General features: G+C 36.5%; 46 protein-coding genes, 7 tRNA genes, 2 pseudogenes and 1 other annotated feature (2 of these 56 cut by a window edge). Of the genes and pseudogenes, 42 read left to right on the top strand and 13 right to left on the bottom strand.

Features of this window, described 5'->3' with window-relative positions:
• The 17 genes and pseudogenes from rph to F8153_RS08065 all read left to right on the top strand — a co-directional run.
• Positions 1–1079, top strand: a pseudogene (gene rph, locus F8153_RS16730) (ribonuclease PH); its annotated part reaches 350 nt to the left of the window's first position; the annotation flags it as partial.
• A gap of 27 nt (positions 1080–1106) precedes the next feature.
• The gene (locus tag F8153_RS07990) at positions 1107–1571 is read left to right on the top strand and encodes a YfcE family phosphodiesterase (protein WP_151865837.1); all 465 of its coding nucleotides are present in this window, start codon (positions 1107–1109) and stop codon (positions 1569–1571) included.
• Positions 1572–1782: 211 nt separating this feature from the next.
• Positions 1783–1856: transfer RNA gene (locus F8153_RS07995), tRNA-Gly, on the top strand.
• Between the two features lie 9 nt (positions 1857–1865).
• Positions 1866–1942 (top strand) — tRNA-Arg (locus F8153_RS08000).
• 116 nt (positions 1943–2058) lie between these two features.
• A tRNA-His gene (locus F8153_RS08005) sits at positions 2059–2134 on the top strand.
• A gap of 99 nt (positions 2135–2233) precedes the next feature.
• Positions 2234–2309: transfer RNA gene (locus tag F8153_RS08010), tRNA-Gln, on the top strand.
• A gap of 26 nt (positions 2310–2335) precedes the next feature.
• A tRNA-Leu gene (locus tag F8153_RS08015) sits at positions 2336–2418 on the top strand.
• Between the two features lie 111 nt (positions 2419–2529).
• A tRNA-Gly gene (locus F8153_RS08020) sits at positions 2530–2604 on the top strand.
• A gap of 25 nt (positions 2605–2629) precedes the next feature.
• Positions 2630–2706: transfer RNA gene (locus tag F8153_RS08025), tRNA-Arg, on the top strand.
• A 298-nt stretch (positions 2707–3004) separates the two neighbouring features.
• Positions 3005–4960: a transporter substrate-binding domain-containing protein gene (locus F8153_RS08030; protein ID WP_151865838.1), complete on the top strand. Its 1956-nt coding sequence runs from the start codon at positions 3005–3007 to the stop codon at positions 4958–4960.
• Positions 4953–6305, top strand: a complete 1353-nt coding sequence (locus F8153_RS08035) for a sigma-54-dependent transcriptional regulator (RefSeq protein ID WP_151865839.1) — start codon at positions 4953–4955, stop codon at positions 6303–6305. The genes F8153_RS08030 and F8153_RS08035 overlap by 8 nt, the downstream gene beginning before the upstream one ends.
• Before the next feature lie 280 nt (positions 6306–6585).
• Positions 6586–7719 carry an ABC transporter substrate-binding protein gene (locus F8153_RS08040; RefSeq protein WP_151865840.1) on the top strand — a complete coding sequence of 378 codons (1134 nt, stop codon included), beginning with the start codon at positions 6586–6588 and terminating at the stop codon, positions 7717–7719.
• 93 nt (positions 7720–7812) lie between these two features.
• Positions 7813–8685, top strand: coding sequence for a branched-chain amino acid ABC transporter permease (locus F8153_RS08045; protein WP_151865841.1), 873 nt, complete (start codon positions 7813–7815; stop codon positions 8683–8685).
• 15 nt (positions 8686–8700) lie between these two features.
• On the top strand, positions 8701–9810 hold the full coding sequence (locus F8153_RS08050; RefSeq protein ID WP_151865842.1) for a branched-chain amino acid ABC transporter permease: 1110 nt from the start codon (positions 8701–8703) through the stop codon (positions 9808–9810).
• Positions 9752–10519 carry an ABC transporter ATP-binding protein gene (locus F8153_RS08055; RefSeq protein ID WP_151865843.1) on the top strand — a complete coding sequence of 256 codons (768 nt, stop codon included), beginning with the start codon at positions 9752–9754 and terminating at the stop codon, positions 10517–10519. Before F8153_RS08050 ends, F8153_RS08055 begins: the two co-directional genes overlap by 59 nt.
• A 1-nt stretch (position 10520) precedes the next feature.
• On the top strand, positions 10521–11228 hold the full coding sequence (locus tag F8153_RS08060; protein WP_151865844.1) for an ABC transporter ATP-binding protein: 708 nt from the start codon (positions 10521–10523) through the stop codon (positions 11226–11228).
• 269 nt (positions 11229–11497) lie between these two features.
• Positions 11498–13576 (top strand): methyl-accepting chemotaxis protein, encoded by a 2079-nt coding sequence (locus tag F8153_RS08065; RefSeq protein WP_151865845.1) that lies wholly within the window; start codon positions 11498–11500, stop codon positions 13574–13576.
• 157 nt (positions 13577–13733) lie between these two features.
• Here the strand turns inward: F8153_RS08065 and F8153_RS08070 are convergent, their stop codons facing one another.
• A complete protein-coding gene (locus tag F8153_RS08070) occupies positions 13734–13931 on the bottom strand; it encodes a CsbD family protein (protein WP_151865846.1) in 198 nt (65 codons plus the stop codon).
• A gap of 351 nt (positions 13932–14282) precedes the next feature.
• On the opposite strand from F8153_RS08070, the gene F8153_RS08075 reads away from it, so the two are divergent.
• Entirely contained in the window at positions 14283–15914 is a 1632-nt protein-coding gene (locus tag F8153_RS08075) for a methyl-accepting chemotaxis protein (protein ID WP_192929722.1), read from the top strand.
• Between the two features lie 257 nt (positions 15915–16171).
• The gene (locus tag F8153_RS08080) at positions 16172–17356 is read left to right on the top strand and encodes a sigma-54-dependent Fis family transcriptional regulator (protein WP_192929723.1); all 1185 of its coding nucleotides are present in this window, start codon (positions 16172–16174) and stop codon (positions 17354–17356) included.
• 108 nt (positions 17357–17464) lie between these two features.
• Here the strand turns inward: F8153_RS08080 and F8153_RS08085 are convergent, their stop codons facing one another.
• Positions 17465–20140 (bottom strand): PAS domain S-box protein, encoded by a 2676-nt coding sequence (locus tag F8153_RS08085; protein ID WP_151865849.1) that lies wholly within the window; start codon positions 20138–20140, stop codon positions 17465–17467.
• A gap of 437 nt (positions 20141–20577) precedes the next feature.
• Here F8153_RS08085 and F8153_RS08090 point away from each other — a divergent pair, with 437 nt between their 5' ends.
• The 6 genes from F8153_RS08090 to F8153_RS08115 all read left to right on the top strand — a co-directional run bounded on the left by F8153_RS08090 (position 20578) and on the right by F8153_RS08115 (position 26882).
• Positions 20578–22545, top strand: coding sequence for a beta-propeller domain-containing protein (locus F8153_RS08090; RefSeq protein WP_151865850.1), 1968 nt, complete (start codon positions 20578–20580; stop codon positions 22543–22545).
• A gap of 207 nt (positions 22546–22752) precedes the next feature.
• Positions 22753–23742 carry a YeiH family protein gene (locus F8153_RS08095; RefSeq protein WP_151865851.1) on the top strand — a complete coding sequence of 330 codons (990 nt, stop codon included), beginning with the start codon at positions 22753–22755 and terminating at the stop codon, positions 23740–23742.
• Positions 23743–24018: 276 nt separating this feature from the next.
• Entirely contained in the window at positions 24019–24870 is an 852-nt protein-coding gene (locus tag F8153_RS08100) for a bifunctional 5,10-methylenetetrahydrofolate dehydrogenase/5,10-methenyltetrahydrofolate cyclohydrolase (RefSeq protein WP_151865852.1), read from the top strand.
• 112 nt (positions 24871–24982) lie between these two features.
• On the top strand, positions 24983–25204 hold the full coding sequence (locus tag F8153_RS08105) for a YdbC family protein (RefSeq protein ID WP_151865853.1): 222 nt from the start codon (positions 24983–24985) through the stop codon (positions 25202–25204).
• Positions 25205–25561: 357 nt separating this feature from the next.
• Positions 25562–26500, top strand: a complete 939-nt coding sequence (locus F8153_RS08110; protein WP_151865854.1) for an S-layer homology domain-containing protein — start codon at positions 25562–25564, stop codon at positions 26498–26500.
• An 82-nt stretch (positions 26501–26582) separates the two neighbouring features.
• Positions 26583–26882 carry an MTH1187 family thiamine-binding protein gene (locus tag F8153_RS08115; protein ID WP_151865855.1) on the top strand — a complete coding sequence of 100 codons (300 nt, stop codon included), beginning with the start codon at positions 26583–26585 and terminating at the stop codon, positions 26880–26882.
• Between the two features lie 29 nt (positions 26883–26911).
• On the opposite strand, the gene F8153_RS08120 is transcribed toward F8153_RS08115, so the two are convergent.
• The 3 genes from F8153_RS08120 to F8153_RS08130 are packed head-to-tail and all read right to left on the bottom strand — an operon-like array spanning position 26912 to position 30201.
• The gene (locus F8153_RS08120) at positions 26912–28945 is read right to left on the bottom strand and encodes a DUF6449 domain-containing protein (protein WP_151865856.1); all 2034 of its coding nucleotides are present in this window, start codon (positions 28943–28945) and stop codon (positions 26912–26914) included.
• Entirely contained in the window at positions 28917–29852 is a 936-nt protein-coding gene (locus F8153_RS08125) for an ABC transporter ATP-binding protein (protein WP_330577765.1), read from the bottom strand. The genes F8153_RS08120 and F8153_RS08125 overlap by 29 nt, the downstream gene beginning before the upstream one ends.
• Entirely contained in the window at positions 29812–30201 is a 390-nt protein-coding gene (locus tag F8153_RS08130; protein ID WP_151865858.1) for a GntR family transcriptional regulator, read from the bottom strand. The genes F8153_RS08125 and F8153_RS08130 overlap by 41 nt, the downstream gene beginning before the upstream one ends.
• Before the next feature lie 324 nt (positions 30202–30525).
• Between F8153_RS08130 and F8153_RS16065 the strand changes: the two genes are divergently transcribed.
• The gene (locus tag F8153_RS16065) at positions 30526–30690 is read left to right on the top strand and encodes a hypothetical protein (protein ID WP_192929724.1); all 165 of its coding nucleotides are present in this window, start codon (positions 30526–30528) and stop codon (positions 30688–30690) included.
• A 37-nt stretch (positions 30691–30727) separates the two neighbouring features.
• Here the strand turns inward: F8153_RS16065 and F8153_RS08135 are convergent, their stop codons facing one another.
• The 3 genes from F8153_RS08135 to liaF all read right to left on the bottom strand — a co-directional run bounded on the left by F8153_RS08135 (position 30728) and on the right by liaF (position 33418).
• Positions 30728–31372, bottom strand: coding sequence for a response regulator (locus F8153_RS08135; RefSeq protein WP_151865859.1), 645 nt, complete (start codon positions 31370–31372; stop codon positions 30728–30730).
• A 149-nt stretch (positions 31373–31521) separates the two neighbouring features.
• Positions 31522–32625, bottom strand: a complete 1104-nt coding sequence (locus tag F8153_RS08140) for a sensor histidine kinase (RefSeq protein WP_151865860.1) — start codon at positions 32623–32625, stop codon at positions 31522–31524.
• A gap of 1 nt (position 32626) precedes the next feature.
• Positions 32627–33418 carry a cell wall-active antibiotics response protein LiaF gene (gene liaF / locus F8153_RS08145; RefSeq protein ID WP_151865861.1) on the bottom strand — a complete coding sequence of 264 codons (792 nt, stop codon included), beginning with the start codon at positions 33416–33418 and terminating at the stop codon, positions 32627–32629.
• 63 nt (positions 33419–33481) lie between these two features.
• Between liaF and F8153_RS16550 the strand changes: the two genes are divergently transcribed.
• From F8153_RS16550 to ileS, 5 genes are all read left to right on the top strand, one after another.
• Positions 33482–33604: a hypothetical protein gene (locus F8153_RS16550; protein WP_279237124.1), complete on the top strand. Its 123-nt coding sequence runs from the start codon at positions 33482–33484 to the stop codon at positions 33602–33604.
• A 103-nt stretch (positions 33605–33707) separates the two neighbouring features.
• Positions 33708–34934: a dicarboxylate/amino acid:cation symporter gene (locus tag F8153_RS08150; RefSeq protein ID WP_151865862.1), complete on the top strand. Its 1227-nt coding sequence runs from the start codon at positions 33708–33710 to the stop codon at positions 34932–34934.
• A gap of 320 nt (positions 34935–35254) precedes the next feature.
• A complete protein-coding gene (locus tag F8153_RS16555) occupies positions 35255–35743 on the top strand; it encodes an aspartate/glutamate racemase family protein (protein WP_151865863.1) in 489 nt (162 codons plus the stop codon).
• Positions 35694–35963, top strand: coding sequence for an aspartate/glutamate racemase family protein (locus F8153_RS16560; RefSeq protein WP_192929725.1), 270 nt, complete (start codon positions 35694–35696; stop codon positions 35961–35963). The genes F8153_RS16555 and F8153_RS16560 overlap by 50 nt, the downstream gene beginning before the upstream one ends.
• A 211-nt stretch (positions 35964–36174) precedes the next feature.
• Positions 36175–36393 (top strand) — a binding site (T-box leader).
• 36 nt (positions 36394–36429) lie between these two features.
• Positions 36430–39546, top strand: a complete 3117-nt coding sequence (gene ileS / locus F8153_RS08165) for an isoleucine--tRNA ligase (protein ID WP_207707705.1) — start codon at positions 36430–36432, stop codon at positions 39544–39546.
• Positions 39547–39576: 30 nt separating this feature from the next.
• Here the strand turns inward: ileS and nfsA are convergent, their stop codons facing one another.
• Entirely contained in the window at positions 39577–40314 is a 738-nt protein-coding gene (gene nfsA / locus F8153_RS08170; protein ID WP_151865866.1) for an oxygen-insensitive NADPH nitroreductase, read from the bottom strand.
• 91 nt (positions 40315–40405) lie between these two features.
• On the opposite strand from nfsA, the gene F8153_RS08175 reads away from it, so the two are divergent.
• Positions 40406–40732 (top strand): 4a-hydroxytetrahydrobiopterin dehydratase, encoded by a 327-nt coding sequence (locus F8153_RS08175; RefSeq protein WP_243136936.1) that lies wholly within the window; start codon positions 40406–40408, stop codon positions 40730–40732.
• A 63-nt stretch (positions 40733–40795) separates the two neighbouring features.
• On the opposite strand, the gene F8153_RS08180 is transcribed toward F8153_RS08175, so the two are convergent.
• Complete coding sequence (locus F8153_RS08180; protein ID WP_151865867.1) at positions 40796–42052, bottom strand: MFS transporter; 1257 nt, start codon at positions 42050–42052, stop codon at positions 40796–40798.
• Positions 42053–42083: 31 nt separating this feature from the next.
• Positions 42084–42815 (bottom strand): glycerophosphodiester phosphodiesterase, encoded by a 732-nt coding sequence (locus F8153_RS08185; RefSeq protein WP_151865868.1) that lies wholly within the window; start codon positions 42813–42815, stop codon positions 42084–42086.
• Positions 42816–43333: 518 nt separating this feature from the next.
• On the opposite strand from F8153_RS08185, the gene amrA reads away from it, so the two are divergent.
• On the top strand, positions 43334–44077 hold the full coding sequence (amrA, locus tag F8153_RS08190; RefSeq protein ID WP_207707706.1) for an AmmeMemoRadiSam system protein A: 744 nt from the start codon (positions 43334–43336) through the stop codon (positions 44075–44077).
• A 152-nt stretch (positions 44078–44229) separates the two neighbouring features.
• On the opposite strand, the gene F8153_RS08195 is transcribed toward amrA, so the two are convergent.
• Positions 44230–45741 (bottom strand): methyl-accepting chemotaxis protein, encoded by a 1512-nt coding sequence (locus F8153_RS08195; protein WP_151865869.1) that lies wholly within the window; start codon positions 45739–45741, stop codon positions 44230–44232.
• Between the two features lie 143 nt (positions 45742–45884).
• Positions 45885–49688: a phosphoribosylformylglycinamidine synthase gene (locus tag F8153_RS08200; protein WP_330577767.1), complete on the bottom strand. Its 3804-nt coding sequence runs from the start codon at positions 49686–49688 to the stop codon at positions 45885–45887.
• 98 nt (positions 49689–49786) lie between these two features.
• On the opposite strand from F8153_RS08200, the gene F8153_RS08205 reads away from it, so the two are divergent.
• The 9 genes and pseudogenes from F8153_RS08205 to tig form a co-directional block, all read left to right on the top strand.
• On the top strand, positions 49787–50677 hold the full coding sequence (locus tag F8153_RS08205; RefSeq protein ID WP_151865870.1) for a LysR family transcriptional regulator: 891 nt from the start codon (positions 49787–49789) through the stop codon (positions 50675–50677).
• A 132-nt stretch (positions 50678–50809) separates the two neighbouring features.
• Positions 50810–51799, top strand: coding sequence for a LacI family DNA-binding transcriptional regulator (locus F8153_RS08210; RefSeq protein ID WP_151865871.1), 990 nt, complete (start codon positions 50810–50812; stop codon positions 51797–51799).
• A 607-nt stretch (positions 51800–52406) separates the two neighbouring features.
• Positions 52407–52930: pseudogene (locus F8153_RS16660) on the top strand (BsuPI-related putative proteinase inhibitor).
• Positions 52931–53112: 182 nt separating this feature from the next.
• A complete protein-coding gene (locus tag F8153_RS08220; protein ID WP_151865873.1) occupies positions 53113–53457 on the top strand; it encodes a hypothetical protein in 345 nt (114 codons plus the stop codon).
• A gap of 24 nt (positions 53458–53481) precedes the next feature.
• Positions 53482–54690, top strand: a complete 1209-nt coding sequence (locus F8153_RS08225) for a cation:proton antiporter (RefSeq protein WP_151865874.1) — start codon at positions 53482–53484, stop codon at positions 54688–54690.
• 132 nt (positions 54691–54822) lie between these two features.
• Positions 54823–55182 (top strand): hypothetical protein, encoded by a 360-nt coding sequence (locus F8153_RS08230; protein WP_151865875.1) that lies wholly within the window; start codon positions 54823–54825, stop codon positions 55180–55182.
• Positions 55183–55525: 343 nt separating this feature from the next.
• Complete coding sequence (locus F8153_RS08235; RefSeq protein ID WP_151865876.1) at positions 55526–55876, top strand: hypothetical protein; 351 nt, start codon at positions 55526–55528, stop codon at positions 55874–55876.
• Positions 55870–57036, top strand: a complete 1167-nt coding sequence (locus tag F8153_RS08240; protein WP_151865877.1) for a cation:proton antiporter — start codon at positions 55870–55872, stop codon at positions 57034–57036. Before F8153_RS08235 ends, F8153_RS08240 begins: the two co-directional genes overlap by 7 nt.
• 324 nt (positions 57037–57360) lie before the next feature.
• Positions 57361–57671, top strand: partial view of a trigger factor gene (tig, locus tag F8153_RS08245; RefSeq protein ID WP_151865878.1) — the 5' end (the start) only. Its footprint extends 976 nt past the window's final position; the window shows 311 of its 1287 coding nt (coding positions 1–311); its start codon is at positions 57361–57363; its stop codon lies off the right edge, out of view.

The following is a 57671-nucleotide window of genomic DNA, read 5'->3' on the forward strand; positions in this document are numbered from 1 at the left end:
AGCCTCCATTACTGGAGCCTTTGTTGCCTTAGTGGATGCCTTTAATGTATTATTGGTTAATCAACAGATAGCTAAATTACCCATAAAATCCTTTGTTTCAGCTATAAGTGTTGGGGTAATTGAAGGACAACCTATGTTGGATTTATGCTATGAAGAAGATTCCACTGCTAAGGTGGATATGAATATTATCATGACAGATCAAGAGGAGTTTGTTGAGCTTCAAGGAACAGGTGAAGAAGCCCCTTTTAATAGCAAGGATCTAATGGAGCTCATAAGATTGGGAACCTTAGGAACAAGTATGCTTATTGAAGAGCAAAGAAAAGCCCTAGGGGAGCTGGCTGCTTTGGTAGGGGGAGAGTAGGTAATAAGTAATATGTAATAGGTGAGGAATAAGTAAGGTAATAAGTAATAAGTAATATGGAATAGGTAAAGAACAAGTAAATTTCCATCTTCAATTTTCCGTTCTCAATTTATATATGGGGGTTTTTAAGATGAAGAAAGAAATACTAGTAATTGCTACAGGTAATTTACATAAGCTAGAGGAAATCAAAAAGATTTTAGCGGATTTTCCCTATGATATAAAATCCATGAAGGATGTTGGTCTTGAGGGTCTTGAAATCATTGAGGATGGAAGCACCTTTGAGGAAAATGCCCTAATAAAAGCAAAAACAATCATGAAAAAAACAGGCTATATGTCAATCGGTGATGATTCAGGCCTTGAGGTTGAGGCCTTAAACAATCAACCGGGCATATATTCTGCCCGCTTTGCCGGGGAGCCCAGCAATGATGAAAAAAATAACCAAAAGCTGCTGGCCTTAATGGAGGGAATACCCCTAGAAGACAGAGGAGGAAGATTTGTCTGTGCAATGGCTGTAGCCTTCCCCAATGGTGAAGAAATCATTTTAAGGGGAGAATGTGAGGGAGTAATTGGTTTTGAGAAAAAGGGTGTAAATGGATTTGGCTACGATCCTTTGTTTATTGTACCTCAATACAATCAAACCTTTGCAGAACTAGGCAGTGAAATTAAGAATAAAATAAGTCATAGGGCGAAGGCTCTAGAAAAATTAAAGAAAGAATTAACACCTTCCTAAAGGAGGTAGTAGCAGTTGAAAATTGGAGTAATTGGAGATAGTCATCAGGTCTATCAAAACATTAAAGCTGCCATGGAAAATTTAAAGGATGTGGAGCTTATTATCCATACAGGAGATCATTATGAGGATCTGGTATTTATAAGAAGGACTTATAATATCGAAGCTATTGGAGTTAAGGGTAATTGTGACTATACTGGTGAAGATGAAATCATCACCACAATAAATGGCAGGAATTTTTTCATCTGTCATGGTGATCATTATAATGTTAAGTTTAATTTATTTGACCTTTACAATAAAGCTAAAGAACTTAGGGCAGACGTAGCCATATTTGGCCATACCCATATCCCCTTCAATAGGATAGAGGGTAATATTCTTTTCATAAACCCTGGGAGTATCTCATATCCCAGAGGGAGTTCGTCGAAGTGCTGCTGTATTTTAGAATTAGGTAGGGATATCAATGTAAAACATATGACTATATAGAGGACAAATTGAAAATTGAGAATTGAAAATGAAAAGCTCATAGATTAAAATAAATAAATTTCTTCTATAAATCCTTACAAATATACCAGTTTTTAATATTGACCATCCACCAAAAACCTAGTATACTATATTTCTGTCGGCAATGATAGCCAGTTGACACTGGATATACTAAGTGGTATAATCATTTATTGTCAGGAGATAATATAGAAATGCGGGTGTAGTTCAGTGGTAGAACTTCAGCCTTCCAAGCTGACCGCGAGGGTTCGATTCCCTTCACCCGCTCCATTTTAATATGTGCCCATAGCTCAGCTGGATAGAGCACCGGCCTTCTAAGCCGGTTGTCCGGGGTTCGAATCCCTGTGGGCACGCCATATTTAATAGTCAGAGTCAGAAATCAGAGTGCCTGAGAAAGACATAAATGAATTTCCTAAGAAATTCTACATTAAGGTCTGGCTCACCGGTTCACCGATATCCGACCTCTAATATGGTGGATGTAGTCAAGTGGTTAAGACACAGGATTGTGGCTCCTGCACTCGTGGGTTCGAATCCCATCATCCACCCCATTTTTAAAAAAACAGTGAATAGTTAATAGTGAATAATGAATAATGAAGAGTGTTTAAAACAAGTGATTTATTAGTTATTAGTTATTCATTTATTTGCATTGGGATATAGCCAAGTCGGTAAGGCAACGGACTTTGACTCCGTCATCCGTAGGTTCGAGTCCTACTATCCCAGCCATCTTTGTATTATAATTTCTATAAAATGCGGGTGTGGCGGAATTGGCAGACGCACTAGACTTAGGATCTAGCGGGTTACCGTGGGGGTTCAAGTCCCTCCACCCGCACCATACTAGAAATCAGCAATCGGAGTGGCTGTAAGCCTGAATTGAATAGATTTTCCTTAGAAAATCTACGTTGAACTCTGGAAACTCAGACCTCTGGCAACTGACATCTAATAAGCGGAAGTGGCTCAGTGGTAGAGCATCGCCTTGCCAAGGCGAGGGTCGCGGGTTCGAGTCCCGTCTTCCGCTCCAATTTAATTTAAGCAAAAATAAATAGGCGCCCTTAGCTCAATCGGATAGAGTTGCAGACTTCGAATCTGAAGGTTGGGGGTTCGAGTCCCTCAGGGCGCGCCAGTGATATCAAGACTTTCAGAGAATAAATAATTCTTTGGAGGTCTTTTTTACTACTATTTTTTTACTACAATTTTAACTACAAAAATATTAACAGCAAAATTACTAATGAAATCATGATAGATTTTTAACTCTATAGTAATGTTGAAAAGTGACCTAATGTATCACAAATGGAGGAAATAACAAGAAAGAGTAGAATTATATACATATATATTGAGCTGGTAAGGAGTTAGTATATCAGGATTCATATGGACTAATGGAATACGTTGGTTAACAGATAATTATAAAGGGAGACTAAATTATGAAAAAACTTTCTCATTTCTTAATAATAATGGTCTTATTAGTTATTACCTGCAACACGGGCTATGCCAATGTTAATGAGCCTATAAGAGTAGCTGGAGATATAAACTATCCACCCTATGAGTATTTAGATGAAAATGGTAATTACAAAGGATTTAATGTGGATATTATGAGGGCAATAGCAATTGAGCTGGGACTTGATATTGAGCTTATTCCCATGAACTGGGACCAAGCATTAGGGGCTTTACGTAAGGGCGAAGTTGATGCTATACAAGGAATGACTAAAAGTGAGATAAGAGAAGAGGTTTTTTCATTTACCTTGCCCTTAATAACAAATTCCCAAGCAATTTTTGTAAGAAGAGACAACACCTATATAAGTAATGTAAAGGATTTGACGGGTATAAAAGTAGCTTTTCAGAAGGATGACATTAGCTATGAGTTAATTAATAATAACAACATTAATATAATACCCATTGTAAAAAGGGATCAGCCTGCTGCTATTGATGCCCTGCTTTCGGGTGAGGTTGAGGTTTTTGTTGGTAACAGGCTTACAGGACTATACTATCTTCAAAAAAATAAAAAGCTAAATGAGATTAAAATAGTTGGTGAGCCAATGTATGTAACAGAATATTGTGCAGCTACCTTAAAGGGAGATAAGGAAATATTAAATCTTTTAAACAGTGGTATAGATAAAATTAAAACAAATGGAACCTATGATAAGATCTATAAAAAATGGTTTGGAGAAACCTTTGATCGGGACAATACCTATTGGAAGGAATTAGTACACTATACCTTACTTGGTTTTATAGCTGCTCTACTTGCTATTATGGCCATAGGTTACTGGAATAGGCTACTTAAAAAAGAAGTTCACAAAAGAACGAACGAGTTAAGACTACAGAAAAAGATTCTTGATAAGAGTAATCGTTTAAGGGGGAATATCTTAGAAAGCATTGTTAGTGGTATTATTGCATTCAATCAAAAAGAAGAAATATTAATATCCAACTCCTTTGCCCAAGAAATTTTAAATAAAGAGTTGAGTCCAGGCATAAGCTGGGGGGCTCTGGACTTGGACAAAATATTAGATGATGATGGGTTAAGAAAGGCGTTGTGGGGGGAGAAATGGAGAAGGAATATTCAGATAATCAAAGAAGATGGAGAAAAACACTATATAGACTGTAGCATTGCACCTATCAAAGGTCCTGATGAAATTGAAGGTGCCATTGTTCACCTTCATGATTATACAAAGGAGAAGCAATTACAGGATATAGTAACCCATAATGATAAAATGCAAGCCCTGGGTAAGCTTTCTGCTGGAATTGCCCATGAATTAAGAAATCCTCTTACTTCTATTAAAGCTTTTGTAGACCTTATACCCCAAAAGCTTGATGACAATATATTTCGTGAGAAGCTAATGGAAATAGTACCCCAAGAAATACAAAGATTAGATGGCTTAGTTAAGATGCTATTAGACTACTCGAAGCCTAAAGCTTCTAAACCCCAGGTTGTATTATTTAATAATATAGTTGATGAGATATTGGGACTATTCATTCTTAAGTTAAAAAATATGGATATAAAGGTAATTAACAATTCCTCTCCACTGAGTATTTGGGTAGACAAATCACAGATTAAGCAGGTTTTAATAAACATCATATTAAATGCCATAGATGCCATGAACCAAGGGGGGACAATTATAATAGACGGTTATCAAAAGGAAGACAACATATATATTATCATTACAGACGATGGTCATGGTATATCTGAAGATGTAATTGAAAAGGTTTTTGATCCTTTCTTTACCCTTAAAAAGCATGGATATGGAATTGGTCTAGCCATTAGCCATCAGCTTGTAAAGGAAAATGGCGGGGATATAAGTATTACTAGCACAATAGGTCAAGGAACACAAGTAGTCATCACATTACCACATGCTTCTAATAGAGGGGGAAAAACGCATGAATAACATTTTAATAATAGATGATGAGCCGTCCATACTAACTGCATTAGAATTTGCACTAGAAGACAGCTACAATGTATATAGCTCGCTAAATGTTACTGAGGCCCTTCAAATACTAAAAACTAAAAATATTGACATTGTACTGCTAGATCAATATCTCGGTGAATATACAGGGATAGAGGTTTTACAAACTATAAAGACTGAGTACCCAGGGGTCTTAGTAATAGCCATGACTGCCTACGGCAGTATAGAAGCTTCTGTAGAGGCTATAAAGAGAGGAGCTTATTATTACATAACAAAGCCATTAGATATAAATGGACTTAAAATATTAATAAATAAAGCCCTTGATTATCAAAATCTAACGAATCATATTGAAAGCTTAACTAGGCAGATAATTGAAAAAGACGAAGTTTCAAAGATGATAGCTACTAGTAAGGCAATGAACGAAGTTTTTAAGATCATTGATAGAGTCAAGGATCTAGATATAAATGTAATGATAACTGGAGAAAGTGGAACAGGGAAAGAGTTAATAGCCAAAACCTTACACTATTCAGGAAAAAGGCGTTCAGGGCCTCTTGAAATTATTAACTGTGCTGCAATACCTAATAATTTACTTGAAAGTGAACTATTTGGATATGAAAAAGGGGCATTTACAGGCGCGACTCAAAAATATAAGGGAAAATTTGAACTAGCTCATAATGGGACCTTGTTTTTTGATGAAATAGGTGATATGGACTTAGGATTACAGGCAAAACTTTTACGGGCAATTCAAGAAAAACGTATAACCCCATTAGGTAGCGAAAAATCTTTAGATATAGATTGTAGGTTTGTGGCTGCAACCAACAAGGACTTAGCAGATGAAGTAAGGAAGGGAAAGTTTAGGGAAGATTTATATTTTAGATTAAATGTTATATCTATAAGGATGCCTCCCCTAAGGGAACGGCGAGAGGATATACCTGCCTTAGCAAGGTATTTTCAAGATAAATATTGTAAACTATTTAATAAGCAAATAACGGGTATCTCCCATAGTGCATCTGCGGTGTTAGAAAAGTATAACTATCCTGGAAATGTAAGAGAACTTGAGAATATTATTGAGAGAGCCATAGCTTTGTCAAACGGCAACCTTATTGAAGTGCAGGATTTGCCAAAGGAAGTGGTCGGTAGCTTGAATTTGATCTCAACGGATTCTTGGATACCAATCTATATAGGTGAAAATCTAGAAGAGGTAACAAAAAAGGTAATCCTGGCCACCCTAGAGTACAATGAAAGGAATAAAAGGCGAACAGCGCAAGTCTTAGGCTTAAGTGAAAGACATCTCCATACAAAGCTAAAACAATATGATAAGGAGTAAAACACTGAAATTATTTCATACACTGAAATAATTTCAGTGTTTTTTATTTTTTGTTTAAAGAATCAATTAAAATAGAATCGCTATGAAACTTATAGAAGCCTTGGAAAAACAGGATTTAAAAAATTTCTTTTTATTTTATAAAGCTTGGCATGAAACTTGGAATACTGTTAATCACGGAAATAAATATTGTAGGAGGTGTCAATCCACATATAATTGCTAATTTTCAAAGCTTAAGCTTTCAACTGAGGGAAAACGTTTACAAAAACAGGGAGGTTATAAAATGAAAAAGATTATTGTAATAGCTATCATGATGGCTTTATTAGTTACTCTAGTAACAGGATGCAGTGCTACATCATCAAGTGAATCATCAGAGATATACATAGCAAGTGCTAACCCAATGACTGGAGACTCAGCTCAATTTGGAGACATGAAGGTTAAGGCAATAGAGCTTGCATTAGAGGAAGTTAATAAAAATGGAGGAATTGATGGAAAACAAGTAAAATTACTTGTTGGTGATGATACTGGAAACCCAAAGGAAGCACCAAACGTAGCCCAGAAGTTCTCTTCTGATAAAAAAGTTCTTGCTGTTATAGGCCACTGGAATAGTTCATGTACCTTAGCTGCAAGAGGAATATATGAGAGTGCAGGAATACCGGTTATAACCGATTCAGTTAACAAGGCTATAACTGATGGTACAACACCCCATATATTTAGAATATCCTTAACCGATACAACACAAGCTCAACATCTAGCAAAATATGCCTATGAAGTAATGGGCAAAAGAAAAGCAGCTATATTATTTACTGCAAATGATTTTGGAACAGGACTAAAGGAAGATTTTACAGCTACCTTTACGGAACTAGGTGGAGAGATCGTTGCTACAGAGACATATTTTGAAGGACAATCTAAAGACTTTAGCCCGCAGCTTACAAAAATAAAATCTAAGAACCCTGATCTAATATTTATACCTGGATATTATGTTGAAACAGCATTAATAGCTCAACAAGCCCAATCTTCAGGGATAGATGTGCCAATGCTAGGAACTGATGGTATAAGCTCTGAAGAACTTGTAAAACTAGGAGGAGATGCAGTTGAAGGAATTAAATTTGCAGGCTTCTTCCATCCTGAAGTAGAGTATCCAGGTACAAAGGAATTTGTTGAGGCATTCAGAGTAAAGTATAATAAAGAACCAGACACATATGCGGCCTTAGCTTATGACTCAGCCAAACTATTGCTAGAAGCCATGTCACAAGGCGGTGCTACTAGAGAAGGCATTAAGAAATACCTAGATAATGTCAAGGACTTCCCGGGAGTTGCAGGACCAATTGCCTTTGAAGGTAATGATGTTACTAGAGGTATTATTATACTAACTGTTAAGGATGGTAAAATAGTACCAGCCGACATACAGCCATAAAAGCATAAGCTTAAATAGAGGGGATTTTATCCCCTCTAATCATATAATGATCGCCTATAAAGTTATACAAATATGAAAGAGGGTGTTATAGATATGTTTATGGAGCAGCTAAGCAATGGTATAGCTTTAGGTAGTATTTATGCCCTTACTGCAATAGGATTTACAATGGTATATGGAATAATTAGGCTCATAAACTTTGTTCATGGAGATATTTACATGATGGGAGCTTTTTTTGCTCTTACGGGACTAACTGTTTTAGGGTTACCCCTGATTCCATCCTTTTTGTTGGGGATGATAGGAGCTTCAATAGTAGGAGTTTTGCTTGCTAAATTTGCATACAGTCCAGTTTTTAAGGCTCCTAGAATTAATCTTTTGCTTTGTGCCATTGGTGCGGCAATTTTTCTAGAGAACTTTGCAATGTTGGTTTGGGGTCCAGAAACCCAATCCTTCCCAACTCTGATTGAGAATAAAACCTATAGTATATTTGGCTTTAAAGCAACAACCCTTCAGTTAATCATACTAGGCGTTTCTATAGCTCTGGTGTTAATACTAACTTATATCGTTAAGTATACCAAGCTTGGTAGAGCTATGAGATGTACCTCCCAAGATATGGAGGCAGCCAAACTAATGGGAATCAATACCAACAGAGTTGTTTATTTTACATTTATGATAGGGTCATCCCTAGGAGCAGCTGCGGGTGTTTTGGTAGGGATGTACTATAAGGCAGCCTATCCCATGATGGGATTTACAGCTGGACTTAAGGCCTTTGTTTCAGCAGTAATTGGCGGAATAGGGAACATACCTGGAGCAATGCTAGGTGGACTTATAATGGGGGTATCTGAAAGTTTAGGAGCAGCATACATTTCATCCGGTTATAGAGATGCAATTGCTTTTATAATATTGATATTCATACTTCTTGTAAAGCCATCAGGCATTTTAGGTAAATCAGTAAAAGAGAAGGTCTAAAGGAGTGAGATAAGAATGGCTAACCTATCTAGAGTATTATTCAATCTTGTTCTAGCTACTGCTATACTATTTGGTTTGATAAAGATTTTATCCAAAGCCTTCGACTTCGTAGCTAGATATATATCCAGTATAGACAAGAAAACAAAAAGATTTATTAATATTGGAATAGCCTTAATGGTGGCAATATGGCCCATTGTGTTTATAAACCAGCCCTATGTACTAAGAACCAGCATTATAGTCTTATTATATATAGTTCTTGCCTTAAGCTTAAACATTGTATTGGGTTTTGCAGGACAACTATCAATAGGCCACTCAGCCTTTTATGCAATAGGTGCATATGTAACAGCATTACTTACTGTTAACTTTCAAATTTCATTTTGGATAGCCCTACCTACCAGTGCATTAATAGCTGCACTCTTTGGACTACTCCTAGGAATTCCTACCCTTAGATTAAAGGGAGATTATTTAGCAATAACAACCATTGGCTTTGGAGAAATATTAAGGCTGGTACTAATTAACTGGACTAATTTAACAAGGGGTCCGGCAGGTATACCAGGTATACCCTTTCCCAAAATCTTTGGATTTATGATAAACACTAATTTAAGATACTACTATTTGATTCTTGTATTAGTTATGTTCACTATTTTTGTATCCTATCGCCTATTAAATTCAAGATTAGGTAGAGGGCTAATAGCAGTAAGGGATGATGAGATAGCAGCAGAGGCAATGGGAATAAAATCCACATATCTAAAGATATTAGCTTTTGTTTTAGGAGCAGCCTTTGCAGGTATAGCTGGCAGCTTCTTTGCTACATATATCCATTATGTTAATCCCGACAATTTTAATTACATGGAGTCAGTATTAATATTATGTATGGTTGTTCTAGGTGGAGTTGGTAGTATACCTGGAGTTATATTGGGAGCTACAGTATTAACTATAATACCAGAGGCCCTTAGGGACATAGCTACTTATAGATATGCAATTTATGGTATATTGCTGATACTAATGATGATCATAAGACCACAGGGAATGCTTAGTATGGCAAGCTTAAAGGGAGGTGCAAAAAGTGAGAATTCTGGAAACAAAAAACGTAACAAAGGCCTTCGGGGGCTTAGTGGCAGTTAATGATGTGGACTTTCACATAGAAGAAGGAGAAATTGTCAGCTTAATTGGGCCAAATGGTGCTGGAAAAACAACTTTTTTCAACTTAATAACAGGCATATATGAGCCAACAAAAGGAGAAATTAAGTTTTTAGATCAGTTTCTTAAAAAATCAAAACCCTATGAAATAACGAAGTTAGGTATCGGAAGAACCTTTCAAAATATTAGACTATTCAGTAGTATGACAGTACTTGAAAATGTAATGGCTGGTCAATACTGTAGAACAAAGGCAGACCTATTTAGTGCTATTTTTAAGCTACCTAACGCAAGGAAAGAAGAAGATAGGGTTATGGAAAAATCCTTAGAAATATTGGACTTTTTGGACTTAAAGAAAATTAAGGATGAAATAGCAGTAAGTCTTCCCTATGGTTATCAAAGAAGGGTGGAAATAGCAAGGGCTCTAGCTACTGAGCCTAAATTACTGTTACTTGATGAGCCTGCAGCGGGTATGAATACAGGTGAAAAGAAGGAGATGCAGGGAATCATTAGAAAGATTAGGGACAAAGGCTTTACCATTTTAGTTATAGAGCATGATATGAAGCTGGTAATGGGGATATCAGATAGAATAGTAGTTTTAGATTATGGTAATAAAATAGCAGAGGGTCTTCCACAAGAAATTCAGCATAATGAAAGGGTAATAGAAGCTTACCTTGGAAAAGGAGGGGCAGCCTAGTATGTTACATGTTAAAGAGCTAGACGTCTACTATGGAGGTATTCATGCCCTAAGGGGAATATCCTTTGACATTGAAGAAGGTAAAATAGTAACATTGATTGGTGGTAATGGTGCAGGGAAAACAACTACATTAAGAACTATATCTGGTCTGGTAACACCAAAGGAAGGTACTATAAAATTCAAGAATCAAAACCTGTTAAAGATTCCATCTGAAAAAATAGTAGGACAAGGGGTGGTTCAAGTACCCGAAGGAAGAAGGATTTTTGTAGAACTAAATGTTGAAGAAAATCTCATGATGGGTGCTTACTTAAGAAGAGATAAGCAAGTAATTGATGAAGATTTAGAATATGTATATAAAATATTTCCAAGACTAAAGGAAAGGCGTAGACAAATGGGGGGAACCCTAAGTGGTGGTGAGCAGCAAATGCTAGCTATAGGTAGAGCTATAATGTCTAAGCCAAGGCTACTCATGCTTGATGAACCCTCCATGGGGTTAGCACCCATTATTGTGGAGGAGATATTTGAATGTATTAAGTATTTAAACGATAATGGGTTAACCGTATTACTGGTAGAACAAAATGCTAATATAGCCCTTCAGTTGGCCGATGTGGGCTATGTAATTGAAACAGGAGAGATCGCTTTTTCAGGGGAAGCAAAATCATTATTGAAGGATGATAGAGTGCGAAAGGCGTATTTAGGAGAAGAGTAAAACAAAAGGCTTCGAGTCCCTCAGAGCCCGCCAGTGATATCAAGACTTTCAGAGAATAAATAATTCTTTGGAGGTCTTTTTTGCTACAACCATAAATAAGAGAAGGGATTTTTTTGTCGAATATTCAAGAAAATAATTTTTTGCAGGCAGGAATATTAGGGCTGTTTGTGGAAAAAGGTAGTTTAGATTCAAATCATATAAAATTGAAATTATTAGATAACTTTTACATGTTAGAAAAATATTACAAGAATAGTGGGGGAACAGTCATTATGAAAAATCTAAGAATGAGTAAAAAGCTTATTGTAATGTTTGTTGTAACTGGTTTAATACCCATGCTGGTTTTGAGCTTTTTCTTACAGGGTAGGACAGCTGAAGAAATCAGTAATGGAATATTAAGCGAAAACAGCTTGTACTTTGCTTTAAAAGGAGAGGAGATTTCGAATTATTATAGTCAACGGGCTGAAGATGGTTTGGTTTTGAGTAGTGTTCCTGATGTATATGAAGGACTAGGAATAGTTGCTGAACAAGGACTACAATCTATAGAATGGAAAAAACATGCCCTGAGCTTAAATAAATTATTAAATACCAGTGTTAAGGAATATGGATTTTTAGATATATATGTAACAGATCAAAAAGGTAATGTAATAATAGCCTCCGAGTATAAGTTTTCTTTAGAAGGCAAGAACCTATCTGAGAATGAATATATACAAAAGGGATTATCCGGGGTTCAAAATTGGTCCCCAATTTCCTATTCAGAGTACATTAAAGATAATACAATTACTCTATCAACACCAGTTTATGAGAATGGCAAATCGGGTACTGTAGTTGGTACATTAAATATTTTATTACATCAGGATGTAATGGATCAAATTGTACATACGGGAATTGAAAGGGTAGGAGAGAGTGGAAATAGTTATCTAATAAATGAAGAGGGCTTACTACTTACTAATACAAAACAAGGAGATTATGTAGAAAATGCTGCATTGGAAATAGTAATTGACACAGAAGCTACAAAAATGTTATCCGATGCTTTAATTAAGCAAGATTATGAATTTGAGTTTACTGATACCTATATAAATTATTCCGGTAATAAAGTTTTAGGAAGTGCTGGAATTGTTAAAATGGGTGATACCTATGCTGCATTAATTATTGAGGTAGATGAGACTGAAGCATTGAGCACACTTGATAATATGAAAAACATCATTTTCATAATGGTTGGAATTGCAGGAGTGCTTGGACTTCTTAGCGCAATATATTTTGCCACTACAATTAGTAAACCAATAAAAGCTGTAGTAGAACAATCAAAAGTAATTGCTAACTTAGATATTAGTAATGATATACCAGAAAAATTAGTAAATAGAAAAGATGAGATAGGAGACTTGTCTAAGGCACTAAAATCAATTGTTGGTAGCCTTAAGGTTATTGTCAGCGAGATCAGAGTATCTTCAGAACAGGTAGCAGCATCCTCGGAGGAGTTAACAGCTACCACCCAACAGTCTTCTATGGCTACAGAAGAAGTAGCTAGAACAGTAGAGGAGATTGCAAGGGGTGCTTCAGATCAAGCAAGAAATACCGAGGAAGGATCCTTAAAGGCTGTTCAATTGGGAGAAACTATTGAAAAGGATCAGAGTTACATAAAGAACCTTACTAAGTCATCCCAAAGGGTTAGTGACGTTGTTTCTGAGGGGTTAATTGAAATCGAGAATCTCACCAGAATTTCAGAGGAAAGTAATAGAGAAACTAAGAAGGTCCACGATGGAATTATTAAAACCAATGAAAGTGCTAATAAAATTGGAGAAGCAAGTAGTGTTATAGCCTCTATTGCAGAACAAACCAATCTATTGGCATTAAATGCAGCAATTGAAGCTGCAAGAGCAGGTGAAGCAGGCAGAGGATTTGCAGTGGTAGCAGAAGAAATAAGGAAATTAGCTGAGCAATCTACCTCATCCACACAAACAATTGATGAAGTTGTTCAAGAATTACAAAGCAACTCAAATGCTGCGGTTAATATTATGGAAAAGGTAGCAGTAATATTAAACAAGCAAACTGAAAGTGTTAATGTGAGCAAAACAAAATATTTAACCATTAGTGAAGCAATAATGGAAGCACAAAGAGCGGTAGAAGATTTGAACATGTCAGGGAAAGAAATGGAAAAGGTGAAGGAGGAAATTCTAGATACATTGCAAAATCTTGCTGCTATCGCTGAAGAAAATTCTGCCTCAACCCAAGAGGTATCAGCATCCATGGAAGAGCAAGCTGCTGCTATTGAAGAAATATCTAGCTCAAGTGAAACCTTATCTGAACTAGCTCAGAATATGCAGTCCATAATTATGAAATTTAAAATATAGAATAATATTTAACCTAAATTATATTATTTTGTTTATAAACAATATAAAGAAGATATTTAAAAGGATAGGCTTTCATATTGAAGGCCTATCTTTTATTCTAGAGGAACCAAAAAGCTGCTTGGTAGCTAACCAACAGCTTTTGCTGACAATAAGAAAATTAAGCTTTTTTAAGAAACTCTGCGACTTCAGATTCAGCTTCTTCCTTCGTTACTCCATATAACTCTTGAAGCTTTCCAATTAATACATCGTAGTTTCCGTCAATCTCCATGATTACATCATCATCTAGCTTTCCCCAGGTCTCTTTGATTGTACCCTTGAGCTGATTCCATTTTCCCTTGAATACATTCTTAACCATAACTTGTTTCTCCTCCTTTGTGATTTTATATAAAATATATACCCTAAAGGAACCAAAAAAAACAGGATTGATTTTGGAACTGCTTTGCACATTAATCTTGAGCAATGATACTGTATTAGCAATAAGTAGAAGCTCAGTGACTACATCTTTAATAACTCATAAATAGATCAGTGGGTAAGGATTTTACACAGAGTTAACCAGACTCTGGTACTAGTTTTTGTTTGAGAGGTCTATTAGGATGGTATATTTAAAAAGCATCATCAAACATCAACTAATTTTAAAGAGAGTGGGGTTTTCAAATTGTCAATTCTTAAAAAACTAATAGGTTCATTTTTGGTAATAGTGCTTATTATGTTAACTATTTTAACGGTAACCGCTATGAACAGCAACAGGATTGAGAAGCTTAACAATACCATCATTGTTGCTAAAGATGATATAAGCTTTCTAATTGAAAAGGAAGTAGATCACTTGAGGTGGCTAAACAATATTAGCCTAATGTTTATCACTGGAGAGATTCCAGAGACTGTAGACCATACCCAATGTAATCTAGGTGAATGGTATTATTCCTATGAGGCACAAGATTATAATAGAGAGGCTTATCTTGCATTAGAGGAACCCCACATTAAAGCTCATGAAAGCGGTCATGAGTTAATAAATCTCTTTAAGGCAAATAGAACTAAGGAAGCAGAAGCAATTTTTAAAAGGGATACCATTCCTGCAGTAGAGCAGGTGCAATATTTCCTAAAGGAGCTACAAAAGGCTCAAGCGAGCAAAACGGTAATACTTCAAAAGGAAATCGAAAATCTTCAAAATGCAGCTCAAATAATTAATTTTGGCCTGATTATTTCAGCTATCATCAGTGTTATAATCATTGCTATGATCCTTAATAGAAAAATTGGTATTCCTATATCAAATTTGTCAAAGACTATAGAAAAATTTTCACAATATGATCTTTCGGTGGATAGTCAAGAGGCCACAAGGTATATGAAAAATAAAGATGAATTAGGTACTATATCTAGGGCTTTAGGAGTTATGCAAAAGAACCTAGTTACATTAATAAAGGATATAGCTGACTCTGCTCAAAGGTTGGCAGCATCTTCTGAAGAACTGACAGCTACCACTCAGCAATCATCTGTTGCAGCTGATGAAATGGCAACAACAATTGATGAGGTAGCTAAGAGCTCAAATCACCAAGCGATGGAGACAGAAAATGGAGCGATGAAAACCCACGAGCTTAGTAGAATTATTGAAGAGGATATTCAGGATATGTTTAGACTGCAACAGGCGGTGGACAATCTAAACCAACATAAGGATGAGGGCTTAGATATTGTCAAAAGCTTAACTGATATAGTGAAAGAAAGTAGCTCGTCAATTGGAACCATTTATGAAACAACCATTGCTACGGATTCAAGTGCTTTAAAAATAAGTGAGGCTAGCAAATTAATAGAAAGCATTGCTGGGCAAACAAATCTTTTGGCGTTAAATGCAGCAATTGAGGCTGCACGGGCAGGTGAGGCTGGTAAGGGCTTTGCTGTTGTGGCAGAGGAAATTAGAAAGCTGGCTGAGCAATCTACCAACTCAGCCAAGGAAATTGACATAATGCTGGTAGACCTACAGGGCAACTCAAAGAAATCTGTTGATATCATGGAAAAGGTAATGGAGGTAATGAAGCTTCAAACCCTTCGTGTGGACGACACAGAAAGAAAGTTTAGCAATATAGCCGACGAAGTATTAAGGGTTAGCGCAACTGTAGATAAATCTTTATCCTCAGTAAACAACATGAACGAAATAAGAAATCAGTTAGCCATTCTTATGGAAAGCTTATCGGCTATAGCACAGCAAAATGCTGCTGGTACCCAACAGGCTTCAGCAGCCATCGAGGAACAATCTGCATCAATGGAGGAAATAGCAAGCTCAGCGGAGCTGCTGTCGACTCTTGCATCAGAAATGCAGCAGGGTGTTTTACAGTTTAAGCTAACATAAGAAGAGCTCTACCATTAGATGAATAACAGATAATAATAATTCAAAAAACTTTTTAAGTTAAAGAGGAATTGCAAGCTTTAAATAGAAAGTACAGATTATAAAAGCAAATATGAAACGAAGTCCTATCTATTAATGAGTACTACCTTAACTAAGTGGAAATAGGCATATCCTATCCATATTATATCAGCACTGACGATTACCTTTATAGAAATAGTATGGGGAAGTAAAAAAAGGTGAGGATGAATTGGGGGATTAAGATGTATGATAGAATTGCCTTTATAGCTCCATATGAAGATTTAAAAAAAATTGCAGAAGAAGTAATGGGGGAAAAGGGTATATATTTAGATACCTATGTAGGTGACTTGCAGCTAGGTGTGGATAGCGCAATTAAAGCCAAGAAGGATGGTAAAAAAATCGTCATAAGCAGAGGGGGAACTGCAAAGGTCATACAGGAACAGGTAGACATCCCTGTAGTAGAAATTAAGGTAACTGGCTATGATCTTCTTCGGGTTCTAAATAAATATAAATACACACAAAAAAAAGTCGCTGTTATTGGATATGACAATGTAATTAGTGGAGCAAGGGTTATAGCTAATATACTAGGATTTACGGTAGAATATTTTCCAGTAGATGTTGAGCATGAGGTTGTTGAAAAGGTACAGTTAGCCTATGACATAGGTATAGATGTTATTATTGGCGATACTGTATCTGTTAGAACAGCCTATAGTATGGGGATGGAATACGAGTTGATCAAATCTGGCAAAGAAGCCTTTATAAATGCTTATGAAGAAGCCCAAAAGCTATATGAAGCTATTGAAAAGGAAAGTGAGAAAAAGCAGAGATATAAAACCATCGTTAATTTTATTGAGGAAGGGATTATAGCAGTAAATAAAAATGAAGAGGTTATTCTATATAATCCAGTTGCTGAAAAAATATTTGAAATACCTAGAGAAAAGGTGATGTATAAGAAAGCCTCCGATGTTATACCCAATACAAGAATACCCAATGTATTGAAATCTGGCAAGTCTGAGCTGGGTTATATTCAGCATACTGGAAAATCTGTAATAGCTACTAATAGAGTTCCAATTATTGTTGAGGGTGAGGTGAGGGGAGTTGTTGTCACCTTTCAAGACATAACAAGGATACAAGAGGTAGAGCAAAGAATACGTAAAGAGCTGCATAAGAAGGGCTTGACTGCCAAACGAACCTTTGATCATATAATAGGTGAGAGTAAAATTATTAAGAAAGCCATTGAATTATCTAAGAAATATGCTGAAACAGACTCTACTATTTTATTGTGTGGTGAAAGTGGAACTGGAAAGGAAGTATTTGCTCAAGCCATTCATAACTATAGCCGAAGAAGGAACAACCCCTTTGTGGCCATAAATTGTGCTGCTATACCAGGGAACCTTTGGAAAGGCGTGGCTTGGTACTGCAAATGAAGAAAGCATGATGCAAGCAATAAAGCTGGCTCTAAAGCTTACTGCTAAATAGATAAAAGGGACAGGTTATTGATTAGCAATAAACCTGTCCCACAATTTTATGAATAATTACTTCTCATAATCTGAGAAAATCTCTATAAATCTATTTGCAACCAATGGATCAAATTGACTTCCTGCACATCTCTTAATTTCTTCAAGGGCTTCTTGGTGGGAAATGGCCTTGTTATAAACTCTAGCATGGGTCATTACATCATAGGCATCAACCACTGAAATGATCCGAGATAAAAGGGGAATCTCATCACCCTTTAAGCCATGGGGATAACCAGTGCCATCCCATCTTTCATGATGGAATAGTATGTATTTAGCTATATGAACCAACTCAGGAGAGGTTTCAGCTATTCTATAGCCGATCTCTGAGTGTCTTTTCATTTTCTCCCAATCATCCGGTGACAGCCTTCCAGGGTTCTGGAGAATTGTATCTGATATGGCGATCTTACCTATATCATGTAGGATGGCTAGCAAGCTTAATTCGTTCAGCTTATCATTATCAAGCTGTAGACCTTCACCTAGCTTAATACTCATTGCCTTCATTCGTTGAGTGTGCTCTTCTGTTTCATGACTATGCTCATGTAAGGATTGTTGGAGGGAGTTGATAATATGACTCCTAGTGCTTTTACTCTCAATTAGCTTGTTTCTATACATCTGTTCCTCTGCTTCTTTAATAATATCAGTCATAGATTGATTTGTGTGGGTTTTCACAGCATAACCTAAAGAAATGCTAATGCTAATGGGTGTATCGGTTGATTTCTGACTAAGAGAGTATATCCTTTGACAAACTTCCTTGGTGGCTTCTTTGTCTGTATTAGGTAGAAGGATTGCAAATTCATCTCCTCCCCATCTACACACAATTTCCTCTCTGCGACAGGCTTGTTGCATAATTTCTGCAGTTTTGGTTAGAATTTTATCACCTACAAGATGACCAAAAACATCATTTGTTAGCTTTAGTCCATTAACATCCCCAATGATAATAGAAAGGGGGTACTTTCTTTGGGTATCCAGTCTTTTCAATTCCTCTTCAAAAAAAGCTCTATTATATAAACCCGTAAGATTGTCATGATAGCTTAGAAAATTTACCCTTGCTTCTGCCACTTTCCTTTCAGTTATGTCTGTGTAGATACCATGTAAACCAATGATTTTACCATCAACAATGGTAGGGCCTCCTCGAATACATACATCAACTAGGGCTCCATCCTTTCTTCTTCTTTTGGTGTCAATTTCCAACTGATTGTTCTCTAAAACCAAGTTATTAATCATTCTACACTCTTCTTTATATTTTTCACTTACAATTAAATCATCAATATTTCTTCCAATGGATTCCTCGGAAGTATAACCAAATAAATCAGTAAATTTCCTATTGATCTCCTGAATTTCGAAATTCAAATCGAGACGAACAACAGCATCCGGGGAATACTTAAAGTGGGATTCTAAAATCTTTTGCTGTTCCTTAATTTTTTCCTCCGCATCCTTCATGGCCCTTACATCTGTATAAACTCCATAGCCTCCAACAATTTTATTATTAATCAGAACTGGGAGGCCTCTGACAAAGACCTTTATGGGATTTCCATTTTTATCATATCTTACAGTATCTTGAAACTGATGATCACCCTCTGCTAATCCAGCAAAAGTAAGATGACCATTTTTATTTTCAGGGAAGTCTATGACATTATTAATATTTTGCCCCTTTATTTCTTCAAAGGAATAATCAAATAGTTTTAAAAACTGAGAATTAGCCCCAACAATTATCTCATTTTTATCAAAATGGACAATGGCATCTGGCGAGTTATTAAACAAGCATTCAAAGAGTCTTTTTTGATATAAGAGAGCCTCTTGGTATTTTTTTTCTTGAGTTACATTTCTATGGGTGCCAACCATCCTAATGGCACGGCCACTTGCTGACCTTAGAATGGCTTTACCCCTTTCCTGAATCCATATATAATTTCCATTTTTATGACGAATTCTATACTCAACTACATAAGAGGGGATTTGGTCATTAACGTACTTGTTGAGCTCAGCCTCTACCCACTGCCTATCCTCAGGATGAACAAAATTAATCCAATCTTCATAGGAATCCCTTATTTCATCTTCCCTAAATCCTCTCATGGCTTTATATTGCTTAGAACGATAAAAGCTATTGGTTTCAATATTCCAATCCCATACACCATCTCCGCTACCTTCTAAGGCAAAAACCCATCGGGCTTCACTCTCCAATAGAGCAGCCTCTTTCTCCTTTAGCTGATTATAATTATCTCTTAACTTCTTTTGGCTAGCAGATAATTGTCTAAGGGTGGCCTCTAATTCAGCATTCAACCTTTGAAGTGCCTCATCCTTTTCCTTAAACCTTGCTTCCTTTTCCTTTAAGGCAGTAATATCACTGATGAAGCCTTCGAGACACAGCTCCTTACCCTCTGTATCCCTTTTAATTTGCATATTCAGGAGGGCAGTTTTTATACTACCATCCCTACAATAGTATTGGATTTCGTAGTTTATTAGCTTCTCTTCAGTTCTAATTTGCTGCACAAGCTTATCTCTATCATGATTTTTAGTATACAGCTGATTTCCTATATTATCAATAGTGTCTATAAGGTCTTGAGGGGAGGGGTATTTTAATATTGAAGAAAAGGCTTTATTAACATATAAAAACTTTCCATCGATGGTGCTTCGGAAAACTCCCATGAGGGCATCATCAAATATTTCTAAAGGGTGGGCATTGTAATTATTTGTCATTATTAGCACCTCCAAGCTAGTTTTTTTTCTTAATTCTACATAAATCTTATAAAAACCTTTTATTAACCTATAAAATCTTGAATATTACTAATCTCCAGCAGTTGAAATTTAATCTTACTTGTAGAAATTTTTAACCTAAGTTTGTATATGTTAAACATTTTTTATGTATAATTATATAATAATATTAAACTAAAATTTGAGCATGGCATAAGCTTTTTATCATGGTATACTATGGTAAATATAAAGGGCTAGAGATCAACTCTAGCCCAAAGTGCCTTGCCTGGAGATTCATTTCTTAACTACGGAAATAATCACTGTATTAATTATGAAATATCTGTAAAAATAATAAAATCATAGCAAATCATGGAACAAACTTAAAAGGATTACGTCTAACATGTAAATAGAATAACTATGTTAAAAAAAGAGGAGGAAGGGTTATGAAATTTAAAATTGCTTTGATCGCTGTTGTAACTTTAATCATCATGGCAATGACAGCCTTCGTCGGAGAGTCTACTTTAACTGGAAGAATTGTAGGAACCACTATGACAAAGCTTCCAAAGGTGAAGAACGAAGCTCATTTACTGAATCTACTAAAGGACTACGAAAAAAGAAATCAAGTGAACTATGGATTATTCACTGACAGTGCAGTTAAGGATACTGCAACAGAGGAAGCCGTGGAGTATGAGGCACCAATGTCGGTAGAACCAACAGCATCGGGTTCAGATGACTTTTCTGAAACTAATATTCAGGTTGCCGGTGTTGACGAAGGGGATATTATTAAAACCGATGGAGAATATATTTATCATCTTAAGGATTATCAATTAAGGGTTTATAAGGCATATCCTGCAGAAGAGTTAAAGCTTATTAAAACCATTGAGCTAGAGGATAGTTTCCGTTTTATTGAAGCATACCTTCATGAGGAACAGCTAATTGTGATCGGAAGCAAAGAGGTAAATATGAAGGAAGAGGATTATGGGGAAGTAAAACAAGATGCAAAAATATCTAAGCCCCTACCCCCCCACCATATCTATAAAGACTTCACCAAGGTGGTAGTGATAGATAGAAAGTCTAAAGACTTCAATATTTTAAAGGAATTTGAAATTGAAGGCAACTATTTTTCATCTCGTAAGGTAAAGGATAACCTTTATATGGTAAGCAATAAGAGTATGTATACCTATAAGCCTATAACTAGGATGACCCTCTTCGGTAGGTATGAATATGAAGAAAAGCTTGTTGTGGAAACACCTTGTTATAAAACAGATGATTCGCAGTTAGAGAGTATTCCTGTTGAGGATATATCCTATTTTCCTAGTTTTTCCTCACCCGAATATATGACGGTTTCTACCATTGATTTAGGGGATTTAACTAGGGAGCCACATCTAGAAACCTATATAGGTGCAAGTAATAGCATCTATGTATCAACAGAGAATTTATATATTGCCAATACTCAATATCAAGAAGCAACCTTTGGCGATAGAGATGGTATAAATGAATCCATTACTGAAATCCATAAAATTAAACTGGAGGATGGAAAAACCTCCTACTCTGGTAGTGGAACAGTTAAGGGGAGAATTCTCAATCAATTTTCCATGGACGAAAAAGGGGGCTACTTTAGAATTGCCACAACCACTGGAGAAATTTGGAGAAGTGATGAATTCACCTCTAAGAATCATCTCTTTGTCCTTGATGATAAATTAAAGGTAGTGGGAAGGGTTGAAGACATTGCCCCCACCGAGAGGATCTACTCCATGAGATTTATGGGAGATAAAGCCTATATGGTGACCTTTAGGGAGACGGACCCCTTCTATGTTATTGATCTTAAAGAGCCAACTGACCCCAAAATATTGGGCTACTTAAAGATTCCAGGCTATTCAAATTATTTACATCCCTATGATGAGAATCATATTATAGGCTTTGGGAAAGAGGTTCACGAAACAAAACAGGGCTTTGTAGAGGCTGGAATGAAAATTGCTGTATTTGATGTAAGTGATGTAGCAAATCCAATAGAAAAGTTTAAAGTAGAAATCGGAGGTAGGGGAACCTATTCAGAACTCCTTCATAATCATAAGGCTTTACTATTTGATAAGGGTAGAAACCTATTGGCCTTCCCAGTGACAGTATACAGTCAAGAAGAATCTGAGGATAACTTCTGGGTTGGAAATTTCGAGTTTCAAGGAGCCTATGTTTATAATCTTGATATGGAAAGTGGTTTTACCCTAAGGGGACAAATTAGTCACCTATCTAAGGAGGATTACATGAAGGCAGGAAGCTACTACCATCATGGTGATAAGACCCTTGAAAGAATCGTAAGAATAGATAATGTTCTTTATACAGTTTCTGGTGGAATGGTTAAAGCCACCAGCCTTGAGGATATGTCTGAAATTAAGGCAATACATGCATATTAAGTTTAAACTAATTTTATAATTGAGGGAACAGGCTCTAAATTAGGGTCTGTTTTTTAATGTAGCTTCATATCATCACATTATTATGCTTCCGCTAGAATAGAGAGTAAGAGGATGATATAATAATTAATAGATCATTAAATGACTTACACCATCAGTAGGTTGTAGAGATCTAATTATCTGGATGGAAATGACTAAAAGGAGAAAAACATGAATAAAATTAAAGAATTATTACCAGGATATTCACTTTCATTGGGGATTGCTTTAATATCGTGGCACTTAGGAAAAACCTTTACAATTATTGGAGGACCAGTTTTTGCGATCCTGATTGGTATGCTAATAGCACTGATAATTAAGCTTCCTAGTTTCTTAAAGGTGGGTATAAAATTTTCCGCGAAGAAGATGCTACAATATGCCATAATTCTTCTAGGTTTTCAGATGAACTTATTTAATGTAATAAAAATGGGTGGACAATCATTAATTATGATGATCTTTACAATTTCTTCGGTATTTGCCATAGCCATAATAGTTTCAAGGGCTTTAAGGGTTGAGAAAAAAATAGCTACCTTAGTTGGAGTAGGGACGGCTATCTGCGGTGGATCTGCCATTGCCGCTACAGCTCCAGTAATTATGGCTGACGAAGAGGATGTGGCTTCTTCGATATCTACAATCTTTCTTTTCAATATTATAGCAGTTTTCATTTTTCCACCCTTAGGTAGAATATTGGGTATGAATGATACAACCTTTGGAATATGGAGTGGATTGGCCATTAATGATACCTCGTCGGTTGTGGCAGCGGCTCAGGTTTGGAGCCCTGAAGCCTTGCGGATAGCAACAATTGTAAAGCTGACTCGAACCTTGATGATTCTACCAATTACTTTGTTTTTAGGTGTTTACACAGCAAAAAACAGTTCCACAAGATCGAATATTAGCCTTGTAAGTATACTGCCCTGGTTTATTTTTGGATTTTTGTCAACATCTGTTATTGCAACCACCAATTTATTATCTGTAGAAGCTACTAAAATCTTAGTTGATTTAGGGAAGCTCTTTATCATTACAGCCATGGCAGCCATAGGGTTGAGCACAAACCTGAAACAACTAATGACCAATGGTATAAAGCCTATCATATTAGGCTTCTGCGGTAGTTTAACAGTTGCAATAGTAGCCTTTGTTTTAATCAGAATATTAAATTTTTCATAGAAGACTAGCCATAGATCTTTTAGCTGATTAATGAAGGTATTTAGCCCCAAAATCACAATGTATTGATGATAGATTATAAAAAACATTTAGTAAATTAGGGAAGGGCTTTATACCCTTCCTATAAGTTTGAAAAAATATTATCTAATTTTGCATTTTTCAATAATCACATGTATAATACAAATAGCTATTTCTATAATAATAATCAATAGGTTAAAATAACATAGGGATAAGTAGATATAGAAATAAATTTTTGCTTTATTGAGGAGGGTAATTCACATGGCGATGATTTTAAAGGGAAAGCCGGTTGTTGAGGCTTTAAAGGAAGATTTAAGAAGAGAAATTAGTAGTATAAGGGAGGAGGGCATTGTTCCAACCTTAGGAATTATAAGGGTGGGGAATAGACCTGATGATGTGGCATATGAAAATAGTGTTATTAAGAATTGCAAATCAGTAGATTTACATACAGAGGTATTCGATGTAGGCGTAGATATCACTATGGAGGACTTTACAGCAGTTGTAAAGGATGTAAATGCTAATGCTAATATTCATGGTATTCTTATGTTCAGGCCTTTGCCCAGCCATTTGGATATCAATGCAATTAAACACCTGATTGATCCGCAAAAGGATATTGACTGCATGAATCCTATGAGTCTTGCAAAGGTTTTTGAAGGATGTAAGGATGGATTTGCCCCATGTACCCCTAAGGCTGTAATAGAGATGTTGAAGTTTAACGATATTCCCTTAAGAGGAGGGAATGTTGTAATTATTAATAGCAGTTTAGTGGTAGGTAGGCCCCTTGGAATGATGATGATAGACAATAAAGCTACAATAACCATTTGTCATTCTGCCACAAAGAATCTACCAGAGGTTGCATCAAGGGCTGATATTGTGATAACAGCTGTTGGTAGAAGACGTATGTTTGATGAAAGCTACTTTAACAAGGATGCTGTTGTTATAGATGTTGGAATCAATGATGATGGTGAAGGTGGAATCTGTGGTGATGTTGATTACCATAAGGTTCAGGAAAAGGTAAAGGCAATTACACCGGTTCCTGGCGGAGTTGGAACCGTTACCACTGCTATTTTAATGAAGCATGTTGTAGAGGCATGCAAGCTTCAGAAGGCGTAGAATCGTAGTGAAAAATTAAAAATGAAAAGTGATAGGAAAAATGGAAAAACACTTGTTCGATTGGTAAAAATTTGATATACTATTTTTACCAAAAGAAGAAGGGAGTAATAAAATGGCAGAGATTAAGTTTGATATTAAAGAAGAGCTTGGAGTATTATCTGAATCCTCAAAGGGATGGAAAAAGGAATTAAACCTAATCAGCTGGAACGACCGAGAGGCTAAATATGATATTAGAGACTGGGACACTGACCATAAAAAAATGGGTAAGGGTGTAACCCTTTCAAAGGACGAGTTAAAGGCCTTAAAGGAATTGCTTAATCGTATAGAATTGTAATAAATCCCTAGGGAAAGATCACCAAAAGGTGATCTTCCTAGACTGATGAAAAACTATCATCTGCTTTGTTGTTGCAAAAAGTCAGCACTCTTACGTATTTCTGTATACGCTGCAATCGCTGACTTTTCTTATGCCTCCCATCTGCCAGCTTTTGATCAGTCTTAATCTTGAATACTTTGTCTTCAATCTGGGAAGATCACCAAAAGGTGATCTTCCTTTTATTCAATCTTTAAGAAACCAACTTTTGAAGTATTTTCTTTTGAATAATTTTAAGTTGCCGCTAAATTACAACAAACTTCGAAGTAGATATTATATAAAATAATATCAAATAATAAGAGTTTAGTGGGAGGTGTCAATATGTTTAAGAGGATTTTTCTGCTATTAGCTATATCCATTCTTTTGATGGATTATAGCACAACTGTAGTGTACGGAAAGGTGGATAAAGATAATAGGTATTTTTTTAGAACAAAAGAAGATTATTCGAACTATGTGGAGTGGGCTAAGGAAGCCGTGGATATCTTAATTAAAGAAAGTATTATTTCAGAGGAGGAGGCCTTAAGCTTTGCCTCACAATCAAAAATTAAGAGGGCAGAATTTACAAAGCTCATTGTTGAGCTTTTGGACCTTCCTTCAATAGAAACAGATATGAGGTTTACTGATGTATCAGAGGATGATAAAGATTATATTTCAATAATGAAGGCTGTTGCAGCAGGCATCGTAAAGGGCAGGGGAGACAAGTTTTATCCTGATGATGAAATAACTAGGGAAGAAATGGCAGTTATTTTGGTAAGGGCTTTGAAGTTCAAAAAGGTTAAATACCCTCTAGAATCAGTAATTTCCTTTAAAGATTATGAGGAGATCTCCCATTGGGCACGGGAATCCGTTGAAATATCTCTTAAGTACGGATTACTCCAAGGCGTGGGAAATAATGAGTTTCAACCAAAGGAATATACATCGAGGGCCCAGGCGGCAATGGTTGCCAGCAGATTTTTATCCCTCATAAGAGATGCTAAGGAGGTAGTTGAAGTGGAGGATCCTAGTATCAGTGTAGATATTAAAACTACTGAAGATGAGGTTATAGTAACCTTATGTTGGGGCGAAAAGCCAAACACGGGCTATAAGATTCATATCTATGATGCAACCATTGATGAAGGAGTAATTACCATAGTGTATGAAACCTTCTACCCCGATCCCCACATGTTTTACAATCAAGTAATTACATATCCCAAAAGTACAAAAACAATTATGGTTGATAACCCAATGTCTAATTATGGCTATAATCTGGTTAAAAAATAGCAATATTCAGAAACGTAGGAAGGATGATTTAGCTATATATTAATTAATGATATAATGATACTAAAGCTTAGGAGGTGATTTGATGGCAATTGTAGAACTAACTATCGTGCCCTTAGGAACAGGAAGCACCAGTATCAGTAACTACGTGGCTGATTGTCATAAAATTCTTATGATGGAGAAGGAATTAAAATATCAGCTTACTCCAATGGGAACTATTATCGAAGGGGATTTAAACAGGATTTTAGAAACAATTAAAAAAATGCATGAGATTCCCTTTAAAAAGGGAGCAATGAGGGTTTCAACATCTATTAAAATTGATGATAGAAGAGATCAGGAAGGTTCAATGCAACAAAAACTTCAATCGGTTGAAGCAAAATTATAAGATAAAGGGCTGATTTCTCAGCCCTATTTCTATTCCTCAAAGTAAGCCTTAATAAACTCTGGAACATGCTTTTGATCGAAGCTTCCATAGGTGATTCGGTTGTCATTTTCATCATAGAAGGCTACTACATATATTGGGAAATTATCATAACCCCAATGATTGGAATAATTCTGAAGGGCGGAGTCAATTTCGGCCTTATCGGAGGTTTCAAACTGCTTATTTTCCCTTAGGGAGGTGGCGATTTTTTTTGCTTCTTCATAGGAATTGGCTATGTCCACAGCTATAAAGGCTACATCCTTTGGTAATAACCGGGCCTCTTCTAAATAACCCTTTTCAAATAACCATGCATCAATGCTATCAAAGGATTTCCGCCATGTTACATTAATACCATCATAGTATTCCTGGGTGGCTTTATCATAGATTTTGCTTTCTGCCCTGATGCTATCATCCTCTGTTCCCTTTTGCTTAAGGAGTAAATCCACACTTCCCCAGATCCTAGAGTCGTTTAACTCCTCATAGGTGGCGTTGATGATTTCATCCTTAAGAAGCTGTAGCAACTCATCTATTTCATTTAAATCATATATAACTAAATCCTTAGCTATCTCATAGGATCTAAAGGTGATTTTTTCAACATCTTTTGCTTCGACATTTAATACATCATAGGCCATCTTCTTATATTCAATAGAACTGTTAACGGCTTCTATCTTATCCTGATAGGGAGACAAATCTATACCTTCATAGCTTCTTGTAATCTCATCGCCGTTTTCCAATTGATAAACAAAGTATAAATCTCCTCTATTCCTTCCATAGGTTCTCTGATTATACTTAACATCTCTTTTATTCATTATAATCTCCTCATGGACTTCCCTTATTAATTCAATGTTCTCATCTTCATAGAAATTCGGATCTTCTCTGTGTTGATAGGAGTAGAAATTAGATGCAAAATAAACACCTTTGATTTCTTCTATTGGGGGTAGTTTTTTCTCATAACCTGTAAGATCTACATTAATACCTAATAAGCCGATAGCAACCACTGCTCCATAAATTCCATAGGATATGAAAGTTTTTTTGCTAAATATCCTAAAGGATTTTTGGAGGATACCTTCTGCTATAAAATATCCTAAGAAGGAGGCTATCAGATATCCAAACACAACCCAAGGAATACTTTTCTCAAACCTAGCAAAATACAAGCCAGCTGTCAGCATACAAGAGAAGGCAACACCATATTTAAAGAAATAGCCAAGATTTTTATAGACAATAGGTTGCATGTTGTTTTCAAGTCTTCTTCTTTGGTATAAGTAACTCCCCAGGATATATAAGATTGCTGAAAATATGATATATCCAATAAGGCTTTTGCCAGAAATGGAATTTAAGTTCAGGATTCTATAAAGGGGTGATATTGCCATAAAGAAACCATCTTTATTCCCTAGATGAAACCTAAAGCTATATCCATACAGAAACATCTGAAGATTATATGCTGCTAAAGATAGTAGCCCCATTGGCAGGAATAGTACAATGTAGGTTATTACTCCCTGAACCAAGGTGATTCCAGTTACTGTACCAACGAAAACAGCACTCATAAACATAACAGTGTTCATAACCATTGTAATAGCTGCCCATAGTAGAATATCCCTTAGGCTTAAATAGGAATGAAGGTTACTCACAATTTGAACTATCCATGTAAATAAACCGGTAACAATAACGGGTACTGTTAAAAAGCTTATACCTACTAGAATGTGACTTGTAAAGAGAGTTCGCCTTCTTATGGGAAGACTGTGGAACATATCCGAGGGATTTTTTCTTTGTAGATAGCTAAACAGTATTAAAGCAAGTAGTACTGGTACAGTCATTATAAGTACCTGCTGTGTTCCATCGCCACCAAAGTTCAAAATCCCAAATATATGGCTGTGGGGATAAGAATCCTTAAGGTGGGGAATCCTTGAAATTAGCTGTAATGGTACTACAAAGAATAAGATTACTGTATATAGAATTGGAAACCAATAAAGGGTCTTTAGGTCATTTCTTATAATTCCTTTATTTAATAATGATGTTTTCAATGGCATAGCCTACATCCCCCATTTCGTATATGAATATTTCTTCTAAGGTCAATGGCAAAATGTCTAATAGCACCGGATCAAATTCAGCAAAGTACTTGGTTACAGCATTCTTATCTCCCCTTGCGATAAATAGGTAGACGCTACCACGTTTTTCCTTATACAATAAATTCATGCTATTAAAGACCTCTTCTGATAATGGGCTTCTAAAGGCCACTTGAATTTTATGAATATCCCTTTTTAAATCATCCATATCCTTTTCTAGAACGATAGCCCCTTCATGTAATATTCCTATATGATCACAAAAATCCTCAAGCTCCCGTAGGTTATGGGAGGATACGATGATTGTAAGTTGATGATCTGCTACATCTTGAATTAACAAGTTTTTTACCTTTTGTCTCATGACAGAATCCAAGCCATCGAGGGGTTCGTCAAGAATTAATACCTTAGGCATGGTAGAAAGGGCTAGCCAAATTGCAACCTGTCGCTGCATACCTTTAGATAACTTCATGATTTTTTTGTTGGGATCTAAATTGAATACCCGTTGAAGGGTAATATATCTTTCCTGGTTCCATGTTGTGTAGATACTTTTATAAAATTCTGCCATGTCCTTTAATGTATAGCCAGCAAAAAAATATAGGGAGTCTGGTATGAATAAAACCCTTTCCTTAAGGGCTGGATTTTCAAAAACTCTTTCTCCAAAGATGGATACTTCCCCTGAATCCTCTTTATAGATTCCTGCCAGTGTTTTAAGTAAGGTGGTTTTACCAGCTCCATTTGATCCCAATAAACCATAAATGGATCCTTCTTCAACTACAACATTCACACCCTTTAAGGCTTCTATATCATCAAAATCCTTTGTCAGGTTTTTTGCTTCAATCATGACCTTTGTCACCTCCAACAATCTCTTCAGCATTTGATATCAGCTGTAAAATTTCCTCTCTAGACATCCCTAGATACATAGCCTCAGATAGGATTTTCATTAATTCCTTCTTAAGGGTTTCCTTCTTCTCTTGATGTTTACTCTGTATTATTGAAGCCACAAAATTCCCCTTTCCCTGTATAGTATAAATAAAACCTTCTCTTTCTAATTCTCTATAGGCCTTTTGAATGGTATTCGGATTAATTGTCAGCTGCTGAGCCAAGGCTCTAACGGAGGGTAGCTGCTCATCAGGCTTTAGTACTTCGCTGATGATCAATTGCTTCATTTTTTCAATTAATTGCTCATAAATAGGTAGACGACTTCTTAAGTCTAGTTCAAACATTCACTTCCTCCTTTCTGTGCTTCGTGTATTAACTGTATTATTATATGTAATACAGTTATAGTATATATCTTTAATTTATTTTTGTAAAGAAAAAAATTAGTAACAAATGAAGTTTGGGGGTATAAAAGAAAAGGGAATAGGTTATAAGGAATAGGGAATAGGTGTAAATGAAAGAGATTATAGATGAGAGATTATAGATGACAGATTAAAGATTATAGATGAGAGATTATAGATAGAAACATTGAAATTTGTTAACAAATTTCTACATCAATTCAACATTCAACATCTAACATTTAACATTTAATTTATGAAGGGAGATATATCATGAAGGATAAACCTAAAAAACTCTGCAAGTTGGTCAAAAAGGACTTCCTTAAGGATGATTTAAAGGAATATGTAAAGCTGGTAAATAAGCCCCAATATATTTGTGATAAGTGTGGTAGGGTGGCCAATGATAAAAAGAACTTATGTAGCACTGAAGAAATTTAGCCCAGCAGGCATGCTGGGCTTTGGTCATTAAATTTTATTATACGATATCCTTTTGATTGGCATATACTGCAGCCTTTGTTCGATCGTCAACCTCAAGCTTGGCTAGGATATTACTGACGTGGGTCTTAACAGTTTTTATTCCAATAAACAATTCCTGACTGATTTCTGTATTGGTTTTACCAAGGCCCACTAATTTTAAAACCTCAAGCTCCCTTTGGGTTAAAAGTTCATGTTTGGGAGGCTTTTTATGTATTCTATTAAGTAGCATATTGGTGACCTCGCTCTCCATAACGGGTTTATTGTCAGAGGCCTTCCTGATGGCATCAAGGACTTCATTGGCTGAGGAGGTTTTAAGTAAATAGCTAAAGGCTCCTGCTTCTAATGCAGCAAATACCTTATCATCATCTATGAAACTGGTTAAAACGATGATTTTAACAGTCTTACCTAATTTATTAAACTCATCAAGGATTTCCTTAGTTGCAGTTATCCCGTCCATTTCTTCCATAACCAAGTCCATTAGAATAACCTGAGGCAATAGGTTTATTGCAGCTTCAATTGCTTTTTTACCGTTATTTGCTTCTCCCACCAATTCAATGTCATCCACCGTTGACAAATAGGCCCCTAAGCCCATTCTCACCATTTCGTGATCATCTACGATTAAAACTTTTATTTTATCAGCCATCCTTTAATCCCACTCCCTTCATTAATTCAATAAATAAATTATAATGTTGAATGTTGAATGTTGAATTGTTGAAGAAATTTTTCTGTAGAAAATTTCTTTAGAAAACTTGAATGCTTTTAGGTTTTTTTAAAATTTTCAACTTTCAACTTTCAATTTTCAATTTTATATGTCCCCTCTATATCAATAGGCACTCTAATCTCAATTCTCGTTCCCTTTCCAGGGTATGATAGAATTTCTATTCTTCCTCCAATCTCCGTTACCCGTTCCTGCATGGTAGATACACCATAGGAGGTTTTTTTATCCTGTGAAAGACTAAAACCCACACCATTGTCTTCGATAAATAATAATAGCAGATTGTTTCTGATAAATAGTTTAACCTTGATAAGGCTAGCCTTTGAATGTCTAAGGGCATTAGAGAGGGCTTCTTGAAGAACTCTAAAGAGGTGATCTTCAACACCTTGTGATAGCTTGGCAACCTCATCAATATTCCATTTAATATCAATATTTTTGTTCTTTTCTTTAAGCTCCCTTAACAAAGCGGTTACCCCTTCGTTAAGGGGTGTACCATTTAGTCTTACGGGTCTAAGGTGCATCAGTAGTGCCCTTAGCTCCTGTTGGGCTAGGTTAACCATTTTTTCTACATTATCAAAATGTTTTCTTGCTTCCTGTGGATTCTTTTCGATAATGTTTTTGATGGCTCCCATGGTTATTGAGATGGCAAATAACTGCTGACTTATGGAGTCATGAAGTTCTCTTGCAATTTTCTTTCTTTCCCCTAAAGACGCAGCAGCCTCTGCATTTAATAGGATTTTCTTGTTTTCATTAACCAGCCTTTGGAGGGATTCTACCTGCCTTTGAATTTGATCAGCTGTGAGGTTATATTGATGATTTAATCGATTAAAGTCATAATAATCATCAAGACCTAAACGAAGGTCAATCCTACCTCTGCTAAGGGATTCTAAGGCCTCCTCCAGATTAGACAAGGAGTTTTTTATTTTATAGGAAAAGGGGATTCCAATAATCATTACTGGTATAAAGGAGGCAGCTATCATGGAAGTAATGAGTATATGAAAATTGTTAAGGACATAGCTATTTAGTAGAGACATTTGGCCCCAATTCACGATAGATAATGATGTGTAAATAAAAAGGGTTGTTAAAGTAATTCCCAATATTGAGGATAAATAGATTTTTGTTAGAATCTCCCATCTTAATCCCTTTTTACTTCTGTTAGATGTGAAGAGTTTTAGATTCATATTAACACACCTTCTCTAGCTCAATTTCTCCGATCTTCAAGGATAAATATAAAATAAGCTTCTTATCAGCCTCGTCATAAAATTCACTTCTATAGGTAACAGTTCTAGGGTTAACTGCATGGTCATTTCCAAAAATGCTAATGTTGCCCAAACTCAAATTAGCCACCACGTTTATGGCCATATCACTGGGTATTTCAACTGTTATACTTCCAATATGACCTGTTATCTGCATATTGGTTTCTCCTTCCTTTAGAAAGGCCTTTGATAAATCTATTGTAGTCTCCCCAATACCAACATGATAGTTGGTATCTTCTAGTACCCAAGGTTCATTTCCTATATCAAGGGAGCCTATGGATATATGACGCTTCCCTTCACTAAAACCATTGGGATTATGTTTATAATTATCCTTAGCCTTATGCTTTCCATCGTATTTAATATCATTAATATATACAAAGGAATGAGAGGTAAAGAAGGATAGGCCTATATAGATTAAAACAAAGGGCCAAAATACCTGCCAAAAGCTAATGGTCCTTCCAAACATATCTAGTCGATTGCCTGTTAATATTAGGCCTCCTGCAATTAAAAACAATGGAAATACTAAGTCAGTTAATCTAAAACCATATTTTCTAGAGGTTATTTTATTTATTATTGAGGATAAGCCCCATATAACAAATATTAATGGCCAGTAGGTATATACTATCTCCCCCATATCATAGGCCATGATACCAGCATTGGATAACAAAAACAATACTCCTAAAGCAACTAACAAGATTCCCCAAAAGTTTTTTTTCATGATATCTCCTCCTAAATAAATATATAATAATTCCTTTAATTTCTTTTATTAATTAAATTATATATGAAGAATATGGTGAAAGAAACATGCTATAGATGGTTTTTATATCCGTCTAGAGACGGAGAAGGCTATGTAGATAGGGCAATGATAAAGGTGATAGTAATAAAGAGAATAGCTACAGCATAGCATTATTATATAATTTATCCTTTGTTAAATCAAAATGATCTATAACATAAATACTAATGATGTAAAAAATAGAATAAAGTCATTGTTGAAGGGAGGAGTTTGAATGAAACTGACAACCAAGATATTAATAGGACTAGTTGCGGGTATCGTTGTAGGTTTATTGCTGGGAGGAGCTCCAGAAATTGCATCTAAGTTTATTGCTCCCTTTGGGACACTCTTTTTAAATCTAATCAAGATGATCATTGTTCCTTTGGTATTCTCTTCATTGGTTATAGGGGCAGCCTCTATGGGGGATATCAAGAAAGTCGGTAGGGTAGGGGGTAAAACAGTTGCCTTCTATTTAGTAACTACAGCAGTTGCTGTAACGATAGGTATCATATTAGCTAATATCATTTCTCCAGGCGATGGACTGACCCTATTGGAAGATGCTACCATAGAAGCCAAGGAAGCGCCACCCTTGGTGGATACATTACTGGGAATTGTACCCAATAATCCATTGAAAAGCTTAGTGGATGGTAACATGCTACAAATTATCGTTTTTGCCCTTTTCATAGGTATAGGAATCACAGCCTTGGGGGAAAAGGGAAAGCCTCTATTTAATGTTATTGATGGCCTTGCAGAGGTTATGTATAAGCTAACAGCTTTTGTTATGAGCCTCGCACCCTATGGTGTATTTGCATTAATTGTGCCAGTAGTGGCAGTAAATGGACCATCGGTATTATTACCATTGGCTAAGGTAATAATCGCTGTGTATTTAGGCGTAATACTACATAGCTTAATCGTTTATTCAAGTATTGTAAAGATTTTCGCCAAAATGAATCCCCTAAAATTCTTTAAAGGCATCTCTCCTGCTGCTACAGTTGCCTTTAGTACAGCCAGTAGTGCAGGAACACTACCAGTAACAATAAAGTCAACAAAGGAAAACCTAGGAGTATCCAATTCCATAGCCAGCTTTGTCCTTCCATTGGGGGCAACCATTAATATGGATGGAACTGCTTTATATCAAGGGGTATGTGCTCTATTTGTGGCTCAAATTTATGGTCTTGACTTATCCCTAGGACAGCAACTAACCATCGTACTAACGGCAACCCTGGCATCAATAGGAACAGCTGGAGTGCCCGGCGCAGGGTTCATCATGCTAACTATGGTATTAACCTCTGTTGGGCTACCTCTTGAAGGCTCAGCCCTTATAGCAGGGATTGATAGAATCTTAGATATGGCTAGAACATCGGTAAATGTGGTGGGGGATGCAGCGGTAGCAGTTGCGGTGGCTGCCACAGAAAATGAACTTATGGATGTGGAGGAAGGTAAGGTAGCTGAAAATCAGTAGAGAGAGCCCGGGAAACCGGGCTTTTCATGCTATTGAACGGAATATTAATTAACACAGATTATTTAAATATTGAGTATTATTTTTATCAAAACTGTTTTCTAACGGGTTTGCAGGCTTTTCCTAGAGTGAAATTTTCCGCAGGAAATTTATTCATTAATTCAACATTCAACATTTAACATTCAACATTAAAATTAAGGTAGCTAAATAAGTGACTAACACCTATCAGAGATTAGGTTATCTATTATCTTCATCTTCATCCTGCATTCATAATTCTTAATTCTACATTCTTCATTCTTAATTTATTTGTATGGAGGTGTTTTATGTACAAAACAGTAGGGATTATTGGTGGCATGGGTCCGGAGGCAACCCTTTATTTATTCCAAAGAATCATAAAGCTTACAAAGGCTTCCTGTGATCAAGAGCATATTCCAATCATAATTGATAATAATACTAAGATAACTGATAGAACTGATTTCCTGTTAGGGAAGGGAATTTCTCCATCTGCTGAAATTGTAAAATCCGCAAATAGACTTAAGGCTATGGGGGCTGAGATTATTGCTATGGCTTGTAATACTGCCCATTGCTTTTGCAGTGAGATAGTAAACATGGATATCTCTTTTATTAATATGATACAAATTACAGCAGATTACATATTAAACAAATATGGAAGGGAAGTAAAGGTTGGATTATTGGCAACTAAAGGAGTATATATTTCGGGTATATATAATGAAGCATGTAAAGAATATTCAATAGAGATTGTTGAGCCAGAGGAAGGAAATATTCAAGTTCTTATGGATATTTATTTATGATATTAAAAGGGGTATTATAGAAGATAACAAAGAAAAAATGTTTAGTATTTTGAGGGAGTTTAAGGAAAAGGGGATTAGAATAGTAATATTAGGCTGTACTGAGCTGCCTCTACTATTCCAAAGAAGTTATAATGATGAGAAAGTTAAAAGTCTTGGGCAAAAATATATTGATACAACAGAGTTGCTGGCAAAGGCTATTATAAAAGAAGCGAAGAAATAAATACTAAAGTTGAATGTTAGATGTTGAATGTTGAATGTTGAATTGTTGTGTCTTCGATAAATCGAAGGATATATAGTAATACAAAAGATGAAAAGAGAGATCTTCATATATTTCTACAAATTTTACAAATTTTCAATTAGACATAAATTTTCAGTTATGCCTTGACACCTGCCTACCTGAGGGGTATAATCTAATTTAATAATGTAAAATAAAAATGGCAAAGAAGAGGACAGTAGTATAATAGCTGGATTGAAAGAGACATAATCAATAGCTGAAAGATTATGATGAAGGTATTATATGAAGATCACCTCAGAGCTGGAATTTCGAATAAAAAGTAGAAATTTTCGCAGGCATGCGTTACATGTTTTTGAGTGGCAGAAGAGTTGCTTCTTCTGCAATTAGGGTGGTACCGCGATATTTCGTCCCTGAGTCTTTGACTCAGGGATTTTTTAATTTATAAAAACATATGAAAGGACTGAGAAAAGTGGAAAAGTATAAAGAATTATCTTCATTGCCGGTTTCCAAAAGGGAAGGCTTGATGTCTGACCATTGGGATAAACATAAGGTTTTGGAAAAAAGCATTGACAACAGGAAAGACCAAAAATCCTTTGTATTTTTTGAAGGCCCACCAACAGCCAATGGTATGCCGGGTATACACCATGTTATTTCAAGAACCTTAAAGGACTCTGTATGTAGATATAAGGCTATGACAGGACATCAGGTTAAGAGGAAGGCCGGATGGGACACCCATGGTCTACCTGTTGAAATTGAGGTTGAGAAGAAGTTAAAGCTTTCCAGTAAGCAGGAAATTGATGATTATGGTATTGCCAACTTCAATGAAAAATGTAGAGAATCGGTTTTCTCCTATGAAAAACCCTGGAGGGAAATGACTAGGAGAATGGGTTATACGATAGATTTAGATAATCCATATATTACCTTAGACAATGATTATATTGAGTCTATTTGGTGGATTCTAAATAAATTCTTTAAGGAAGGCTATATCTATGAAGGACACAAAATATTACCCTACTGTCCAAGATGTGGAACAGGTTTAGCTTCCCATGAAGTTTCCCAAGGTTATAAAGAGATTAAATCCAATACCGTAATTGTTCCAATGAAAAGGAAGGATGCCGACGAGTATTTCCTAGTATGGACCACTACACCCTGGACCTTAGCCTCCAACGTAGCCTTAGCTGTTCATCCAGAGGTGGATTACTTAAAGGTTATGCATCAGGATAAGGTATATTATGTAGCAGAAAAGCTAGCCAATAAAGTTATTGGTGAAGACTATGAAGTTCTAGAAAAGCTTAAGGGCAGTGAATTGGAGCACATAGAGTATGAGCAGCTAATGCCCTTTGTAAAGCCTGATAAAAAAGCCTTTTTTGTAACTGTAGCAGATTATGTTACAACCGATGATGGTACAGGAATCGTTCATATTGCTCCAGCCTTTGGTGAAGATGATTATCAGGTTGGAAGACGTTATGATTTACCGGTTTTACAGCCAGTAGATGAAAGTGGAAAATACACCACTACTCCTTGGGAAGGTCGCTTCGTAATGGATTGCGATGTAGACATCATTAAGTGGCTACATGGAGAAGGAAAGCTATTTAAAAAAGAAAAGATGGAGCATAACTATCCCCATTGCTGGAGATGCTCAACGCCATTATTATATTACGGAAAGCCCAGTTGGTATATAGAAGTAACCAAAATGAAGGACCAACTCATTCAGAACAACAACTCCGTAAACTGGTTCCCAGACTATGTTGGAGAAAAACGTTTTGGCAACTGGCTAGAGAATGTAAATGATTGGGCCCTATCTAGAAATAGATATTGGGGAACACCCCTAAACGTTTGGAGATGTGATTGTGGTCATTTAACCTCAGTAGGCTCTAGAAGGGAGCTTGTTGAGAGGGCTGTAGAAAACATTGATGAAACCGTTGAGCTTCATAGACCCTATGTAGATGATGTTCACCTAAAATGTGAGAAGTGTGAAGGAAGCATGACAAGGGTTACAGAGGTTATTGACTGTTGGTTTGATAGTGGAGCAATGCCCTTTGCGCAACATCATTATCCCTTTGAGAATAAAGAGAATTTTGATGAACTATTCCCGGCAGATTTTATCTGTGAAGGAATCGATCAAACCAGGGGATGGTTCTACTCCTTGCTGGTTATTTCAACCTTTATAAAGGGGGTAGCACCTTATAAAAATGTTCTGGTTAATGACCTAATCCTAGATAAAGATGGAAGAAAAATGTCTAAATCTAAGGGAAACACAGTGGACCCCTTTAAACTCTTCGACGATTATGGAGCAGACGTTTTAAGATGGTATCTACTTTATGTTTCTCCAGCTTGGACACCAACTCGTTTTGATATTGAAGGTCTTAAAGAGGTGCAAAGCAAGTTCTTCTCAACAATACAAAATGTTTATACCTTCTTTGCAATGTATGCCAATACCGACAATATTAATGCTAAGGATTTCTTTGTAGAGCACCATAAACGTCCTGAGTTGGATAGATGGATTATATCGAAATTTAATAGTCTTCTTCAAGGTGTTGAAGGGGATATGAAGGTATTCGACCTTACAAAGGCGGTTAGAAAGATCCAAGAATTTGTTAATGAAGACCTTTCAAACTGGTATATCAGAAGGGCAAGAAGACGATTCTGGGCAACTGAGCTTACTGAAGATAAAAAGGCAGTTTATAATACTACCTATGAAATTTTAGTCGGAGTTAGTAAGCTTGTAGCACCCTTCGCTCCCTTCTTATCAGATGAACTTTATCAGAACTTAACAGGGGAGTTGACAGTGCATCTTGCCGATTACCCTGAAATAAACACCAGCTTAATAGATAAGGGTGTTGAAGAAAGAATGGACCTTGTAAGGGATCTTGTAGGCTTAGGTAGAGCAGCGAGAAACCAGGCTAAAATTAAGGTTCGTCAACCGATACAAAAAATCCTGGTGGATGGAAAATATGAAGACTTAATAGCGGATTTAGTACCATTAATCCAAGAGGAGTTAAATGTTAAGGAAATTGTTTTTGAAAAGGATTTAAAGGAATATATGGATGTTAGCCTAAAGCCCAACTTCCGTGTAGCTGGATCAATCCTAGGTTCTAAAATTAAGCTTCTTGGAAAGGCCCTTGGAGAGCTAGACCCATCTGAAACAGCAGCAAAGCTAGAAGCTGGAGAAACCGTAAAGATTAACCTTGAAGGGGAAGAGGTTGAAGTTATTAAGGATTATGTATTAATAGCCATCTCTGCTAAGGAGGGCTTTACCGTTGAAACGGAGAATAATCTCTTTGTAATCCTAGATACAACCCTAACCAAGGAATTAATCGATGAAGGCTATGCTAGAGAATTTATCTCAAAGGTACAGCAACTCAGAAAGAACAATGATTATGAGGTAACCGACAACATTAAGATCTTCTATGATAGCGATGATGAAATAGCTGATGCTGTTAAGCTTCATGAGGAATACATTAAGCAAGAAACCTTGGCTCTTGAGATTATAAGAGTATCTGATGCTTCGCTGGAAAAACAAAACCTAAATGATCATGATACTGGAATTAAGGTAGAAAGAATATAAGCTAACTAAAAGGGCACCCATTTGGGTGCCTTATTTCATCTGAAATCCTTGGTTGGTTAAATATTCCCTCATATGGGGGCGAAGCTCCCCCTCCATTTTCTCTGCCATTTGGTGGGACCAGGTTATCTGAAGCTTACCCCCAGTCCTTTTTATATAATAGCTTTTTACAACTTCATCGTAGGTCCTTAAGATATCACTATTAACTAAAGGCTTATATTCATCCATCATATAGATCATTTTCTTTGGCAGCCTTGGTTTCACCTCTGGCTGCTGAGCTGGGTACCCTAAGCACATCCCAAAGATGGGGAAGGCATGGGGAGGTATTTTTAATAAGTCACTAATTTCTTGTGGGTTATTTCTTATTCCCCCTATATATACTCCACCTAATCCCCTTGACTCTGCAGCAATTAATAGATTTTGTGCTGCTAGGCTTACATCTACAGCAGCTAGAAGAAAGGTTTCGGTATAACCCATTTTCATACTTTTGGAATGAAGCTTTAAAGCCTCGTGGATATGATTTAAGTCACCACAGAAAACAAAAAAAAGTGGGGCCTCCTCTATGTAGGGTTGATTACCAGAAAGTCTAGCGATTTCCCTTCTTTTGTTAGAATCATTAACCCGTATGATACTATAGGCCTGCATAAAGCTTGATGTGGGAGCAGCTTGGGCAGCTTCTATTAAGTCTAAAACTAAGCCTTCTGCTATAGGTCTATCTTGAAATTTTCTTATAGATTTGTGATTTTTTATAAGGGATAGTACATCCGTCATTTAATCTCCTCCTATATTTAGTTATTATAATGAATTTTACCCATTATTGTGGGTATTAATTAACTATATTAGTAGAAGGGAGGAAATTATTATGAATTTAGCTGAAAAAAAGTGTATTCCTTGTAGTATAGGTACTCCTCCTATGGATGCATCTGAGGTAATGGAATATATGAAGGAGCTATCTAAGGATTGGATGGTAGTGGATATTCATCATATCGAAAGAACGTTTAAATTTAAGAATTTTAAAGAGGCCCTTGAATTTACTAATAAGGTTGGAGCCTTGGCAGAGGAAGAGGGCCACCATCCTGACATTCATCTTTCATGGGGAAGAGTAAAGCTGATCATCTATACCCATAAAATAGATGGTTTGAGTGAGGCTGACTTTGTCTTAGCTGCAAAGGTGGAAAAATTGTTATAGTAGAAAAAGTAAAAGAACTAGCAACCGTGAGGCTAGTTCTTTGTCATGTCAACTTTAAGTTAATTAAGCTTTAATACTTTTTTCTTCAACAATTTCTCCAGACTTTATACTGGGTGACTTTGTCTTTATCCTAAAGATGCATAATAGAGCTAATGCAAAGGATGCTGACCCAATAAAGAACATCACCTTATAGCCTAAGAGATCAACAAAAAATCCAAAAATCAAGGGGCCTGTTATGGCTGCCAATGAGGAAAAGAAATAATAAAGACCTGTATAGGTGCCAATCTTTTCACTGGTGGTGGCCTCTACAACCATAGGGTAGGAGTTAATATTAATACAAGCCCAACAGAAGCCACCTGTTCCAAACAATATCATCATAATAACATTATAGGGGATATTGGCTATAGTCGTAGTGGCTCTAACCAAGCCTAATAGGGCAAATACTGTCATTAAGCCTATAATACCTACTTTTATTGTTCTAACCTTACCAAACTTTGTTGCTACAAAGCCACTGGGTATGGCAAATACTAAAAAAGCCCCAGCAAAGGTACTTAAAATTAAAGACCCCATTTTTTCTCCTATATCCAGAAAATAAACACTATAGTTACTAAAGGTGGCTTCAATCCCCTGATAGCCAACAAACCAGAAGAATATGGCCAATAATACATACATAACAGTTTTGTCCTCTGACTTCACAATCTCCTTTATGGTTCCTGTAATATTAAGTTTATCCTCCTCTGCAGGCACCCCTACCTCCGGCTCCTTAATAGTGAAGAACAACACAGCCAATGCCATAAACATCAAAATGGCAGTTCCAACAAAGGGAGCGTGAGGATTCCAGCTATATAAATAAGCTCCAATTGACAATACAAGTACAGAGGCTAAGCCCCCCATGAAGTTGATGATTCCATTAGCCTTACTCCTTAAGGGAGCGGGAGTAATGTCTGGCATTAAGGCCACTGTAGGAGCTCGATAAATGGACATAGAGAGATTAAAGAAAAAGAGTATAATAATTAAGGATAAGAAGCTGGTATACCTAGGTAATATAATAAATAGTATTGCAGAAATGGGTATACCAATTAACAAAAAAGGCATCCGTCGACCTACTGATGTACGGGTTCTATCACTTAAGCTGGCAAAATAGGGAATTAGTGATATAGCCAAAATGTTGTCAAAGGTCATAATAGAGTTAATCAAAAATTGACTGTTAATATAGTTCTTTAAAAAAAGCGGGATATAAAAGTTATAGAGGGGCCATACCAAACTAATACAAAAGAAGCCAAGGCCCAGGACAAAGGTCCTTCGATAGTTTAACTTCATGAATATTCTCCCTTTCACGTATATTTTGTTGTTATCTTTCCTTTAATATAGCCAAGCCCCTGTCAGGGTAGTTGGTGATCACCCCAGAAATTCCACAATCAATGGCATATTTCAGATATTGAGGTTCATTGACAGTAAAGGTATTAACAAAGAGCCCCTTCTCAGCTGAAAGCTTAACCAGCTCCGGTGTAACATTATAAAAATAGGGATGAATTCCATCGGCTCCTATATCCATTGCGTACTTCCATGGCGATACAATCCCTGCCATATAAAGGGGAGCTGTTTTCACCCGATTATAAATCCTCTTAACCTCTAATAAAGAATAATGGTTGAAGGAGGATATAATGGTGTTTTCCATTAGTCCATAATCCTCAATCACCTTAATTACTTCCCTTTCGATATTTGGATAGAAAATTGGGCCACTTTTTAGCTCAATATTTAACAATAGATCCCTATTTCTTAATAGGTCTAGAACCTCTTGTAGGGTTGGGACTCTTTGGTTTTTAAATTTTGAACCAAACCAGCTGCCGGCGTCTAAGGCCTTTATTTCCTTGAGGGTTAAATCCCTAATAAATCCGCTACCATTGGTGGTTCTATCCACCCTTTCATCATGGCATACAATCAGTTGACCGTCGGAACTCATATGAAGATCCAGTTCTATCCCATGGGCTTTAAGGTCAAGGGCTATTTCAAAGGCCTTCATTGTATTTTCTGGAGCGTAGCCACTGGCTCCCCTGTGGGCTATGATCTTTGTGGCTTTCAATATATCTCCTCCCTTCTATTATATAAATTATTAAAATCTCTAGAAAATCCTTCTTTTGACAGATAAATTTTATGTTAATTTTCAATCATAAATTGCAATAGCAAATAAGCATTCAATAATATGCCTTTATTTTATTATTAATGATAATGAAACCAATATCAAACAATGTCTTATCTGTATTTCCAACTATTTATTGACAATTCGAAACACGCATAACTATTGAATAAGTATTTCAGTTCTAGTATATAAGACAATGAGATGAGGCTGCTATGCCACTTTTAAGCATCAGACTAAACTGACTATTTGAAGTTATTAGATGCACTATTTCACCATGCTAGTAAATATTTATAAAGGCTAAACCATAACACTAGTCCCATAAAAAAAATCCCTCTACCATTTCATGCCTAAAAGCTGTACCCATTCAGTTGGTAGATTAAAATAAAAAATATTGCAGAAAAATATTTAAAGCATGTATATTTGGGGAATGTTAATATATAGAAATTCTTGGAGGTGTTAATATGGGTAAGCTAATAGGAGTTGCAATTAGTCCCCATCCCCCCATAATTATGGAGGACATCGGTGGAGGTAGGGAAAAAGAAGCCGAAAAAACCATAAAGGGCTTAAGGGAGATTGCTGCCTTTATTGAAGCAGGTGTGAGAAATCGAGATAGCCTTTTAGATAAGCATATAAATGAAAGAAGGGATATTTACGACCTTAAAAAGAGAACAGAAAATATCTATGTGGCATTGGCAAGGGCGGCAGTAGAGGAATGGGTTCAAAAGGGTAAATATTTAGATTGGGAAGCCTTTATGGATATCATTTTACCGAGGGAGGCCCTTGAGGATTTGGAAAAGAAACGAGCTGGGACCTTTGTCTCTATCCACAACAATGGTCATCTTCGGGGATGTATTGGAACCACTATGGCAACCATGGAGAATCTTGCGGAGGAAATCATCCATAATGCCGTGAAGGCAGCTTCTGAAGACCCAAGATTTTACCCCGTAAGAAGTAATGAATTAGAGGATTTAGAAATAAAGGTGGATGGCTTGGGTGAAATTGAGGCTATATCAGCAATCCAAGATTTAGATGTGAAGAAATATGGTGTAGTGGTGGAAAGTAAAGGCAGAAGAGGATTGCTGTTGCCGGATCTAGAAGGGGTGGATACTCCCCAGCAGCAGGTGGATATAGCCAAGGAGAAGGCTGGGATAAGTAAAGGAGAAGAGGTCAACCTCTATCGTTTTGAGGTTATCAGGTATGAGTAGTGGGACAAAAGGGTTACTGATTTAGAGAAAAATATATAGGTAAAACCAAATAAAAGACTTCATAATTAGAAGAGATAGTTGAAATATAAAACCTCCTAAAGCAACATTCATTCATGTAATAATGCCTTAGGAGGGTATTTTTGAAAGGGTGTTTATCTACACAGGTTGTCCAAATCATTACTTAGGTCTTTAATAATTTTTGTTTCATCGGCAAGATCAATAATTCTGCTATTTTCATTTTCTATTGATGCTAGAATCTCTTGGGTAGCAGCTGCGTGTTCTTCTGATATTGCAGCAATAGATTCCAGTTTTTCCTGTACAGTGCTAAAGGTGCTTGAAATTTCTTCTATCATAGAATCTTCCTTTTTAATCTTCATACCCATTGTACTAAAGGAATCCTTAATGGTTTCGAAACCTTGATGTACTTCCTTAACTACACCAGTACCAATTTCAACAGCACTATTACCCTCCAGGGCCCTCTCAAGGGCAATTTTGGCTTTCTCTTGGGTTCTTATAATAATATCATGAATTTCCTTAGCAGTTTTATTGCTTTCCTCTGCCAGCTTTCTAACCTCATCGGCTACAACTGCAAAGCCCTTGCCAGATTCTCCTGCCCTTGCTGCTTCAATGGCAGCATTTAAAGCTAAAAGGTTGGTTTGCTCAGCTATGTCGGTAATTCCAGATAGGAAAGAACTTATGTGACTCATACTATCCTGCAATTCAGTTACTGTTGAAAGGGAGGAGCTTACTGAGGTCCTTATTGTATTCATCTGGTGATTCATTTTGTTAATTTCCTTGGAATTTGCTGAAACAATATCGATAATGGTATCAGATATAGACTTAACCTCATTGGAAAGCTGCTTTACTTCAGCTATAGACATAGAGGCGTTGGTCATGGAGTTGGATATGGTATATACCTCAGAGGCCTCCTCTTCAACCCCCTTGGAGATTTCATTTATAGATAGGGTAATACTACTACTAGCCTCTTTAATATCCTCAATACCTTTACTGGATTTTGAGATGCTTTCATTCAGTATTACTATCCCCCCCTGGAGCTTTTTCATTGTACTATTGAGCTTGTCTAACAAGTCCCTCCCTTGCTTCTCCTTTTCTATGGCAGTTGCAATATATTCATTACCCCATTTGGTGAGGAAATAAAGGACAAGAAAAATACAGTTTAGTATAATCATTCTGGAAAGGAATTCCCTAGAGATCTCTTCGATATTTCCCATTAGATATTGGGGAAACTTATAGTAGTAGGCTAAGATAAAAATGTTAAATATAATGGCATAATACAAGATCATTTGCTTTCTAAAATATAGTGCCACTTGACAAATACAAATACAAAAAACCAGAAAGACCCTTGTAGAAATTGTGCCTTCACTCAAATACAATAATGACAGACCACCCCCCAAAGGAGCTAAGCATACGATAGTTCCTCCAATAGAAACCTTAATGAAATTCTTTCTCATTAGCAGATATACGATAAATGCAACGATGGTAGCCGAGGCAGTTGCACTCCCCACTTTCAGAGTATGGGTATAAGAGCCATCTCCATTAAAATAGGCTTGGGCTGTTAGTAATAAAGAAAAGATAGCAATTAAAATAGTATTAAACCTACTAACCTTCAGAACGTCATAGTTTGCTAAACTAACCTTTGACATAAGTACACCCCCATTTTAAATATATTGAATATTTAATCAATATATAGTTCGACATAATTTGACAAAGTCCTTTACTGAATCTAAACAATATAATTAAGGTGATAAAAAGGCTAGAAGGCAAGATGGCTTTCTGGCCTTTTTAACTAACTAAAATATTCTACTCCAGATTGAAATAATTTTTGATCCTTTTCCTGAGGAATATTTTTATAAAGATATTTACCTATGCGCTCAGAGTGCCCCATTTTTCCCAGTATTCTACCATCGGGGCTTGTAATCCCTTCAACAGCATAATAGGAGCCGTTGGGGTTATATCCTATATCGTAGGTAGCTTTGCCTGATGGGTCAACATATTGAGTTGCTATTTGACCATTATCAATCAACTTCTGCATCTCTATTTCATTTGCTACAAACCGACCCTCGCCATGGGATACAGGTATTCCGTGGATATCCCCTACCTTCACATTGCTAAGCCATGGGGACAAATTAGAGGCTATTCTGGTATCGGTTATGCAGGATATATGCCTACCAATCTCGTTGAAGGTAAGGGTAGGGGAACCTTCATTTATTTCCCTTATTTCACCATAGGGTAGGAGACCGAGCTTTATAAGGGCTTGAAAACCATTACAAATTCCTAATATCAGGCCATTCCTTTTATTCAATAGCTCCATAACTGAAGCCGCTATTCTTGGGTTTCTAAAGACTGTGGCAATGAACTTTCCCGAACCATCGGGCTCATCACCACCACTGAAGCCCCCTGGTAGCATAATGATTTGGGATGAATCTATCCTATTGGATAGTTCTTTTATTGAAGCTTCAATATCTCCTGAGGTAACATTTCTAAAGATAAAGGTTTCAGCCTTTCCCCCAGCCTCTTGAAAGACCTTCTTTACATCATACTCACAATTGGTACCCGGAAAAACTGGAATAAGAACCCTAGGCTTAGCCAATCTGACAGAGGGTTTCCTTGTGGTGGTTGCATGATAGCATAAGGTTTCTATTGACCTACTAATGGATGCATGAATCTTTGTGGGGAATATATCCTCTAATGGCTCTTCCCATACCCTTTGAGCCTCCATAAGGTCTATGGCCATTTCCCCTGCCTCAATTGTAGGAGCCTTTTTAGAAGTACCTACAGTTATATAGGAGATATCTATAAAGGCTGATGGGATATCTACATCCTTAGGAACCTCCACCAACAGACTGCCATAGTCAGGAGAAAAAAGTAGATTTTTTTCTTTCTGTAAATTGATAATTTCTGATGAAAGGGATACACCAATGCCGTTGCCAAAGGCCATCTTGCTAAGGGAGGCTGCCAGTCCACCCTGGCCAATTGTGTAGGCTGAGATGATTTTTTCTTCACCAATAAGCTTAGTGATCTGATGGTAGACCCTTTTTAATTCTTTAAATTTGGGGATTTCCTTAAAATCCCTCTCAATTGGAATAAGGAGGATGGTATTTCCACAACCCTTAAGTTCGGGGGTAATGATATTTCTAATATCTACAGGAGTTGCTGTGAAGGCCACTAGGGTTGGAGGAACATTTAGGTCTTTAAAAGTGCCGGACATGCTGTCTTTACCTCCAATGGCTGGAATACCCAGCTCCATTTGGGCATAATGGGCTCCTAATAGAGCACTAAAGGGCTTACCCCACTTTTCTGGATTGCTACCTAGTTTCTCAAAATACTCCTGTAGACTTAAACGAGTATTTTCGTGGTTACCACCCATGGCCACCACCTTTGCTACAGCTTCAATTATGGCATAGAGTCCACCATGGAAGGGGCTCCACTTCCCAATTTTAGGATTATAACCGTAGGTCATAAGGGTTCCAGTGGTGGTGTCACCAGATTCCACTGGTAGTTTAGCCGCCATTCCCTCTGTAGGGGTTCCTTGATATTTTCCACCGAAGGGCATCAGGAGGGTGCCACTGCCTACAGTACTATCAAACCTTTCAATTAGGCCCTTTTTTGATGCAATATTTATATTCTTTAAATTATCCAACCAATGTTGCCGAAGTCCAGTGGAGGTTTTTTGCGTCCTTTGTGAGAAATAGTTCTCTGAAATTGAAGGCTCCTTTACATAGACCTCGGTGTGCTGCTCTACACCATTAGTATTTAAGAAATCCCTAGATATATCTACAATCAGCTTATCTCTCCAGGTCATTCTCAGTCGGTTCAAGGAGGTTACCTTGGCCACTATTACAGCCTCAAGATTTTCTTCTGCTGAAAGGTTTATAAACTCTTGGGCATCTTTATTTGAAACCACCACTGCCATCCTCTCCTGAGACTCTGAAATGGCAAGCTCAGTTCCATCTAAACCCTCGTATTTTTTAGGAATGGCATCTAGGTTAATATCTAGGCCATCGGTTAATTCACCTATGGCAACGGAAACTCCACCAGCACCAAAGTCATTACATTTTTTGATTAGCCTGCTGGCATTAGGGTTTCTGAACAATCTTTGTATTTTCCTTTCTGTGGGAGGGTTTCCCTTTTGTACTTCTGCTCCGCAAGTTAAAATAGAATCCTCTGTATGTTCCACAGAGGAACCAGTTGCTCCTCCGCATCCATCTCTTCCGGTTCTGCCACCAAGGAGGATCACAACATCTCCTTCGACTGGCTTCCTTCTAACGACATTAGCCTTTGGAGCAGCACCTATAACAGCTCCAATTTCCATTCTTTTAGCAACAAAGCCTTCATCATAAATCTCTGAAACATGTCCGGTAGCTAAGCCAATTTGATTTCCATAGGAGCTGTAACCAGCTGCGGCACCTGTGGTTATTTTCCTTTGGGGAAGCTTTCCAGCTAAGGTTTCTGAAATCCCTTTTCGAGGATCTCCACTTCCGGTTACCCGCATGGCTTGATATACATACACTCTACCAGAAAGGGGATCTCTAATAGCTCCACCTAAGCAAGTGGCGGCTCCGCCAAAGGGTTCGATTTCAGTAGGATGATTATGGGTTTCATTTTTAAACATCACTAGCCAATCTTCCTTTGTGCCATTAATCTCAGCTTCAACCACAATACTACAGGCATTGATTTCGTCTGAAAGGTCTAGGTCTTTAAGCTTACCTTCCTTTTTAAGCCTTTTCATACCCATAACAGCGATATCCATTAGGGTTATAGGCCGTTTTTCATCACCATAAACATATTCTCTGTCCCTTAAGTAGCTTTTGTATGCCTGATCTATTGCTTCACCAAAATGTTTTTTTTCTATGGTAACCTTGTCAATACTGGTTAAAAAGGTGGTGTGTCTGCAATGATCCGACCAATAGGTGTCAATCACCTTCATTTCTGTAAGGGTTGGATTTCTTTTCTCTTCGTCTCTAAAATAAGACTGGCAGAATTCAAGATCTTCTATAGACATAACAAAGTCCATTTTTTCCTTATAAGTAGTTAACTGGTGAGGCTTTAACTCTATAAAGCCTTCAAGGGTAGATACATCATCAGGCTGCTTTATATGAACCTTTATGCTTTGGGGCTTCTCCAGTGGGGCTTCTCTAGAATCTACAGGATTGATACAATAGCCCTTTATTCTATTTATTTCGTCATAGCTAATGTCCCCATATAGTACTATAACCTGGCTGGTTTGAAGGGTAGGAGCTTCCCCTTGGGTCAGAATCTGTATGCATTGGGCTGCTGAATCAGCCCGTTGATCATATTGACCAGGCAGATATTCCATAGCAAAGGCCTGGGTGCCTTCTTCAATTTCTAGGTTTTCGTCATAAACAAAGTCGATGGTTGCCTCGGAAAATATTGTAGATCTAGCCTGCTGGTATACTTCCTGGGATATCCCAGCTATATCGTAACAATTTATGAGTCGTAGTTTCGCTAGATTCTTTATTTTAAGATGTTTTTTTAAATCGAAAAATAGGTGTTGAGCTTCTACATCATAGCCAGGCTTCTTCTCTACATAAATTCTTCTTACTGTATTCTCCATATTTATCAACTCCATTAATATTTTCTCCGTTGCCTTTACAAGGTCAGTTTAACACATTATAATTAATTAATGAAATTAATGTTAATTATAAATAACATAAGGAGTGATTATAAATGGATATACGCTTTGAGCTATATAAAACCTTTTACTATGTAGCTAAGGAATTGAGTTTTTCAAAGGCAGCCGAAGCTTTATTTATATCCCAGTCTGCCGTTAGTCAAGCTATAAAAGCCCTAGAAGAGGCCCTTGATTGCAAACTCTTTAATCGTCATACAAAGAGGGTTAAGTTAACCAAGGAGGGAAAGGTGCTATTTAACCATGTGGAGCAGGCCTTAAATTTTCTTAAAAGAGGTGAAGACAGCATATCCTCCATGAAGGATTTAACCCAAGGAGAGCTTTGGATTGGTGCCAGCGACACCATATGTAAGTACTACCTTATACCCCATTTAGAAAAATTTCATAAACTTTATCCTGGTATAAAAATTAAAATTACCAGTAGAACCTCGCCGGTTTGCATGGACCTTTTAATAAAGGGCAATATAGATTTAGCGGTGGTAAATATCCCGGAAGGCTTTGTAGATAAGAACCTGAAAATCCATGGGGTAAAAAATATCCAGGATAAGTTTATTGTTGGTAAAAAGTATCGAGCCCTAGCTCAACGGGAGTTAACTTTGAGGGAGTTATCGCAATATCCAATACTGATGCTTGAAAAAAACTCTACCACCAGGAAGTTTTTTAACGACTATTTACTGAATAATGATGTAAAGCTGGAGCCTGAAATTGAGTTAAGCAGCATTGAGCTAATGGTGGAGCTAACGAAAATTGGTTTGGGAGTATCCTTTGCGGTGGAAGAGGTAGTAAGGGAGGACCTTATTAATGAAGAATTATATGAAATAAAGGTTAAAGAGGCTATTCCCAGTAGGTCTATGGCGATCCTTACCAATGTAACCATACCTGATTCCCATGCTGCTACTAAGTTTATTGAGGTAATAGAGGCTAATTAATAATAAGACTAAACCCCAATCTAAAAATCCTTGCAAAGTTAATAAGGAAGGTAATAGTAGTCAGAATATTGACAAAATAACTTCGATATAATAAAATTATTACTTAATCAATGTGAAATGAGGTGTTGGAATATGAAGTTCAATATAAAGGATGTTGCTAAAAAGGCAGGGGTTTCAATATCTACAGTATCCAGAGTGGTTAATGAAAGCAAGGTGGTAAAGTCAGAAACCCAACAAAGGGTTATGGATGCCATCAGAGAGCTGGGGTATAAGCCCAATGCCATTGCTAGGAGTTTAAAAATAAAGAACACTAAAACTATTGGCATTATGATTCCTGACATCTCAAATCAGTTTTTCCCAGAGGTGGTAAGGGGAGTAGAAGATATAGCCAATATGTATAAATATAATATCTTCCTATGCAATACCGATAGAGACAGAGATAAAGAGCTACAATATTTTGATGCTCTAGAAGAAAAGCAAGTGGATGGTATTGTTTTAATGGGTAATGAGGTAGCAGAGGATTTGTATACTAAAATTAAATTAACCAATATCCCCGTCGTACTTATAGGAGCAGATTATATAGATGTACCTTCGGTTTCTATCGATCATGTGAAGGCCGGTAAGGCAATGGTTAAGTACTTAATAAAAAAGGGGCACAAGCATATTGGCTTACTCACTGGTAAGGTCACTGATCCAGCCTACGGAGTTGCCAGACTTGAAGGCTATAAAATGGCATTAGAGGAAGATGGAATTGAATTTAAAGAGGAATTGGTTATTGAAGGGGACCTCCGCTATAAGAGTGGTTATGAGGGGGCTAAAATGCTTTTAGATTTAAAAGAACCTCCAACGGCAATTTTTGCTGCAACAGATGAGATGGCAATTGGTGTTTTAAGAGCAGCTCAGGAAATGGGAATCAAGATACCAGAAGAGTTAGCAATTGTAGGCTTTGACAATCTTGATATATCAGAAAAGCTATTTCCATCCCTAACAACGGTAGCACAACCTATGTATGAGCTGGGAGCCATAGGGATGAGGGTCCTTACGAAGATATTAAATGATGATGCCTTAGAATCAGATAAAATTATATTGAATTACAGTATTATAGAACGGGAAACCAGCTAAATAGAATCCCCTTTCCTAAAATAATGGAAAGGGGTTTTTTATAATAATTTTTTGCATATTTAATCCGGATGATGGGTAATTGATAGAATATGATACTTAAATACTGATAGATTATCTCATAAAAAAATCTACCAAAACTTTAAAATTTGCTTTGATTAATGGAACATTTTAATCAGGACTACGTCTATATAGATAAATGAGTGAAAAAATGAAAGGATTGATAAAGGTGAAAAAGTTTTCAGTACTAATGATTTTATCCATATTAATTATATCAATTTTAGGTGGTACGGTATACGCAGATACTGACCACTGGGCTAAACCCTATGCAAATAAGATTATAGAGCTTTATCCTGACGCAGCAGATTTTATCAATAGCATACAATTTGATAAAGCTGTAACTGAAGAAGACTTTAGGGTGATGGTGGAGCTTATGGCACCTAATGAGGAAGAGTTTCAATTAGATAACGTAACTAGGGAAGCAGTTGTAGATGCATTAGTAAAATATTGGAGTAAGACAACCGGGGCGATTTTAGGTGATGTTGTAGTTCCGATGGTAATTGTTTTCGAGGACGAAATGGAAATTGATTTTGATTATAGAAGCAATATTATGATTGCATACTTTAAGGGTTTGGTTAAAGGTAAGGGCAATGGAAAATTTGACCCTAAGGAGAACCTAACCTACGGGGAAGCTATTACATTAATCAGTAGATATATTGATTTAATTAACGAAGAGGAAATAACTGAGAAAGAAGCATCTAAGGATTTTGAAACAAGGGCTACAGCAAATGTGGAGGAAGATGAAGTAATCTTTAATTTTAACCTTAAGAATCACTCTGAAGAATCTAGGGAAATTCATTTCTCTTCTGGTCAACAATTTGAAATTGTTGTAACCAATGAGGAGGGTGAGGAAGTATATCGTTATTCTGATGATAATTCTTTACAATGGCTTTACAATATAAAGAGATAGAGGCAGGAGCTGAAATGGCCTGGTCTGACACTTGGGACAAAACCGATAAAGAAGGAAATATTGTTAAGGAAGGTAAATATCAAGCAGAAATTTCCATCATTATTATGAACACAGGTGAGGTGGATACAGAGGATTTCAACACCATTATAGAGTTTGAATTGTAGGTATTACTTAAATTAATAGAGTTCACTGAAGAGCCCCTAGGGGGCTTTTTTGATTTTACTATTATAAAATTATCAGAATATTTAAGCTAGGGGGAATAATACATCTTTATTTCCAGCTATTGTATTTATACTTGTACTAGGAGTATAATTTTATAGGTAATAAATTTGAGGAGGAAGAACAAATGCATGTATTGTTTATTGTTTTAAACAAAACTGAGTATTTGGATGACATTTTAACGGAGTTTGTAAACATTGGAGTCAAGGGAGCTACGATTTTAGATAGTCAAGGAATGGCCAGCGCCCTTGTAAATAATAATGATAAGGTCCCGATATTCGGATCTCTGCGGAGCTTTTTAGATAGCTCTAGGCCCTTCAATAAAACCATATTTACCCTTGTTGAGACGGATGAACTACTGGATGAGGCAATGAATTCGGTTAACAGGCTGGTTGGTGGCTTTAATCATAAAGGGCTAGGAATCATGTTTTCAATACCTGTAGGGAAGATTTGTGGAGTACCAAAGCAATAACAATAATTAGGAGGCGCATCATAATTGGACATTCTTATTAAGATTAGTGTAGTACTTTTGGTAGGTATTTTAGGAGGCAGGTTAGCAAAGCTATTAAAATTACCAAATGTAACGGGTTATTTAATTGGGGGACTATTAATTGGACCATCCTTTTTAAAGGTAATTAATGATGGAGACATATCGAATTTTTCAATTGTTAGTGAGGTTGCATTGGCTGCAATAGCCTTTAGTATAGGTAGTGAATTTTACTATAAAGACCTTGTGAAGGTTGGAAAAAAGATCTTTATTGTCACATTCTTTCAGGCATTTTTAACGATTATTGCGGTTTTTTCTACATCCTATTTCTTATTAAACCAAAGTTTTCAACTAAGTATACTATTGGGTGCAATAGCTGCTGCTACGGCACCAGCGGCTACAACAATGGTTATAAAGCAATATAATGCCAATGGACCATTAACAAAAACCATTTTGCCAGTGGTGGCTATAGATGATGCCATATGTGTCATGAGCTTTGGCATAGCTATGGCAGTGGTTAAAATCACCACCGGTAGTACTAATGCTTCGCTACTACAAATGCTCATTCACCCTGTAGCTGAGATATTTGGATCTTTGATAGTTGGAGTAATCATTGGAGCAATCCTGGTTTTTCTAGCCAACAAGGCAAAAAAACAGGACGAGCTTCAAACCATCGTAATAGCATTGGTTATAGCAGGGGCAGGATTAGCAAATACCCTACATCTATCACCGATATTGCTATGTATGTCAATTGGCGCAACCATAACCAATCTGATGCAAAACCCTAGAAGAGCATTTGAGGGACTTAATTACTTTACCCCGCCAGTATACCTCTTTTTCTTTACTCTAGCTGGAGCAGGGCTTCACTTAACGGTTCTATCAAAGCTAGGTTATATTGGATTGGGATATGTGCTGGCCAGAGCAGCTGGAAAAATCATTGGCTCAGCCATTGGAGCTAAGGTTGTTGATTATCCAGATGTGATCGTGAAGTATCTTGGTCTAGGATTATTACCTCAGGCTGGGGTGGCTATAGGATTGGCCATTGTGGTAAAACAACAATTACCTGATATAGGAGGAACCCTTAGTACCATTGTTCTTGGTGGTGTCTTTGTATATGAGTTAATTGGCCCTGTTGCCGCCAAAATAGCAATAGAAAGGGCAGGAGAAATACCCAGTAGTAAGAAAACTGTCATCCCTAAACCTGCAAAAAGTGTATAAACTAATAAGAAAATTTCAAGGACCTAAGGGTCCTTTTGTTATTTTTGTTTGACAATGTTTCATTACTATTGTAATAAAACATCAGTTGCATATATAATAATGTTGTAGATTAGTATAAGGGAGGTATGACAAATGCATGCACTGTTTATTGTTTTAAATAGAACTGAGTACTTGGACGATATATTAACAGAGTTTGTCACGATAGGAATTAAAGGTGCTACGATACTTGATAGTCAAGGCATGGCCAGTGCCTTGGTAAATAGAAGTGAAAAGTCGCCCATTTTTGATTCTTTAAGGAGCTTCCTTTACAGCTCTAGACCCTTTAACAAAACGATTTTTACCATTATTGAAGATGAGGAATTATTAGAGCAAGCAATGGATGCTGTAGATAAATTGGTTGGTGATTTTAATAAAAAAGGAGTTGGAATCATGTTTTCTATTCCAATAGGGAAGGTGCGGGGTTTAAAAGAAAATCCTAATAATATCATTTAGAAGTTTATAATAACCATTTAGAATCCTTTTATACGAAGGATTCTTTTGGTTTTTTTGAAGAATCATTCATTTAATCAAGCATGAGTTGCAATCAAAATGAATAATGTATAATAACTATTAATTACTGATAATTGCATAAAACACAGTGGAAACATTCTGATGATATAAATTTTTTGTAGAGGATAAAGGATAAACTTGTAATCTAATTGATTTTAATTGCAGATAGATCTGTTAATTTTCAGACAATTGAATAAATTTGAACTAAGTTATGCATTTTGGTTTTACCAAAATGGAATTCGATGATATAATAATACATAGTTTAAAAACTGGGAGGTAAATACTCATGGAATTGTTAGTGATTGTTTTAAACAAAACGGAATATCTAACGGATATTCTGGATGGTTTTGTTGAGGTAGGGATAAAGGGTGCTACTGTTATCGATAGCGCGGGAATGGGCCATTTAATAGCTGATCATGTTCCTTTCTTTGCAAAATTTGCAGATATAGAGGCAACTGAAAAAAATCACAGCAAAACCATTTTTACGGTGGTTAATTGCTGTGATGAAAGGGATAATGCAATAGAAATAATTGAAAAAACCGTTGGAGATATCAATGAACCAGATACTGTTTTCTTATTTAGTCTTCCTGTAAATATTGTGAAAGGACTTTCTGTTAAGAGGTGTGGTAAATGTTAGGGAATTATCCATTGTTGGTAGGAGCTTTACTCCTATTGGGACTGTTAGGCGGTAAACTGGCAAAAAAAGTAAAGTTACCTTCGGTGACGGGCTACATTTTACTGGGCTTATTCATAGGCCCTTCATTTTTGAATATCGTTACTAAAGAAATGATTAAGTCAATGGCCTTTATTAATCATTTGGCCCTTGGTATATTAGCATTATCTATCGGATCCCAGCTTCATCGATATGTTTTTTTCAAATTTGGTAAAGACTTGTTTTTATTAGCAATTGGCGATGGGTTATTTACCTTTACCCTTGTATCAGGATTAACTTATCTTGTGGGGATGCCATTTGAATATGCAATATTATTAGGGGTTATGGCCCTAACGGTTTCACCCTCCGGGGTAATCACCATTATAAAGGAGTATGGAGCAAAGGGGAATTTTTCAAAGAACGTAATGGCCCTAGTTGCTATAGAAAACCTCAATTGTATCATCTTATTTGGTATAGTAGCTGCAGTATTACAGGGGCTGAAGAGTACTGATTCCTCTGGCTTTATGCTATTTCTTGCCCTGTTAAAAGAGTTGGGCTTAGCTCTTTTAGTTGGGAGCATTGCAGGGATGGCCAATAGTTATCTTATAAAGAAAAAACCCAATAACTCTAAATTCTTAGTATTTCTATTAGGGGTAATATTAATTAACACAGGTATTGCAGTTGAATTTGGTTTATCCTCTATATTAATCAATATGACCACTGGTGCCACTATAGCAAATTTAATCAATAGAAAGTTTGTATTATCTTCTACATTAGAAAGAGTTGAATTACCGGTATTTGTAATATTTTTAACCCTTGCAGGGGCGAAGCTGGACATTGCTTTGTTCGGCAGTGTAGGGATAATAGGAATTGCTTATATAGCTGGTAGACTGATAGGAAAAATTGGTGGAAGTCTAATAGCTGGAAGAATTACAACCCTGAGTGATAGCTATCGAAGAAATGTAGGCTTTGCATTAACTCCCCAAGCTGGGGTGGTAATAGGCTTAAGTATCATAGCTGAAGAAAAAATGCCTCAATCCAATGGATTAATAACGGGTATCGTATTGACTGGTGTAATATTCTTTGAAATTGTCGGGCCCTTGTTATTAAAGAGAGCCCTTAAAAATACTGGTGAAATCGCATAAATTTGAAAATTAACGCATGAAATGCTTTTGTTCTAACAGAAATGGAGATTTTAAAAACTATAAACATCAATATGTTGACAACAATAATATTATTAGATAGTATTAATATGATAAGTATATCAATACTTTAAGACATCCAATTAAACTGGATGTTTTTAATTATATTTATAATTTAAATGAGGTTTAAAAAAAATTGTTTTGTACAAAGATGAAAAGGTAAAGTATAAAATAAACCACATTCTACTTAGTAAGTATTTTTAATTAATAATATATTCATTAATTAAAACCAGATAAATGGTAAAATTAAATAGAGGAGGAGCAAGAATGCAATCAGAAATACTTAAGCAAGAGGACAATAAAATAACACTAAAGCTAGTTGTAGAACCTGCTAAATTTGAAGAAGCTATAAATAAGGCCTACAATAAGATGAGGGTAAAATTCAATATACCAGGCTTTAGAAAGGGAAAAGCCCCAAGAAAAATTATTGAAGCCCAATATGGTAGAGAAATCTTTTATGAGGAAGCAATAAACTTTTGTTTTCCAGAGGCTTATGAAGCAGCCCTTGAAGCCCACGACATTAACCCAGTAGACAGACCAGAAATTGATATTGAGAACATTAACAAAGGGGAAGATGT

It is taken from the genome of Alkaliphilus serpentinus (genome assembly GCF_009017255.1).
Classification (GTDB): domain Bacteria; phylum Bacillota; class Clostridia; order Peptostreptococcales; family Natronincolaceae; genus Alkaliphilus_D; species Alkaliphilus_D serpentinus.

Bases quoted from the DNA above. Each gene is read 5' to 3' on its own strand.
- liaF (WP_151865861.1), bottom strand. From the start codon at position 33,418: ATGAAAAAAAACTTTTGGGGAATCTTGTTAGTTGCTTTAGGAGTATTG.
- F8153_RS08090 (WP_151865850.1), top strand. From the start codon at position 20,578: ATGAAATTTAAAATTGCTTTGATCGCTGTTGTAACTTTAATCATCATG.
- F8153_RS16550 (WP_279237124.1), top strand. From the start codon at position 33,482: ATGAAGAATATGGTGAAAGAAACATGCTATAGATGGTTTTTATATCCG.
- F8153_RS08040 (WP_151865840.1), top strand. From the start codon at position 6,586: ATGAAAAAGATTATTGTAATAGCTATCATGATGGCTTTATTAGTTACT.
- ileS (WP_207707705.1), top strand. From the start codon at position 36,430: ATGAAAGGACTGAGAAAAGTGGAAAAGTATAAAGAATTATCTTCATTG.
- F8153_RS08150 (WP_151865862.1), top strand. From the start codon at position 33,708: ATGAAACTGACAACCAAGATATTAATAGGACTAGTTGCGGGTATCGTT.
- F8153_RS08110 (WP_151865854.1), top strand. From the start codon at position 25,562: ATGTTTAAGAGGATTTTTCTGCTATTAGCTATATCCATTCTTTTGATG.
- F8153_RS08050 (WP_151865842.1), top strand. From the start codon at position 8,701: ATGGCTAACCTATCTAGAGTATTATTCAATCTTGTTCTAGCTACTGCT.
- F8153_RS08235 (WP_151865876.1), top strand. From the start codon at position 55,526: ATGGAATTGTTAGTGATTGTTTTAAACAAAACGGAATATCTAACGGAT.
- F8153_RS08195 (WP_151865869.1), bottom strand. From the start codon at position 45,741: ATGTCAAAGGTTAGTTTAGCAAACTATGACGTTCTGAAGGTTAGTAGG.
- F8153_RS08230 (WP_151865875.1), top strand. From the start codon at position 54,823: ATGCATGCACTGTTTATTGTTTTAAATAGAACTGAGTACTTGGACGAT.
- F8153_RS08125 (WP_330577765.1), bottom strand. From the start codon at position 29,852: ATGCTGAAGAGATTGTTGGAGGTGACAAAGGTCATGATTGAAGCAAAA.
- F8153_RS08130 (WP_151865858.1), bottom strand. From the start codon at position 30,201: ATGTTTGAACTAGACTTAAGAAGTCGTCTACCTATTTATGAGCAATTA.
- F8153_RS08080 (WP_192929723.1), top strand. From the start codon at position 16,172: ATGTATGATAGAATTGCCTTTATAGCTCCATATGAAGATTTAAAAAAA.
- F8153_RS08100 (WP_151865852.1), top strand. From the start codon at position 24,019: ATGGCGATGATTTTAAAGGGAAAGCCGGTTGTTGAGGCTTTAAAGGAA.
- F8153_RS08220 (WP_151865873.1), top strand. From the start codon at position 53,113: ATGCATGTATTGTTTATTGTTTTAAACAAAACTGAGTATTTGGATGAC.
- amrA (WP_207707706.1), top strand. From the start codon at position 43,334: ATGGGTAAGCTAATAGGAGTTGCAATTAGTCCCCATCCCCCCATAATT.
- F8153_RS08140 (WP_151865860.1), bottom strand. From the start codon at position 32,625: ATGAATCTAAAACTCTTCACATCTAACAGAAGTAAAAAGGGATTAAGA.
- F8153_RS08045 (WP_151865841.1), top strand. From the start codon at position 7,813: ATGTTTATGGAGCAGCTAAGCAATGGTATAGCTTTAGGTAGTATTTAT.
- F8153_RS08135 (WP_151865859.1), bottom strand. From the start codon at position 31,372: ATGGCTGATAAAATAAAAGTTTTAATCGTAGATGATCACGAAATGGTG.
- F8153_RS08180 (WP_151865867.1), bottom strand. From the start codon at position 42,052: ATGAAGTTAAACTATCGAAGGACCTTTGTCCTGGGCCTTGGCTTCTTT.
- F8153_RS08105 (WP_151865853.1), top strand. From the start codon at position 24,983: ATGGCAGAGATTAAGTTTGATATTAAAGAAGAGCTTGGAGTATTATCT.
- F8153_RS08065 (WP_151865845.1), top strand. From the start codon at position 11,498: ATGAAAAATCTAAGAATGAGTAAAAAGCTTATTGTAATGTTTGTTGTA.
- F8153_RS08120 (WP_151865856.1), bottom strand. From the start codon at position 28,945: ATGCCATTGAAAACATCATTATTAAATAAAGGAATTATAAGAAATGAC.
- F8153_RS08095 (WP_151865851.1), top strand. From the start codon at position 22,753: ATGAATAAAATTAAAGAATTATTACCAGGATATTCACTTTCATTGGGG.
- F8153_RS08060 (WP_151865844.1), top strand. From the start codon at position 10,521: ATGTTACATGTTAAAGAGCTAGACGTCTACTATGGAGGTATTCATGCC.
- F8153_RS08240 (WP_151865877.1), top strand. From the start codon at position 55,870: ATGTTAGGGAATTATCCATTGTTGGTAGGAGCTTTACTCCTATTGGGA.
- F8153_RS08030 (WP_151865838.1), top strand. From the start codon at position 3,005: ATGAAAAAACTTTCTCATTTCTTAATAATAATGGTCTTATTAGTTATT.
- F8153_RS08115 (WP_151865855.1), top strand. From the start codon at position 26,583: ATGGCAATTGTAGAACTAACTATCGTGCCCTTAGGAACAGGAAGCACC.
- F8153_RS08070 (WP_151865846.1), bottom strand. From the start codon at position 13,931: ATGGTTAAGAATGTATTCAAGGGAAAATGGAATCAGCTCAAGGGTACA.
- F8153_RS08210 (WP_151865871.1), top strand. From the start codon at position 50,810: ATGAAGTTCAATATAAAGGATGTTGCTAAAAAGGCAGGGGTTTCAATA.
- F8153_RS08035 (WP_151865839.1), top strand. From the start codon at position 4,953: ATGAATAACATTTTAATAATAGATGATGAGCCGTCCATACTAACTGCA.
- F8153_RS08175 (WP_243136936.1), top strand. From the start codon at position 40,406: ATGAATTTAGCTGAAAAAAAGTGTATTCCTTGTAGTATAGGTACTCCT.
- F8153_RS08200 (WP_330577767.1), bottom strand. From the start codon at position 49,688: ATGGAGTTGATAAATATGGAGAATACAGTAAGAAGAATTTATGTAGAG.
- F8153_RS16555 (WP_151865863.1), top strand. From the start codon at position 35,255: ATGTACAAAACAGTAGGGATTATTGGTGGCATGGGTCCGGAGGCAACC.
- F8153_RS08075 (WP_192929722.1), top strand. From the start codon at position 14,283: ATGTTAACTATTTTAACGGTAACCGCTATGAACAGCAACAGGATTGAG.
- F8153_RS08085 (WP_151865849.1), bottom strand. From the start codon at position 20,140: ATGACAAATAATTACAATGCCCACCCTTTAGAAATATTTGATGATGCC.
- F8153_RS16065 (WP_192929724.1), top strand. From the start codon at position 30,526: ATGAAGGATAAACCTAAAAAACTCTGCAAGTTGGTCAAAAAGGACTTC.
- F8153_RS08205 (WP_151865870.1), top strand. From the start codon at position 49,787: ATGGATATACGCTTTGAGCTATATAAAACCTTTTACTATGTAGCTAAG.
- nfsA (WP_151865866.1), bottom strand. From the start codon at position 40,314: ATGACGGATGTACTATCCCTTATAAAAAATCACAAATCTATAAGAAAA.